Here is a 42,101-nt window from a genome sequence, read left to right on the forward strand (position 1 = left end):
CAGCCGCAACACCGCCACGGCGCAAAAGAACCCGGCCTTCGGTGGGCCAAATCGGCCCATCGAATCGAACCCCTATAACCATGAACCGCTCTAGAGTTTCCGCAGCGCCACTGTCTCGATGGCGTGGTCCGATCCCTTGGAGAGGATCAGGTTGGCGCGCTGGCGCGTGGGAAGGATGTTCTCGCGCAAATTGGTCAGATTGGTCTGCTTCCAAATCCGATGGGCGATCTTCTCGGCTTCCTTGTCTTCGACCTGGCTATAGCGGTGGAAATAGGAGCGCGGATCCTTGAACGCGGTTTTGCGCAGCTGCATGAAACGCTCGACATACCAGCGGTGGATGATCTCGTCGTCAGCGTCGAGATAGATTGAGAAATCGAAGAAGTCCGAAACGAAGGGGATCGCCTCCCCGTCCTTGGGCAGGCGGCCCGGCTGCAGCACGTTGAGCCCCTCGATGATCAGAACGTCCGGCTGATCGACCTCGATAAAATCGGTCGGCAGCACGTCATAGTAGAAATGCGAATAGATCGGAGCCTGGACCTGGCGCCGGCCGGCCTTGACGTCGGAGAGGAAGCGCAGCAGCGTCTGGACATCATAGCTTTCCGGAAAGCCCTTCTTGTCCATCAGCCCCTCCTTCTCCAACACGGCGTTGGGTAAGAGGAAGCCGTCCGTCGGAACGATGTCCACCTTGGGCAGGTTCGGCCAGCGCGCCAACAGCGCCTGGAGGATGCGCGCCGTGGTCGACTTGCCGACCGCGACGCTGCCGGCGAGGCCGATGATATAGGGCATCTTCTTCTGGTTATGGCCGCCGAGGAAGGTCTCCGTGGCAAGGAACAGCTCCTGCGTCGCGGCGACATAAAGCGACAGGAGCCGCGATAGCGGCAGGTAGATCTTGACCACCTCGTCCATGGAGACGCGCTCGTTCATGCCCTGAAGCTCGCGCAGCTCCTCGCGGCTCAAGGTCAGCGGCGTATCGGCGCGCAGCTCGCCCCATTGCTCCTTGGTAAAGACCCGGTAGGGGGAGAGATTGCCGGTGGCCTGTTGGTCCATTTATCCGTTGCTCCTGATCATTGCCCGTCAGGATTGCCGGCGGGAGGCTTTTTCCTCGTGCCCGGAACGCCCGGTGCGAGCGTCAAGCTCCGCCAGGACTTCGTCAAACGACACGTCGCTGGCCTCGAGCAGCACGAGCAGGTGATAGATCAGGTCGGCGGCTTCCGCGCGCAGCGCCCGGCGGTCGCCCTGCATGGCGGCGATGACGGTCTCGGCCGCCTCCTCGCCGAGCTTTTTCGCGCACGCGGCGACGCCCGCCTCGAGCAGGCTCTTGGTGTAGGAGGCGCTCGCCTGCGCGCCGCGGCGGGCATGGATGACCGCGGCCAAATCGTGCAGCGTGAACTCGCTCACGGATCGCGTTCCTGTCCGTTGCATGGCCAAGTTTCGGGCCAGAGACTGCGCCGGCCAATGACTTGTGTCAAACCCACATTTCCCGCTTTCGTTTGCAGTTTTCACGGGTCGAGGCGTATCGGAATTCCGGCTTCGGCCATGTGCTGCTTGGCGGCGCGGATCGAATATTCGCCGAAATGGAAGATCGAGGCGGCGAGCACCGCCGAGGCGTGACCTTTGGTCACGCCGTCGACCAGGTGGTCGAGAGTGCCGACGCCGCCGGACGCGATCACCGGCACGCTCACCGCGTCGGCGATGGCCCGCGTCAAGGCAAGATCGAAGCCGTTCCTGGTGCCGTCGCGGTCCATGGAGGTGAGCAGGATTTCGCCCGCCCCCAGCGCTACCACCTCGCGGGCATATTCGACCGCGTCGAGCCCGGTGGGGTTGCGCCCGCCATGGGTGAATATCTCCCAGCGGTCGGCCTCGCCCTCTTGGCTCACTTGCTTGGCGTCGATCGCCACCACGATGCACTGGCTGCCGAACTTTTCCGCCGCGCGGCGGACCAACTCGCGGTCCTTGACCGCTGCCGTGTTGATGGAAACCTTGTCGGCGCCGGCGAGCAGCAGGTCGCGCACATCCTCGATGGTGCGCACGCCGCCGCCGACGGTGACCGGCATGAAGCAGGCTTCCGCCGTGCGCCGGACCACGTCGAGGATGATGCTGCGATCCTCGTGGCTGGCGGTGATGTCGAGGAAGCACAATTCATCGGCGCCGGCGGCGTCATAGGCGACCGCCGCCTCGACCGGATCGCCGGCATCGCGCAGGTCGACGAATTTGACGCCCTTGACGACGCGGCCGTCTTTCACGTCGAGGCAGGGGATGACACGGGCCTTAAGCATGGCCTACCGCTCCTTGCGCCCGCGCCGCCTTGATCAGCGCCAGAGCCTCGGCCGCGTCGAGCCCGCCGTCATAGAGCGCGCGGCCGCAAATCGCCCCTTCGAGAATGGCGCAATCGGGTTGAAGCAGGCGCATGATGTCATCGATTGAGGCAAGGCCGCCCGCGGCGATCAGCGGAACAGAGGTGGCGCGCGCCAACGCCAGGGTCGCCTCGACATTGAGGCCGGTGAGCGCGCCGTCTCGGGAAATGTCGGTATGGATGATGGCGGCAACGCCGGCATCCTCGAATCGCCGGGCGAGCTCTTCGGCCGACATGTCCGATGTCTCCGCCCAGCCGGCGATCGCGACGCGGCCGTCCCTTGCGTCGATGCCGACGGCGATCTGGCCGGGAAAGGCCCGGCACGCCTCGCGCACCAGCTCCGGGTCGTCCACCGCCACGGTGCCGAGAATGACCCGGGCGATGCCGATATCGAGCCAGGCCTCGATCTGCTCGAAGCTGCGGATGCCGCCGCCGAGCTGGATCGGCAGGCTGACCGCAGCGCGGATCGCCTCGACGGCGGCGCCGTTCTTCGATTCGCCGGCAAAGGCGCCGTCGAGATCGACCACGTGCAGCCATTCGAAACTCTGTGCCTCGAAGCTGCGCGCCTGAGCCGCGGGGTCGGTGTTAAAGACGGTTGCCTTTTCCATGTCGCCGCGCAAAAGCCGCACGCACTCGCCCCCTTTCAGGTCGATGGCGGGGAACAGGATCATGGCCGCCACCTCAAGAAGTTGGCGATCAGCGCAAGCCCCAGCTTCTGGCTCTTTTCCGGATGGAATTGGGTGCCGACGAGATTGTCCTTGCCGACGATGGCCGTGATCGGCCCGCCATAGTCGGTCTCAGCGATGAGATCGCCGCGGTGTTGCGGAAACAGCGCATAGGAGTGCACGAAATAGGCGTGCAAGCCTGCCTCGCCGGTCACGATCCCGTCGAGCAGGGGATGCTCCCTTATCCGGCGCAGGGTGTTCCAGCCCATATGCGGCACCTTGAGGGCGGGGTCGGCAGGCGTAATCCGGCGCACCTCGCCGTCGATCCAGCCGAATCCTTCCGCGACGCCATGCTCGAGGCCCCGCGTACCCATGAGCTGCATGCCGACGCAGATGCCGAGAAACGGCTTCCCACGGCCGATCACCTCCTCCTTGAGCGCCTCGACCATGCCGGTGAGCGCCGCCAGCCCCTGTTTGCAGTCGCGAAAGGCGCCGACGCCGGGCAGCACGATGCGCTCGGCCGCACGCACCGCCTCGGGCTTCCCGGTAACGAGGGTTTCCCCGCCGATCCCGGCCTCACGGGCGGCGCGCTCAAAGGCCTTCTGCGCCGAGCGCAGATTGCCCGAACCGTAGTCGACGATGGCGACGCGCATCACCGGTCTCCCGGCTCCGGGAACATGCCGATGACGCCGCTCGGCGCATGCGCCGGCGCGATGGCGGGCGGCGCGATTTCACGCGCGGCGTCAGGGCTTGGCGCCGGCGCTTCGGCGAGCCAGTCCGCAAAAAATTGGCGCTCGCATTGCTCGCGGTCGCGCCCGGCAACCACCGCGCGCATGCGGTAGCCGCGCCGCCGCAGCTGCCAACGCCGCAGATTGTTGGCCTCGAGCGCGAATAAGAGCAGCAGGGCGAACTCGACGATCGAACTTAACCCCGAATCCCGTCCGAGCCACAGCTCAAGCCCGCCCAGAGCCACGCCGATCGCGAGAAAGCCGAGCAGAACCCACCACATGCGGCGATAGACGAGCCAGACCGGCGGGATCAGAAAGGCCGGCCAGCAGAATCCTTCCTTGACGAAGGCGATCCGCCGCGCCGCCGCGTCGCTGCGGCCCTTCAGGCCGGCGGGCTCGTGCACCGTATAAACGGCCATTCTGGTCTCCGATAACGCCGCTAATCGCCCAGCCGGCCCTTGGTCGAGGGCACGCTGCCGGCCTGGCGCGGGTCCTCTTCGACCGCAACTCTCAAGGCCCGCGCCAGCGCCTTGAAGCAGGATTCGGCGATGTGATGGCTATTGTCGCCGTAAAAGCATTCCATGTGCAGGCCGATGCCGGCGTGCTGCGCCAGGGCCTGGAAGAATTCGCGCACCAGCTCGGTTTCGAAATTGCCGATCTTGTCCCGGGTGAACCGGACCCTCCAGACCAGGAATGGACGGCCGCAAATGTCGACGGCGGCCCGGCTCAGCGTTTCGTCCATCGGCACGGTCGCCTCGCCATAGCGGCGGATGCCGCGCATTTCGCCAAGCGCCTCGCGCAGCCCCTGGCCGAGCGCGATGCCGGTATCCTCCACCGTATGGTGGTCATCGATGTGCAGATCGCCGCTGGCCCGCACCGTGATGTCGATCAGCGAGTGGCGCGAGAGCTGGTCGAGCATGTGGTCGAAGAAGCCGACGCCAGTCGCGTTGTCGTGCGCGCCGGTGCCGTCAAGATCGACCATGACGGTGATCTCGGTCTCCTTCGTTGCGCGGGTCACGGTGGCGCTGCGCATGGGTCGGCTCCCGTTCGTCGCGGCCCCTGGGTCCAGGCCGACGCGCGGGTTTTATCAGGCAAATTCCCGCCACGCCAGCATGCGTTCCTTGGCCCCGCCCCGCCCTTGCGGTCTTTGAAACGGCAGCGCAATCGCCTACATAGGGTTGACCTTGCCCGGCTCTCGCGGGGCAAGGCGCATTTTGCGCTCATTCTCAGGAGGCTCTGCCGGTGAACGGACGGGCACTGCAGCCGTGGCACGGCACGACCATTATCACCGTGCGCAAGGGTCCGAAGGTGGTGATCGCCGGCGACGGCCAGGTTTCGCTCGGCGAGACAGTCATCAAGGCCAACGCGCGCAAGGTGCGCCGGCTCGGTTCGGGCGAGGTGATCGCCGGCTTCGCCGGCGCGACGGCGGATGCCTTCACCCTGCTCGAACGGCTGGAATCGAAGCTCGAACAGTATCGCGGCCAGTTGACACGGGCCTGCGTGGAGCTCGCCAAGGACTGGCGCACCGACCGCTATCTGCGTCGGCTCGAAGCAATGATGCTGGTCGCCGACGCGGAGGCGACGCTGGCGCTCACCGGCACCGGCGACGTGCTCGAGCCGGAGCATGGAGCGATGGCCATCGGCTCGGGCGGCAACTACGCGCTCGCCGCCGCGCGGGCGCTTTACGACAGCGACCTCGACGCCGAAGAGATCGCCCGGCGCGCCATGGCCATTGCGGCTGAGATCTGCGTCTACACCAACGACAAGATCGTTATCGAAAGCCTCGACACCAAGGACTAGTATTTTATCCGCCCATGACCAACTTTTCGCCCCGCGAGATCGTCTCCGAGCTCGACCGGCATATTATTGGCCAGAAGGACGCCAAGCGCGCGGTCGCCATCGCCCTGAGGAACCGCTGGCGCCGCCAGCAGCTCGAAGGTCCGATGAAGGAGGAGGTTCTGCCCAAGAACATCCTGTTGATCGGCCCGACCGGCGTCGGCAAGACGGAGATTTCGCGCCGGCTCGCCAAGCTCGCCGCCGCCCCCTTTCTCAAGGTCGAGGCGACCAAGTTCACCGAGGTCGGCTATGTCGGACGCGACGTGGAGCAGATCGTGCGCGACCTGATGGAAGTCTCCATCGGCCTGGTGCGCGAGGCCAGGCGCAAGGACGTGCAGGCCAAGGCGCACCTCGCCGCCGAGGAGCGGGTCATCGACGCGCTCGCCGGCAGCGGCGCCAAGGAAGGCACGCGCGACCATTTCCGCAAGCAGCTGCGTGCCGGCGCCCTCGACGACAAGGAGGTCGAAATCCAGGTCGCCGACACCGGCGGGATGATGCCGCAGTTCGAAATCCCCGGAATGCCCGGCTCCCAGGTCGGCATGATCAATCTCTCCGACATGCTCGGCAAGGCCTTCGGCGGCCGCACCAAGGCGCGGCGCATGCCCGTGCGCGACAGCTACGAGGTTCTGATCGCCGAGGAGTCCGACCGGCTGCTCGACCACGACCAGCTCGTTCAGGAAGCCGTCCGCACGGTTCAGGACGATGGCATCGTGTTTCTCGACGAGATCGACAAGATCTGCGCCCGCTCGGAGCGGGTCGGCGCCGACGTCAGCCGCGAGGGCGTGCAGCGCGATCTGCTGCCGCTGCTCGAGGGAACCACGGTGGCGACCAAATACGGGCCGGTGAAGACCGACCACATCCTGTTCATCGCGTCGGGCGCCTTCCATATCGCCAAGCCGTCCGACCTGTTGCCGGAGCTGCAGGGCCGGCTGCCGATCCGCGTCGAGCTCAGGCCGCTGACCAAGGAGGATTTCGTCCGTATCCTGACCGAGACCGAGGCAAGCCTGATCAAGCAATATGTCGCCCTCTTGGGCACCGAGGGCGTGACGCTGGAATTCACGGAGAATTCCATCGACGAGATCGCCTCTCTGGCGGTCGAGATCAACTCGGCGCTGGAGAATATCGGCGCAAGGCGTTTGCAGACGGTGATGGAGCGGCTGCTCGACGAGATCAGCTTCACGGCCACCGACCGCAGCGGCGAGACGGTCAAGATCGACGCGGCCTACGTCCGCGAAAAGGTCGGGGAACTGGCCAAGAACGCCGATCTGTCGCGGTTTATCCTATGAGCGGCGAACGGACGGCGCGGCGGATCTGGACATAGAGCGCGCCTTCGCCGCCGTGGCGGCGATGCGCCGGGGTAAAGCCGACGACGAACGGGCGAAAGCGCGGCAGCGCCAGCCATTGCGGCACGGCCTGGCGCAATATGCCGATGTCACGGTCCGGCATGAAGCCCGCCTCCTCGCGGCCTGTCGCGCTCCCCTTGCCGGTGATCACCAGAACCAGGCTTAAGCCCTTCGCCCGGGAGCGGGCAAGGAAGGCGTACAGCACCTCCCTGGCCTCGCCCTGGCGCATGCCGTGAAGATCGATGCGCGCGTCGACCTTGCGCAGGCCGCGGCCGAGCCGCTGGGTCAGCCGGCGGTCGATGGCCCCGAGCGGCGGCGGCGCGGCCGTGGACACCGGCGCGGTCTTGGCCGCCGGCTCGGGCGTGAGCTTCGTGCGCCTTTGCGGCAAGTCCGGCTTGGGCGGCGGCGCGGCCGGGGCGGGCCGGCTGCGGCGCAAGGGTTTCGCCTGCTCGGCAACTTTTTCCCACAAGCTCCGGTCCCTGGGGTCGAGCGGCGGGGGGGTCGGCCGGTGGCGCGGCATGGCGGTCAACCCCCGCCCGCTGCCCAGTTCGGCAGAGGCATGCCCTTCGGCAACAGGACCAGGAAATCGCCTTCATGCCGGATCCGGCCGGCGCGCGCGCTTGCGGCCGCCCCGGTGCCGAAGAAAATGTCGCCGCGTGCCGCGCCGGTGATCGCCGAGCCCGTATCCTGGGCGATCATCAGGCGGCGGAATGGACCGGTCCGGCCGTTCGCATCCGGCAGTTCGGCGTCGATCCAGATCGGGGTGGCGAAGGAATGGAACGCCGGGTCGACGGCGAGGCTGCGCTGCGGGGTGAGCTGCACGCCGGCCGCGCCGATCGGCCCCAGCGTCGGGTCGGGAACGGTGATGGCGCGGAAGAATATGAAGGAGCGATTCGTGGCCATCACCTCGCCGGCCTCGTCGGGGTGCGCGGCAAGCCATTGCCGCAGCCGCTCCGTGTTCATCTCGGCTGCCGAAAGGGCGCCGCGCTCGATCAGCACCTTGCCGATGGACGAATAGGGATGGCCGTTCTTGGCCGCAAAGCCAAGGCGCATCACCTCCCCGTCCTTAAGGCGAACCCGCGCCGAACCCTGGATGTGGATGAAAAAGGCCTCGATGGGATCGCGGAGATAGACGAGCTCCAATCCCCGGCCTGCAAGCGCGCCGGCTTCGATCTCGGCCCGCGTCGGATAGGCCTCGAACCCGCCCTTGACGCGCCGCGCCGCGGCGAGGCCGGGTTCAAGCCCGTGGCCGGCCTGACTGGGCTTGAGCGTCACGAGGTCGTCCGGCCGGCGGTAGAGCGGTACCGGGAACGCCGCGCTTCTCTCAAGCGATCCCTCGACCTCCGGCTCGTAATAGCCGGTCAGGAATCCGCGCGCGTTGCCCGGCAGGGTCACGCGGTAGAGCGAAAAATTGGTCTCGAAGAAGCGCCGCGCGCCGGCGCCGCTCAACAGGGCGTCGGGGCTCAGCGCCTGCGTGCAGATTCTGGTCCAGGCTTGAAGGGAATTGCTTTTCTTGCCCGTGGCGGCGGCGGCATAAACGGGCGCGCGAAGGCGCGCGCAGGACAGCGCGAAGGCGCTCAGCGCCTCCTCTTGCCGCTCGCCGCTCCAGCCGGGCAGGTCCGAAAACGCCACCGGGGTCAGCTGAGCCATCCCGGAACTCCCCCGATCCGCTCCCAGTGCGACGCCGAACATGATGAGATAAAGACAGACCGCCGGGGCCAGCAACGCCCGGCCGGCCCGCACGGTTGGCCCTCCTCCTTCCCCTCGCGCCCCCATGCCCGCCTGGCACCGCTAGCTTGCGGCTTCGGTCGCGACCAGCTTCCAGTTCGGATTGGACGAGGCCAGATCGCGCGCGAAGGTCCAGATGTCCGTCACGTCGCGGATCGCCTTCGGGTCGCCTTCGATGACCTCGCCGGACTTGGATCGGGTAACGGAGATCAGCTCGCTGACGAACCTGACCGTCAGCTGCGCCATCGTTCCCTTCAGAGCGCCATCGACGATTTCCGCCTTCTCGATGCCGATGAAGTCGGAGTCGATCGTCTCCCCGCGGCTCTCGCGCGCGGAGATGGCCTCGAGAAAGCCGTCATAGACCTCGCGGCCGAGCAGCGGCTGCAAGGTCTTGCGGTCACCGGCGGCAAACGCCGTCACGATCATCTCATAGGCGGTCTTGGCGCCGTCGAGGAATCTGCCCGGATCGAAGCGCGGGTCGACCTCGACAAAGGCCGACAGCGTGCGCGCCAGCGATGATCCCGGCCTGGCGAAACCCTTCCAACGGTCCGGCTTCTCCTCGTCGCGGGAAGGCTTCTCGGCGCGCTTGGGCAGCTGCACGACCTTGTCGCGGGCATTGGTCCCGGCGTCGCCGGCTGGGCTCTCGGGTCGCGTATAGGGGTCGAAGGGCGGCCGTTCGTGGCCGGTGCGGCGGCCGAGAACGCTGCGCAGGCGCACGAATACGACCACCGCCACGATGAGGAACAGAATGGTATATATGTCGAGAAATCCGTTCATCACCTCATCCGGACGCGGGCCCCAAAAATTGATTGCCAGGGATGTTATCAGTTTCAATGCCTCTTATGTAAGGGCCTCTGCCGCGAAAAGCCAATGCAACGCTGCGGTTTTTTGTCAAATGAGCCTGAATGGGCGAAACCACCGGGCCGGAACATGATACGCATCCTATTGCCGCTCGCCCTGATCGCCGTGCCTTTGATCGAAATCGCCCTGTTCGTGGTCATTGGCGGGCGCATCGGACTTGTTGCTACCATCGCCGTGGTCATCCTGACGGCGGCGAGCGGCGCGGCTTTGTTGCGCCTGCAGGGGCTCGAGGTTATTGCCCGGGCGCGCCGGGCCGCCGAGGCAGGACAGATGCCGATCCAATCCGTTGTCGACGGCGTCTTTCTGTTCGCCGCCGGGCTCTTGTTGCTGACACCGGGCTTTCTGACCGACGCAATCGGCTTCTTGCTGTTCGTTCCGCCGCTGCGTCGCGCGCTTGCGGCGTGGATCTGGCGGCGGCTTCTCGACTCCGGCTCGTTCGTCGTCTTCACGACGGGCTCCAACCGCACGCGCCCCGCGGACGGCCGGGGGCGGCCGCAAGGGCGTCCGCCCATTATCGACGGCGATGTCGTCGAAGGCGACTATGTCGAGATCGACGAGACCGACGCGCGCGACGATCGCTAGCCGCGGGCTTTGCTTGTTCGCCGGCAGCAACCGTGTTAGCCAGCCTGCGGCGGCACGCCTTCCGGACCGTTATCGCTGAAGCACCCCCATCGGAGCACGGCCATGGCCAAGAAACCATCTTCGACCAACGGCAACGACAAGAGCGATGGGGACGGCGCCGGCGAGGCCGCGAAGGCCGGCGCTGCTGAAGCCCCACAGGCCGGAGCCAAGCCCGGTCCGACCCTCAACGTTCTCGCCCAGTATGTAAAGGACCTGTCCTTCGAGAACCCGAACGCGCCGCAGAGCCTGGCCACCACCGGCACCAATCCCAACATCCAGATCAACATCAACGTCAATGCCCGCGGACTGTCCGAGTCCAACTATGAGGTCGAACTGACCCTCGAGGCCAAGGCGGCGGCCAAGGAAAAGGTGGTGTTCAATATCGAGCTGACCTATGCCGGCATCTTCCGCGTCGAGAACGTCCCCGCCGAAAGCCTGCAGCCGATCATGCTCATCGAATGTCCGCGCATCCTGTTTCCTTTCGCGCGGCAGATCGTGGCATCCGCCTCGCGCGACGGCGGCTTTCCGCCGCTGATGGTCGACCCGATCGACTTCGCCGCGCTGTATCGCCAGCGCGTGGCCCAACAGAAGGGCCAGGCCAAGGCCTGATCTCTCCTCGACGGTTGTCGTTTACGAGTCCCGGTAGCGCAGCCAGATGGCGTTGGCGCCAAGCACCTCGATGGCGGCGCGGTGGGCGGCGCGATCCTCTTCGCTGACCCGCCCCGGCAGCGGCGTCGGGCGCTGAACGCTGCGTCCCGGTTGCGCCCTGTCGCGCCGCTCAATGGTCTCGACGAGCGCCAGAATGGCCTGGCGTCCGCCGATGAGTTCGAGATAGACCTCGGCCAAGAGCTCGCAGTCGAGGAGCGCGCCGTGCCGGGTGCGGGCGGAATTGTCGATCCCGTAGCGCTTGCACAGCGCGTCGAGCGAGTTGGGGCCTGCCGGGTGTTTGCGTTGCGCCAGGCTCAGCGTATCGACGATGCGGCCCGTCGGCAGCGGCGGCAGCTCGGCGCGGGCAAGTTCGGCATTGAGGAACGCAGTATCGAAGGCGGCGTTGTGAATGACGATTTCCGCGTCCTCGATAAAGGCGAGGAAATCCGAGGCCCGTTCGGCGAACAGGGGCTTGTCCCGCAAAAAGCCCTCGGACAGGCCGTGGACGTTGAAGGCAGCCTGCGGCATGTCCCGCTCGGGGTTGAAATATCCGTGCCAGAACTGGCCGGTCGGGATGTGATTGACGAGCTCCACGCAGCCGATCTCGACCACCCGATGGCCGTCGGCCGGCTCGAGCCCGGTGGTCTCGGTATCGAGAATGATTTCGCGCATGTGGAAACCCGAATCGCCCCCCGAATCGCCCGATGAAACGATCCCTCAACTCGGCAGCCCTGGCAAGCCCGCAAGGGCGCGAACGATGTCTTCGACCTGTTTCTCGGCGGCCGCGAAGCCATGCGCCGTTTCAATGACAAAATGGGCACGGCGGCGCTTCTCCGCATCGCTCGTCTGCTGGGCGAGGAGGGACGAAAACTTCTCCTCCGTCATGCCCGGCCGGGTCAGCACGCGCTGGCGCAGCAAATCGGGTGGCGCCGAGACGACGGCGATGACGTCGCAGCGTTTCTCGCCCCCGGTCTCGAACAGAAGCGGGATCTCGAGGACAACGAGCCGGGCGTGCCGCGCCCGCGCGCCGGTAAGGAAGGCCTCCTCCTCATCGCGCACCAGCGGATGGACGATCTCCTCGAGCCGCCTCAGGGCCGCCGCGTCGTCGACGACACGGGCGGAAAGAAGCGCCCGGTCGATGCGGCCCTCGACCACAACGCCCGGAAAGGCGGCCGCGACCTTGTCGACCGCCGTCCCGCCGATATCGTAGAGGCGGTGGACCACGGCATCGGCATCGTGGACCGGCACGCCGCGGGCCAGGAACATGGCCGCCGTCGCCGTCTTGCCGGCGCCGATCGATCCGGTCAGTCCGAGAATGACCATCGCTTGCTTTCGATGTCCCGTTTCAACAATGCGCGCAGCTCGTCCGTGACCTCCGGCCAGCGCCCGAACCAGCGGGCAAAGCCGGGCGCTGCCTGATGGATCAGCATGCCGAGGCCGCCGACGGTGCGGTGACCCCGCTTCCTGGCCGCCGCCAACAGGTCGGTCGTCAGCGGCGCATAGACGATATCGGCGACGATGGCACGCGGATCGAGCGGCGCAAGATCGATTTCCAGCGGCGGCGCGCCGGTCATGCCGAGCGAGGTCGCGTTGACGACGAGGCGCGCGCCGTCAAGCGCCCGCGCACAGTCCGCCCAATCGAAGATTTCGGCTTCGATCCGAAGCTCTCCCAGCAACGTCTCGGCGCGGGCCGGCGTGCGGTTGACGATGCGCAGGCGCTTGCGTCCGAGATCGGCGAGGCCGGCGGCGATTGCCCGCGCCGCGCCGCCGGCGCCGAGGAGAACCACGGGGCCTTCTTCGTCGCGCCAGCCCGGCGCCTCCTCGCCCATACCGGCGAGGAACCCATGCACATCGGTGTTGCTGCCGTGAAGCCTTCCGGCGTCGAGCCACAGCGTGTTGGCGGCCTTCAGCCGCTTGGCCATCGGCTCGGCATGGGCGAGCAGGCGATACGCGGCTTCCTTGAAGGGCACCGTCACGTTGCAGCCGACATAGCCGTTTGCGGCAAGCGAGGTGAGGAATGTTTCGATCTCCTGCGGCGGTACCGCGACACGCTCGTAACTTCCCGCAATCGCGTATTTCTTCAGCCAATACCGGTGGATCAAGGGCGAGCGCGAATGCTCGATGGGCCAGCCGACGACGCAGGCTTTCGGCGGCCGTCTCGTCATGACGACAGCAGCCCCTCGGTGCGCAGCACCGCCAGCAAAGGCAAGAGCGGCAGCCCGAGAATGGTGAAATAGTCGCCCTCGATGCGCTCGAAGAGCTGAGCGCCGAGGCCCTCGAGCTGATAGCCGCCGACGCTGTCGAGGATGCCGGGCCCGGCCGCGTCGACATAGAACTTGAGGAACTCGTCGCTGAAGGCGTGCATGGTAAGCTCCGCGCCATCGACCTCGGTTGCGATGAGCCTATCGCCGCGCATGCAGGCAAAGGCCGAATCGAGGCGGTGGGTCGCGCCGCGCAGACGGCGCAGCTGATCGGCGGCGGCGGCGGCCGAGGCAGGTTTCGCGAACACTTTGCCGTTGAGCGACAAGACCTGGTCGGCGCCGATGACAAACGCTTCGGGATTGGCGACGGCGCTTGCGCGCGCCTTGGCTTCGGCGAGCCGCGACGCGAGCTCGTGCGGGACGGTCGGCTGCGCCATTTCAGCGTGCAGGGCAGCCTCGTCGACCGTCACCGGTTTCACTTTGGCGGTGACGCCGGCGCCGGCCAGGATCTCGGCCCTGATTCGGCTGCCCGAGGCGAGAATGATCGGCGGCAAGGATCGCGTCATTGAGCCTGTTCCGCGCCGAGGCGCTGATACATGGCGATTACGGCCGCCGCGGTCTCCTCGATCGAGCGGCGGGAGATGTCGATGATCGGCCATTCATTGTTGGCGCATATGCGGCGCATATAGGCAAGCTCCTGCAGGATCGCCGAGCGGTCGGTATAGTCGGTCTTCTGATCGGAGTGCATCGACAACACCCTGTTGCGCCTGATCTGCATGATCCGGTCGGCGCTCGCCACCAGGCCGACGATGAGCGGACGCTTCGCGCGCTCCAGCTCCGGCGGCAGCTGCATGTCGAGAATAATCGGCACGTTGGCGGTGCGCACGCCGCGGTTGGCGAGATAGATGCTGGTCGGCGTCTTCGAGCAGCGGCTGATGCCGACCAGGATGACGTCGGCCTCGTCGAGACTCTCCGGATGCTGGCCGTCATCGTGCATCATGGTGAAATTGAGGGCGTCGATGCGACGGAAATAATCGCGGTCGAGAACATGCTGGCCGCCGACGCGCGGCGTCGTTTCGGTGCCGAGATAGGAGCGGAAGACGCCGAGAACCGGATTGAGGATCGACACGCTGGGCAGGCCGAGGTCGCGGCAGCGCTGCTCGAGCCGCTCGCTCAATTCGCGGTTGATGAGGGTATAGAGGATGATCCCCGGCGCGGTTTCGATCTCGCTCAGGGCCTCGTCGAGCTGCTCCTGCTTGCGGACCAGCGGATAGACATGCTCGATGGCGCGGACGTCGGCATATTGCGCAGCCGCCGCGCGCGAGACGGCGATCAGCGTTTCGCCGGTCGCGTCGGAAACCAAGTGGACGTGAAAAAAGCGCTGCGAGCGGGGCACGGGCCGGGGTCGAATCCTATGCGAAAGGCTGTGGATGCTTGTGTATATCGAGGCGATTGGCGGAGCGGAGGGACAATCCATCCCCACGGGCATCTCTTTTATCAACAATCAGGCTCGCGGGGACAGTCTTTCTCCAGTTACCCTTACCATGCCGCCATCCCCCGCCTGTCCCCACACCGTTCCGCTCCACGCCGGCATGAACCGGCTCTGCACGACGGCGGAATCGTTAACCCTTTGTTAACCTTTTCGCATATTGCGACGATCTCACCCCGAGTTATCCCCGCCGACCGCCCATGTCGGACACGCTCTCGGTCTTCCTGGGGAGAGACGGTGAAGCATGGCGACATTCCACCAACCCACTGGCAATAAGCAACAAAAACAGATTCTCTTATCTTTGTTTGCTATAGGTGAGCTAATCGTGAGGAAAGCGCAAATTCGAAGCGAGGCAGGGTGCGACTGGTCGAGGTCTTGAGGAAACGTTCTCCCGGACCGGTGCCGATCTGGCTGATGCGACAGGCCGGCCGCTACCTGCCGGAATATCGCGCCGTTCGCGCCAAGGCCGGCAGCTTTCTCGATCTGTGCTACTCGCCGAAGCTCGCCGCCGAAGTGACCTTGCAGCCGGTTCGCAGATTCAGCTTCGATGCGGCGATCCTGTTCTCGGATATTCTTGTCATTCCTCACGGCCTCGGCCAGGAGCTGACGTTCGTCGACGGCGAGGGACCGCGGCTTGATCCGATTACCGATGAAAAGGGGTTGGCCCGGCTCGATCCCGGTCGCGTGCTTGGCTGCCTTGCTCCGGTGCTTGAAACGGTGTCGGAAGTACGCGCGGTGCTCGACAAACAGACGGCCCTGATCGGCTTTTGCGGTGCGCCGTGGACGGTCGCAACCTATATGGTCGCCGGCCGCGGAACCCTGGACCAGGCGGGCGCACGGCTATGGGCCTACCGCGAGCCCGAATCATTCAATCGATTGATCGATATTCTCGTCGAGAGCTCTGCCCGCTACCTCAATGCGCAGATCGAAGCCGGCGCCAACGCCGTTCAGATCTTCGATACGTGGGCGGGAAGCCTGCCGCCGGCGGAGTTCGACCGCTGGTGCATTATACCGATACGCCGCATCGTCGAGGCGGTGCGGGCGGAGCATTCGGGCATTCCAGTGATCGCCTTCCCGCGCGGGGCCTGCGACGGCTATGGGCGTCTCGTCGAGGCGGTGGCGCCGGAAGGGATCAGCATCGACACCGGCTTCGGCGTCGAGCGGGCGCGGCAGGAATTACAGCCGAATGCGGTTATTCAGGGCAATCTCGACCCCTTGGCGCTGGTCGCCGGCGGCGACGTGTTGAGGGCTGGCGTTGAGCGAATCATGCAAGCCCTGGCCAAGGGTCCGTTCATCTTCAATCTTGGCCATGGCATCGTTCCTGAAACGCCGCTGCAGCATGTCTCCGAGCTGGTCGAGCTGGTGCGCGGAAACCCAGGCAGCCGTAGGACTGGTGGCCCCTCTTAGCACCGGCGATTAGGTCCCGCCTCGTTACGCCTTTCGACGAACCTTCAACTCTGCTATAATAATTTTAAGGCAATACCCTTTTTTTGCCGCTATCGGTCATACATATTTAGTTCAGACCGATTCCCTTCCCGATAAGACCTCCCGCATCGCGCTAGCTAGGCCGTGCTGAAACACCGCATTTTGAAGCGACCAGTCGAAATCGAACCAGCCGACTTGCCCGGGGTCCCTGTCCTTCGGAGTATCTATCCATGCAGGAAATGAAGCTGCAGGAGCTTAAAACCAAATCACCGACCGAACTTCTGACCTTTGCCGAAGACCTCGAGGTGGAAGGCGCCAGCACCATGCGCAAGCAGGAGCTGATGTTCGCGCTCCTCAAGCAGCTGGCGCAGAAAGAGGTCAACATCGTCGGCGAAGGCGTCGTCGAGGTGCTGCAGGACGGGTTTGGCTTCCTGCGTTCGCCCGACGCCAACTATCTCCCCGGCCCGGACGATATCTATGTCAGCCCGAGCCAGATTCGCCGCTTCAGCCTGCGCACCGGCGACACCGTCGAGGGGCAGATCCGCAGCCCCAAGGACGGCGAACGCTACTTTGCGCTTCTCAAGGTCAACACGATCAATTTCGAAGACCCTGACAAGGCCCGGCACAAGGTTCATTTCGACAACCTGACGCCGCTCTACCCGGACGAGCGGCTGCACATGGAGATCGAGGACCCGACCATCAAGGATCTGTCGAGCCGTGTCATCGACATCGTGGCGCCGCTCGGCAAGGGGCAGCGGGCGCTGATCGTCGCCCAGCCGCGCACCGGCAAGACGGTATTGCTGCAGAACATCGCCAAAGCCGTCACCACCAACCATCCGGAATGCTATTTGATCGTCCTGCTCATCGATGAGCGGCCGGAGGAAGTAACCGACATGCAGCGCACCGTCCAGGGCGAGGTTGTCTCCTCGACCTTCGACGAGCCGGCCGCGCGCCACGTTCAGGTGGCCGAAATGGTAATCGAGAAGGCCAAGCGCCTAGTCGAGCATGGCCGCGACGTGGTGATCCTGCTCGACTCGATCACCCGGCTGGGCCGCGCCTACAATACGGTCGTGCCCTCCTCCGGCAAGGTGCTGACCGGCGGCGTCGACGCCAACGCGCTGCAGCGGCCGAAGCGGTTCTTCGGCGCCGCGCGCAACATCGAGGAAGGCGGCTCGCTGACCATCATCGCCACGGCGCTGATCGATACCGGCAGCCGCATGGACGAGGTGATTTTCGAGGAGTTCAAGGGCACCGGCAACTCGGAGATCGTGCTCGACCGCAAGGTCGCCGACAAGCGCGTGTTCCCGTCGATGGACATTCTGCGCTCCGGCACGCGCAAGGAGGAGCTGTTGGTGGAGAAGCCGCAGCTTCAGAAGATGTACGTGCTACGCCGCATCCTCAACCCGATGGGCACCGTCGATGCCATCGAGTTTCTGATCGACAAACTCAAGCAGACCAAGTCGAACGGCGAATTCTTCGAGTCGATGAACACCTGAGCGGATTGGTTTGGGCCTTGCAAACGGCCGGAGACGCTTGTAGGCGGTTCAAACCGGCGATGAAGGCGGCGGTGCCGACGCCAACGCTGCAGCAAGCGCGTCCGCATCCGTGATCGGCAAGGAGCAGGCGCCGCTTCGGCAGACGAAGGCGGTCGCCTTGCCGTCTTCCGCGAACTTGCCAAAGGCGGGATGGCCGGCCGGCAGGTCTTTCCCGCTTGCATGCCGCGTCATGATCAGATTGACCGAGGCGGCGCGCCTTGTCGCATCGACAAGGGCTTCGGCCGCATCGCCGCCGGCAAGCGCGATCAGCACCAGCTCGGTCGCGCGCAGCGCCAGGTCATAGGCGTTGAGCAGACCGCAAAAGCTGAAAGCATTGCGCTTCATGTCCGCGGCAAAGGCGGAAAGGATCGACTCGGCGCGGTCGCGATGGGCCGCTTCGCCGGTCATGTGCCACAGCCGCAGAAGATTTACCGCCGAGACCGCGTTGCCATTGGGGGTCGCGTCGTCGACGCCGGAAAGCGGCCGCACGATCAAGTCGTCGCTGTCGTCGGGGGCCATGAAATAGGCGCCGTTGGGGTTGAGGAAATGGCGCTCCAGCACCGCCGTCCAGCCGCGCGCGCGGTCAAGATAGTGGCTCTCGCCCGAAACCTCATGGAGCGCGAGGGCGGCGCGGATCATGTTGGCGTAATCGGACAGCAGACCCTTATGGCTTGCCCGGCTCGAGCGGTAGCTGTGGAATAGGCGCTCGCCGTCGGCCATCGCATCGGCGAGGAAGCGGAAGGCGTTGCGGGCAAGACCGACCCATTCCGGGCGGTTGAAGGCAAAGCCCGCCTGGGCGAGGGCGTGCACGGCAAGTCCGTTCCAATCCGCAAGTACCTTGTCGTCGAGCCCCGGACGCACCCGTTTTTCGCGCTCTTTTAGGAGCTTTTCGCGCAACGTCGCCAAGCGGGCTTCTACTTCAGGCGTTGCCAGATCCTCGTGGTGCGAGCGGTTGAGGATCGTCTTGCCCTCCCAGTTGCCGGCCGCCATGACGCCGTAATGATCCGCGAATACGCCGTAATCCTTATTGCCGAGTCCGGCGCGCAGCGCGTCCGCCGTCCAGACATAGAACTTGCCTTCCTCGCCCTCTGAATCGGCATCGAGGCTGGAGGCGAAGGCGCCTTCGCCCGTCAGCATCTCGCGCTTAAGCCAGCCGACCGTCTCGCCGACCCGCCGCTTGAACAGCTCGGACCCGGTGGTGCGCCAGGCCATGGTTAACAAATCGATAAGAAGCGCGTTGTCGTAGAGCATCTTTTCGAAATGCGGCACCAGCCAGCGCGCGTCGACGCTGTAGCGGGAAAAGCCGCCGCCGAGATGGTCGTAGATGCCGCCCATGCTCATGCGGTTCAGCGCCCGCAGCACCGCGGCTGGATACGGGCGCTCGCCGGTGCGTTCTCCGGCCCGCCACAACAGCTCCAGAAACGCGGTCTGGGGGAACTTCGGCGCGCCCTGGATGCCGCCGTTTTCCGCGTCGCTTACGGTTACAAGCCGCTCGGCCGCCGCGTCGACGAGGTCGGGGGTCAGCGCGTCGCTGGCCGCGCCGCCGGCGCCGGCGCGCAGCCGCTCCAGCAGCGCTGCGCGATTGTGCTCGATCTTTTCCGGTTCGGCCTGGAATATCTTACTAACTGCCTGTAAGACATCGATAAACCCCGGCTTTCCGAAGCGCGGTATCTTGGGAAAGTAGGTGCCGCCCCAAAACGGCTCGGCGTCCGGCGTCAGAAACATGGTCAGCGGCCAGCCGCCGTGCTCGCCGAGGAGATGCAGCGCCGACATATAGATGGCGTCGATGTCCGGGCGTTCCTCGCGGTCGACCTTGATGTTGACGAAGTGGGCATTCATGACCTCCGCCACCTCGTCGTCCTCGAAGCTCTCATGCGCCATGACGTGGCACCAATGGCAGGCGGCATAGCCGACCGACAGCAGGATCGGCTTGTTCGCCGCCTTGGCCTCCGACAGGGCCTCCGGCCCCCAGGGCCGCCAACGGACCGGGTTGTCCTTGTGCTGCAGCAGATAGGGGCTGGTCTCGTTGGCGAGAAGATTTTCGGTCATCGGGCAGGGCCGGCCTTTCGGCAGCTGAGAGGGACTCGGGTCGGGTGGTTAAGGTATAGGGCTTGCACGTCAGTGCAATAAGATCGACGCGCAGGAGAGATTCACGTGAAACGCGGATGACCGCCTACGATACGATTTTCGCTCTTTCCAGCGGCCCCGGCCGGGCCGGCGTCGCGGTGTTCCGCCTCTCCGGGCCGCAAGCGCGCACGGCGCTGAAGGCTCTTGCCGGGGCTCTGCCCGCGCCGCGGCGCGCCGCGCTGCGGGTGCTGCGCGATCCCGCCGACGGGACCGAGATCGATCGCGGGCTTATCTTGTGGCTACCGGGGCCTCAGAGCTTCACTGGCGAGGATATGGGCGAATTGCACGTCCATGGCAGCCGGGCCGTGGCCGCCGCGCTCACCGCGGCGCTGGCGGCGTTAGAGGGCCTTCGCCTGGCCGAGCCCGGCGAGTTCGCGCGCCGGGCGTTCGAGAACGGCAGGCTCGATCTGACCGCGGCCGAAGGCCTCGCCGATCTCATCGACGCCGAGACGGAGGCGCAGCGGCGCCAGGCGGTGCGCCAGCTTGAAGGCGCGGCGGGCCGGCTCTATGACGGGTGGCGCGACCGGCTGATGCGGGCGCTCGCGCATTTTGAGGCGGCGCTCGACTTTGCCGACGAGGCCGACGTGCCGGGCTCGCTTGGCGAAGAGGTCGCGGCCGAGGCCGCGGCGGTGGCCGGCGAAATCGCCCGCCATCTCGCCGACGGGCGACGCGGCGAGCGGCTGCGCGAGGGTTTAAGGGTGGTCATCGCCGGGCCGGCCAATGCCGGCAAATCGACGCTGATGAACGCGCTTGCCCGGCGCGACGTCGCCATCGTCTCGGAACGCGCCGGCACGACGCGAGACGTGATCGAGGTGCATCTGGATCTGTCCGGTTATCCGGTGATCCTGACCGATACGGCGGGCCTGCGCGAGGCGGCAGACGAGATCGAGGAAGAAGGCGTGCGCCGCGCGCGCCAGGCGCTCGATCGCGCCGACATCCTCGTCTGGCTCGATCCGGCGGACGGAACGGCGGCGGCGCCGGCGCCTGAGCCGCGCCACGGTCAGCGCCTGCTTCGTGTCCGCAGCAAATGGGACCTTCGCTCCGATTCGCCGCCGCGCCAAGGCTGGGACCTCAGCCAATTGTGCCTCTCCGTTGCCAAGGACTGGGGTGTCGACGCCTTGGTCGAGCAAATCGCGGCGGCGGCACGGGAGCTGTGCGGGGTGGGCGAGGACCCGGCGATCAGCCGCGCCCGCCATCGCGCCGCGCTTGAAGATTGCGCCGCCGCGCTTGCCCGGTTTGCCGCCGCGGCCAAGGCCGGCGTGTCGACCGAGCTTCTGGCCGAGGAGCTGCGGCTTGCGGCCCGGGCGCTCGGGCGGCTCACCGGCCGCGTCGATGTCGAGGATCTGCTCGATGTCATCTTCGCCGATTTCTGCATCGGCAAGTGAGGTTTCACGTGAAACCGTTTTGACGGCGTTGCCGCGCGGCGCTAGACAGGCGCGACCGGAAAGGAGCCGAGACGGCCATGAGCGAGCCCTTGCGGACCGATCCCGCCAATTGCTTCGACGTCGTCGTCATCGGCGGCGGCCATGCCGGCTGCGAGGCGGCCGCCGCCGCGGCCCGGCTCGGCGCGCGCGTAGCACTCGTTACGCACCGCGTCTCGACCATCGGCGAAATGAGCTGCAACCCGGCGATCGGCGGCCTCGGCAAGGGCCATCTGGTGCGCGAGATCGACGCGCTCGACGGGGTCATGGGCCGCATGGCCGACAAGGCCGGCATCCAGTTCCGCATGCTCAACCGCTCCAAGGGGCCGGCGGTGTGGGGGCCGCGGGCGCAGATCGACCGGGCCCGTTACCGCGCCGCCATGCAGGCGGAAATGCGCGCGACCCCGAGGCTCGAGATCATCGAGGCGGAGGCCGAGGACCTCATTTTCAGCCACGGCCGCGTCGCCGGCCTGCGCGTCGGCGATGGCCGTGATATCGGCGCCGCCGCCGTGGTGCTGACCACCGGCACCTTCCTCAATGGCCTCATCCATATCGGGGAAAAGAAGATTCCCGCCGGCCGCGCCGGCGAGGCGCCGTCCCTCGGCCTATCGAGGACGCTTTACGGGGCAGGCTTCCGTATCGGCCGGCTGAAGACCGGAACGCCGCCGCGGCTCGATGGGCGGACGATCGCCTGGGACGGGCTTGCGGTGCAGCGCGGCGACGAGCCGCCCGCGCCTTTTTCGTTCCTGAGCGAAACGATCGAAACGCCGCAGGTCGTCTGCCACATCACCAAGACGACCGAGGCGACGCACCGGATGATCGAAGAAAACCTCGCCCGGTCGCCTATGTATTCCGGTCAGATCGAGAGCCGGGGGCCGCGCTACTGCCCGTCGATCGAGGACAAGATCGTTCGCTTCAAGGACCGCGAGAGCCACCAGATCTTTCTCGAGCCGGAGGGAATCGGCGACGATACGGTCTATCCGAACGGCATCTCGACCTCGCTGCCGGAGGAGGTCCAGAGGGCGCTGTTGAAGACCATACCGGGGCTTGAGAATGCGCGGATGATCCGCCCCGGCTATGCCATTGAATATGACTATGTCGACCCGCGCGAGCTTTATCCAACGCTGCAGACCAAGCGGCTCGAGGGGCTGTTCCTCGCCGGCCAGATCAACGGCACCACGGGCTATGAGGAAGCCGCCGCCCAGGGCCTGATCGCCGGCCTCAACGCAGGCCTGTGGGTTGCCGGCCGCGACGCCTTCACCGTCGACCGGTCGCAGGCCTATATCGGCGTTCTCATCGACGATCTCGTCACGCGCGGGGTCAGCGAGCCTTACCGCATGTTCACCTCGCGCGCCGAGTTCCGCCTGGCGCTGAGGGCCGACAATGCCGACCAGCGGCTGACCCCCCTGGCGATCGCGCTGGGCGGCGTCGGCAGGGCGCGGCTGACGGCGTTCGCCGGCAGGATGGCGGTCTTGACGGCGGCCAGGACGCGGCTTGACGGGCTTTCGCTGAGCCCCGACGAGGCCGCCCGCAATGGGCTCCGAATCAACCGCGACGGGGTCCGCCGCAGCGCCTTCGAACTCCTATCCTATCCCGACATTGACATCGCGGCGCTCGCCCGCATCTGGCCGGAACTGGGCGACATTCCCGCCGCCATCGCCGGCCAGATCGCCATCGATGCCCGCTACGCCGCCTATCTCGCCCGCCAGGCGCGCGACATCGAGAGCTTCCGCAAGGACGAAGGCCTGCGGATCCCCGAGCGCATCGATTTCTCGCGCATCGCCGGCCTGTCGACGGAGGTGCGCGAGAAGCTCACCCTGGTGCGGCCGCTGACCATCGGCCAGGCCGGCCGCATCGACGGCATGACACCGGCAGCCCTCGTCCTGCTGATCGCCCATATCCGCCGCGGCGCGCTCGCGGCGAGCGCCTGAGAAATGACGCCCGAGGACTTCGCCGCACGATATTCCGTTTCACGTGAAACGCTGGGCCTGCTCGAGCGCTACGCGGCGCTCCTTGGGCGCTGGCAGAAGGCGCAGAACCTGGTCGCGGCGGCAAGCCTCGATGAGGTCTGGAGCCGCCACTTCGCGGACTCAGCCCAGCTTCTCAAGCTTGCGCCCGAGGCCCGGCGCTGGCTCGACCTCGGCTCGGGCGCCGGCTTTCCCGGCATGGTCATCGCCATCCTGCTCAAGGGCAGGGAAGGTGCCGCAGTCGACCTGGTCGAGGCCAACGCGCGCAAATGCGCGTTTCTGAACGCCGTGCGGCGCGAGACCGCGGCGCCGGCGCGGGTTCATGCCATGCGCATCGAGGAGGCCGCGAATCACCTCAAGGGGCCGTTCGACATCGTCACCGCCCGGGCGCTCGCGCCCCTTGTCGAGCTTGCGCCCCTGATCGCGCCGTTTCTCACCGGTCCCGCGCGGGCCTTGCTTCCCAAGGGCCGCGACGTGGAGCGCGAATTGACCGCCGCCTCGATTGCCTGGAATATCGCCTGCGACATATTTGAAAGCTTGACCGATCCGCAGGGGCGGATATTGATGGTGCACAAGCTTCAGCGGCGGTGAGCGACGAGGCCATGAGCTTATTGTCCCCCCATCGGACCGAGCCCCGGATTCTGGTCATTGCCAACCAGAAGGGCGGCGTCGGCAAGACCACGACGGCGATCAATCTCGGAACCGCGCTTGCGGCGATCGGCGAACGGGTGGTGATCGTCGATCTCGACCCCCAGGGCAACGCCTCGACCGGCCTCGGCATTGACCGGGCGGCGCGGGCGACCTCGTCCTACGACGTGCTGATGGGCAACGCGGATATCGCCGCCGCGGCGCAAAAGACCGCCGTGCCGCAGCTTTCCATCGTGCCCTCGACGCTGGATCTGCTCGGTTTCGAGCTCGAGGTGGCGCAGAGGAGCGACCGGGCCTTCCGGCTGAAAAATGCCATCGCCGATGTCACCCGCGTCGAGCCCGGCGACGAGCTCGCCTACAGCTATGTTCTGCTCGACTGCCCGCCCTCGCTCGGTCTGCTGACCCTTAACGCCATGACCGCGGCGCAGGCGATCCTGGTGCCGCTGCAATGCGAGTTCTTCGCGCTGGAAGGCCTGAGCCAGCTGTTGCGCACCGTCGAGCAGGTTCAGCGCACCCTCAATCCGGGTCTGAGCATCCATGGTATCGTGCTGACCATGTATGATTCGCGCAACAATCTCGCCGGCCAGGTGGTCGCGGATGTGCGCGCCTTCATGGGCGACAAGGTCTACAACACCATCATTCCGCGCAATGTGCGCGTCTCCGAGGCGCCGTCCTACGGCAAGCCGGTGCTGCTCTACGACTATAAATGCGCCGGCAGCCAGGCCTATATCCGGCTCGCGACCGAGATTATCCAGCGCGAGCAGGCGCTTCATGCCGCATGAGGCGGGCTTCCGGCGCGCGGTCCGGTCGCAAGACCAAGGGCGACAGCAATAGAGGGGAATGATGTCGGCACAGGCGAAGGACAGCCGCGGCGATTCCGCACACCCCTCCCGTCTCGGGCGCGGGCTGGCGGCGCTGATCGGCGACATCGGCGAGGAGGCGGCGGGCCCGGGGCGGGCGGCGCAGCGGGTGCCGACCGCCTTCCTCAAGCCCAATCCGCGCAACCCGCGCAAGCGCTTCGGCGACGAGCAGATCGCCGATCTCACCGATTCGATCCGCCAAAAGGGCATCATCCAGCCGATCATCGTGCGCTCCGTCGCCGGCGCGGCCGACGAGTTCGAGATCGTCGCCGGAGAGCGGCGCTGGCGGGCGGCGCAAAAGGCCGGCCTGCACGAGGTCCCGGTGCTGGTCTACGACCTCGGCGACAAGGAGGCGCTGGAGATCGCCATCGTCGAGAACGTGCAGCGCACCGACCTCAACCCGATCGAGGAGGCGCACGGCTACGAGCAATTGGTCGGCGAGTTCCAATACACCCAGGACGAACTCGCCAGGATCATCGGCAAGAGCCGCAGCCATGTCGCCAACACGCTCAGGCTCCTCAAGCTGCCGGAGAAGGTGCAGGCCTATCTGCGCTCGGGCAAGCTCAGCGCCGGCCATGCCCGGGCGCTGGTCACTCACCCGGACCCGGTGGGCCTGGCCGAGCGCATCGTCGCCCTCGACCTGTCGGTGCGCGAGACCGAGACGGCGGTGCGCAAGCCGGGCGCCGCGGCGCGGCGGAACCGGTCGGGAAAGGACGCCGACACGCTGGCGCTCGAAAAGGCGCTCAGCGACGCCCTCGGCCTGACGGTCGCCATCGACCACAAGATCGGCATCGGCGGCGAGGTGCGCATCCGCTACCGCACCCTGGAGCAGCTCGACGTCATCTGCCACCGGCTCAAGGGCGGCGGTTAGGGGCGGGGCCGAGTTCGAATTCCGTTTCAGCAGTCGCACGAGGCTCGGCGTGCTTGATTCCGCCTGCCCTACAAGGGCAATCGCCGGCGTAATCGGCTGACCTATCAACAAACCGGTTGAGGGGTGGTCGCACAGGCAATAGGCAAAAGGCTCGTGCGTTGGTGTGCGACTAAAATCAGGATATACCAATGGGCCTGCCTGCCGATTTTTGGATGACATTTCGAGAATGGCTGGTTGTTGGGCTAACGGCGCTAGCGGCGATTGGGGCAATCGTTACAGCTTTCGCCACGTTTCGCATGTGGCGCGGCCAACGCCGTGGCGTCGCGGCCGCAAAGCCCACTGTCACTGCCTGGCTATCGCGCATCAGCGGACGAACAGAAACCCCTCATGAAATACAGTTTAATGTTGACGATGACCATTTAAGCGTTTGGCGCATAAAATCGGTTATGTCGCGCTATATTTGGCGTCCGCTTATTAGCGAAATCGAATCCCGGCAACGGGACGGAGGGGGCGGGACTTTGGAAGTGTTCCCTAAGGGGTGGAAGAAACAAATTCGATTCGATCCGCCGATCCAGGCTTCGACAATCTTACTGCGCTATGACTGCCCTCGCTTGATTGATTTCGTCTTCGTCTTGGCCATGAGATCGTCGCCCAAAGAAACAAGTCGAATTGCTGCGCGCATCAAGACGAGGGATTGATAGGCGCCGCAAGGAACACACTACATTCTCTGACTTGGCACAATTGGAGCCATTCGGTGGTTACGAGTTGCTGACGTTCTGGATATCATGCTGGACTGATCGAAGGATCCCAGTGGGGAGCTGGCAACGTAATGGTTGACACATCAAGCGCCCAGATGTGGAACGCCATCCGGGCATGGACGATGAACCTCGAAGACTATCCTGGTTGGAAAGTGTGGAGGCGCAATCGGATCGGGCGCACTCTCTATTTTGAGGAAGCTTTTCCGACGACCTTGGAAAAGTACGAGGCCGAGTTCCAGTTCTCCGAAGAGGTCGAAAAGGAGCATACCGTTATTATCCAGTACCTTGGACTGGTGGAAGCTGTGGAGTCGCTGAAGGATTGCGAATACTATTTCCGTCGGTACCCATTTCGCGGACTGCCGGTCTCCCGACACAGACACATAACCAACGTCTGCGAAATGTTTTTCGGGCGTTTCTACGAAATAAAAGAGCGCATCAAGAAGTATTTGAAGGCAGTATCGGCAGTGGAACCAACACACCGTCTCAGTATTGGTGATTTTATAAAGAAATTTGATAAGATATTCGAACACGAGCTGCGGGAACGCAATCTTGCACATCACCACCGCCGCTTCGAGGATCTAGCGACAAACCAAGTCTTATTGACAGGCGTGATCTCTGCAGGCGACCCCGATAAGGGCTGGGAACGCGAGCACCTCACCGCGTATCGGGAGCTCTCGAACGAGTGGGTGCAGCGGGTGCGGTGTCGCGGTGCGCAGATGGACGAGTTTCTTGAAGCGATCGCCGCGGCAACCCTGGCCACCTGTAGCTTCCTATCGGCGCTGCTCCCAGATGAGCCGAAGTCGTCCTCTCTGGATCGCCCCGAGTAGACTGGCATCCAGCCCGGTAGGATGCGCAAAGGCGCGGATGGCGCGCCGTGCCCACGCGTAGAAGCGATGTGCTTCGCGGCTTCGCCGGCTTCCGCGTGGGCATCGCCCGTCCGGCCGATGCCCACTCCACGCTCGTTCATCCCGTGTCATTGGGATTTGGAAATTCCAAACTCGTCATTCCGACGCAGGTCGGAATCCAGAGCGGCTTTGCGACAGGCTCCGCCGCAACCGGATACCGGCTTTCGCCGGTATGACGACAATGGATTGCTCTACCGCCGCGCGCTCACGCAGATGTCGATGAGCGTCTGGGCGACCGCGGGCGCGGCCAGCGCGTCGCCCAGGCGCGACCAGCGTTCGGCCTCGCGCAGGCGGTCGAGCGCGGCCTCGATGTCGCCCCGCGACCAGCGCTCGAGCTGGCGCGTCACCGCCTCGCGCCGCTTGAAGAAGATCGGCGGCTTGGCCTTGTCGACGACGGCGCGGGCGGAGGTGCCCGCGTCCTTTTCGGCGCGCAGGGCGTGCAGCGTCAGGAAATGGCGGATGGCGGCCGAGACGAGCTGGGCGGGCTGGCCGCCGGCGGCGAGCAGGCGCTGCACGGCCCTGTCGAGGCTTGCCGCCTCGCCGAGGCCCGCCGCGTCGAGCGCCTGGTCGAGCTCCAGCGCCGAGACGTCGCCGACGATGGCGGCGACATCCTCGAGCGCCACCCGGCCGCCCGGCCCGGCGTAGAGGCAGAGCTTTTCCAGCTCCATGCGCGAGGCGCGCCGGTCGCCGCCGAGATGGGCGATGAGGAAGGCGCGGGCATCGGCATCGATGCGCATCTTCCGGGCGCCAAGCTCATCGTCGATCAGCGTCTCCAGATCGCGCTCCGTGTCGGCGTAGCAGGGCACCGCGGCGAAGGACGCGGTCGTCTCGAAGAGCTTGCGCAACCGGGAGGTGGGCGCGAGGTTGCCGGCCTCGACGATGATGAGACTGTCGGCGGCAATGCGCTCGACGAGCCCGGAAAGGGTGGCGGCGATGTCCTGGGATTCCGGCCGCACCCGGATCGCCCGCTGACCCCCGAACAACGCCATCGAGGTCGCCTCGTCGGCGATGCGCGCCGGATCCGCTTGGATGTCGGCCGCCTCGATGCGGGCAATCGCGAACGGGTCGTCGGACCCTTCGGTAAAGGCGGAAGCCGCCGTCTTGGCCCGCTCGCCGACAAGGCCGGCGTCGGGACCGTAGAGGAGGATGGCGCGGGTCTCCGCCGGCGGTTCGCGGACGAAGCGGTCGGCGCGGGCGGGCTGGACGATGGTCATCGAGGCTCTCCCGCCGGCCGGGAACCGCTCTAGCCGCGCGACGCGAAATAGGCGGCGATGCGGGTCTTCACATTCTCGGCGACGACCCTGGCGGCGCGGTCTTCCGCGTCGCGGGCGGCGCGCTGATTGGCGAACAGCTGCGTGGTGCGGTCGTAGGACGCGCGCGATGCGGACGAGCCGCCATGCAGCACCTTTCCGCTTTGCACGTCGATCAGGGTGAAGTTGGCGCGCAATTCGTAAATCTTGGTCACCGCCTCGCCGGTTCTCTGCAGCATGGTTTCTTCCGTGCCTTCCTTCAGCGTCACGACGAGCTTGTAAGGCGCGTCGGTCGCCTCGCCGGCCGAGAAGGCGTAGATGAGCTCGTTGCGCACCATCTGTCCGACGCGGCCCGCGATCGGCGCCACATTGACGCGCGACAGCTCCTCGATCACCGGCGAGGAACCGTCCTCGATGCTCCCATACATGGGCCGGAAGCAACCGGCCAGCAACAGGCATGCGGCCAGCGCCGCATAGCGAGCGAAAACCGCGTCAGGAAACCACATTGACGATCCTCTGCGGCACGACGATGACTTTTCTGACCGGCTTGCCGCCCAGCGCGCGCGCGACATTGGCAAGCGCCAGGGCCGCTTTCTCGATCTCTTCTTTCGCCGCATCGCGCGGGATTGTCAATTCGTCGCGGCGCTTGCCGTTGACCTGGACGGCGATGGTGATGGTGTCCTGGACCAGCATCGCCTGGTCGGCCGCCGGCCAGGGCTGCTCGGCGATGAGCGTCTCGTGGCCGAGCCTACGCCAGCATTCCTCGGCCAGATGCGGCATCATCGGCGCCGTCATCTGGACCAGGATCTCGACCGCCTCGCGCAACACGGCGGCCATGTCCGGCGCCGCGGCGCCTTTGCCGCGCGCGTCGGCAAGTGCCGCGGTGAGGCTGTTGGCGAGCTCATAGACGGCGGCGACCGCCCGGTTGAAGCGCAGCCGCGCAAGGTCGGTGTCGACGGCGTTGAGCGCCTTGTGGGCGGCCCGGCGCAGGGCGAGCGCCCGATCCGAGAGCGATTGGGGAAGCGGGGTCCCGGCGGGCGCGATCGCCGTCTCGCAATCGCCGATGAGCCGCCACAGCCGCTGCATGAAGCGCCAGGCGCCGTTGACGCCTTCCTCGGTCCAGTTGACGTCGCGCTCGGGCGGCGAATCCGACAGCATGAACCAGCGCGCCGTATCCGCCCCGTAGGCCTCGATGATGTCGGACGGGTCGACGGTGTTGCGCCGCGACTTCGACATCTTCTCGATTCCGCCGATTTCGACCGCTTCGCCGGTGTCGATCAGCGCCGCCGTGCGCAGGCCGCCCTCCTCGCGCACCCGCACCTCGGCCGGGCTCGCCCAGGTACCGTCCTTTCTGCGGTAGGTCTCGTGCACCACCATGCCCTGCGTGAACAGGCCGGCGAAGGGCTCGTCCATCCCGACATGGCCGGTGGCCCGCATGGCGCGGGTGAAGAAGCGCGAATAGAGCAGGTGCAGGATGGCGTGCTCGATGCCGCCGATATACTGGTCGACCGGCAGCCAGGCGTCGGCCGCCGCGCGGTCGGTGGGCGTTTCGGCCATGGGCGCGGTGAAGCGGACGAAATACCAGGACGAATCGACGAAGGTGTCCATGGTGTCGGTCTCGCGCCGTGCGGCTTTGCCGCAGGCCGGGCAAGGGGCGTTCTTCCAGGTCGGGTGGCGGTCGAGGGGATTGCCGGGCTTGTCGAAGGTCACATCCTCGGGCAGCGTCACCGGCAGCTCGGCCTCCTTGACCGGCACCGCGCCGCAGTCGGCGCAATGGACGATCGGGATCGGGCAGCCCCAATAGCGCTGGCGCGAGATGCCCCAGTCGCGCAGCCGGTAATTGGTCTGGCGCCTGCCCTGCGGACGGCCGCGCAGGGTCCGGCGTTCGAGCCGCTTTGCCGCCGCTTCGATCGCCGCGGGCACGCTCAGCCCGTTCAGGAAGCCGGAGTTGAACAGCGTTCCGTCCTCGACATAGGCCTCATCGCCGATGGTGAAGCTTGCGGGATCCGCGCCGTCCGGCAGCACCACGGGAATGACCTCCAGCCCGTAGGCGCGAACGAAATCGAGGTCACGCTGATCGTGAGCCGGGCAGCCGAATATCGCGCCGGTGCCGTAATCCATGAGGATGAAGTTAGCGACATAGACGGGCAGAAGTTTGTCCGCGATGAAGGGATGCCTGACCCGGATGCCGGTGTCGTAGCCCTTCTTCGCGGTGCTCTCGAGGGCCGCGACGCTGGTGCCGATCTTGCGGCATTCGGCGATGAAGGCGGCAAGCTTGGGGTCGGCCTCGGCCGCCGCGGCGGACAGCGGATGGTCCGGCGACAGCGCCATGAAGCTCGCGCCGTAGAGCGTGTCGGGCCGCGTCGTATAGATTTCGAGCTCGTCGTGGCCGGCGGGCGCCGTCTCCGCCACCGTCTCGAAGCGGACCAGCAGGCCTTCCGACTTGCCGATCCAGTTGCGCTGCATGAGGCGCACCTTCTCCGGCCAGCGGTCGAGCCCGTCGAGCGCCTGCAACAGGTCGTCTGAATAGGCCGAGATCTTGAAGAACCACTGGGTCAGCTCGCGCTGCTCGACGACGGCGCCGGAGCGCCAGCCGCGGCCGTCGATCACCTGCTCGTTGGCGAGCACCGTCCGGTCGACCGGGTCCCAATTCACCTTCGAGCGCTTGCGATATGCGAGGCCGGCCTTGAGGAAGTCGAGGAACAGCTTCTGCTGCTGCCTGTAATAGGCGGGATCGCAGGTGGCGAACTCGCGGCTCCAGTCGAGCGACAGGCCCATGGACTTGAGCTGGCCGCGCATCGCCTCGATGTTGGAATAGGTCCATTTCGCCGGGTGCACCTTTTGCGCCATGGCGGCGTTCTCGGCCGGCATGCCGAAGGCGTCCCAGCCCATCGGGTGCAGCACGTTGTAGCCCTTGGCGCGCATGGTGCGGGCGACGACATCGCCCATGGCGTAGTTGCGCACATGGCCCATGTGGATGCGGCCCGACGGATAGGGGAACATCTCCAGCACGTAATATTTCGGCCGCGGGTCGTCGTTGCGGGTGCGGAAGATGTCGCGCTCCGCCCACAGCTTCTGCCAGCGGGCTTCCGCTTCGCCGGCATTGTAGCGTTCAGACGCCATTGCGGTGATCCGTCGAGTAAGCCTGCGGCTATGGAGCAAAAAGGCTTAAGCGCGTCAACCGTTAGCACGTGCGGGGCGAGCGTGGCTGCGACAGTTTGGAAAGTGGCCGCTATGCGTTGGGAGCGGGATGATTTCAAACGTGGTCGTCCTTTCCGTCATTCCCGCGTAAAGCGGGAATCCATTGGCCGAAGCGAATTGGAACGCGGGTCGTGACGGGCCAAAGGCCTGCCAAGACGCACCGCCAATAGGCTCCCGCTTTCGCGGAAGCGACGAGATCGATTCGATCTGATTTCATCGCGTCTAGCAGCCGAGCGCGCAATGTCCGCTGCCGGGTCGAGGAACGGACTTCGCAAGGGGGCAACTCGCACGACGGGGGGGCGACCCCTTCCTGACAGAGATGTCCGGCGGCGGCATTTCCAACGGTCGGGCCTCGCTGCAACCTTTAGTTCTTGCGGCGGATGCGCGCGAAGCGCACGGTGGGGAAAGCGTATCCGGGGGGCTTTGACCGCCGGGCCGGATAAATGCGAAGGAGAAAGACCGATGCCATTCTACCTGACCCGGTTCAGCTACACGCCGGCCACATGGGCGAAGCTCATGAAGAACCCTGAGGATCGCCGAGCCGCAGCCAAGCAGTACATCGAAGCGGTCGGCGGAAAGTTGCACGGTTTCTGGTATGCCTTCGGCGATCACGACGGATACAACTTGTGGGAGGCTCCGGACAACACCTCGATGACAGCCACCGCGATTGCGATTGGCGCTGGCGGAGCGCTGGGTTCTTTCCAGACGACTGTCTTGTTGACCGTTGAGGAGACACTGGCAGCCTTGCAAAAGGCCTCGTCGATCAAGTATCGGCCACCGGGGGACAAAGGATAAGAGCACTCCGCGCTCAAATCGATACCACGACCCGGCCTTCCAGCTCCTTGTTACTCCACAGAATCGCCAGATTTTCGTCGGCGAAAAGCTCGGGGAGCCGCAGGTCGCGATAGAACAGGGCGACTGGATTCGCGACACCCCTGAGCGCGACGGTCGCCAGCAGCTCGATGCGAACCGAGGCGTCGGTCACGCTCTCCATGACCGCGTCACTCACGGGGACCTGGTTTTCGTCGGCGGTGACGGTCAGCCGACGAACGGCGCGTTTATGAGGTCACGGCCTGGACAGTGGTGAGCCGCCATTGAATGGTCGGTTATGGCACATCCCAGTCGTAAGCCCTGATTTCACGCAACGTCCGCAATCCGATCCAGGAAGGGCCTTGCCGCCCCACCCGCTGTTTCATCCGGTCTGGGGCAAACTTAAGACACGGACCGCTACCCCGGGCGTGCGACATCCTGTATGGGAGGGCGCATGGACGAGAGACGGGCGCGGGAAAGCGCGGCGGCGCGGCTGGAGGCGGTGCGCGGGCGCATCGCGCACGCCGCGCGCGAGGCCGGCCGCGATCCGGCCGAGATCACGCTGATTGCCGTGTCGAAAACCTTCCCGGCGGAGGCGATCGAGCCGGTGATCGCCGCGGGGCAGCTCGTGTTCGGCGAGAACCGGGTGCAGGAGGCGAAGGCCAAATGGCCGGACTTGCGGGCGCAGCACCCGTCGCTGAAGCTGCATCTGGTCGGCCCCTTGCAATCGAACAAGGTCAAGGACGCGGTCGGCCTCGCCGACGCCATCCACACGATCGACCGGGAAAAGATCGCCAAGGCGATCGCCGACGAGCAGGCCCGCACGGGGCGGCGACTCGAGCTTTTCGTCGAGGTCAATACCGGGGGCGAGGCGCAGAAGGCGGGCGTCGATCCGCGCGAGGCCGCCGCGTTCGTCGCCCGCTGCCGCGACGAGTTCGGGCTGACGATCAGCGGCCTGATGTGCATTCCGCCCTTCGACGAGGCGCCGGCGCCGCACTTCGCGCTGTTGCGCAAGATCGCCGGCGAGGCTGGCGTCACCGGCCTCAGCATGGGGATGAGCGCCGATTTCGAGATCGCCATCGCCTATGGCGCCACCCATGTGCGGGTCGGCACCGCCATCTTCGGCGAACGGGGCTAGAGTGAGCGCCGATACCATAAACCCTTCTCCCCGTTGGCGGGGGAGAAAGCAAAATCAAGGTGTTAGCCGAGCCCAAGCGAGGCTAACCCTTGAATTTTGCAAGAGGGGGGGCCAGTACCCCCCACCTGAAAAATCTAACGCTTGGCTTCGCGTGGGCTCCGCCAAGACGTTGATTTTTCTTCCTCCCCCGAAAGGGGGGAGGAGGAATATTTTGCGCCGACCCGAGTCGTCGTCGTCTAGCCGATGCGCAGCATCGCGCCGGGCGAAACTTGGCTGAGCAGGCGGCGCATGTCGCGCCCGTTGACGGCGATGCAGCCTTCGGTCGGCGCATAGCCGGGCCGTGCGAGATGCAGAAAGATGGCGCTGCCGCGCCCCTTGAGGACGGGCGCGTCATTATAGGCGATCTCGACGCAGATATCGTAGAGAGGATCGTCGCGCCACATGCGCTCATGGCGGCTTGAGGACGGCAGGCGGACAAGGCGGTTATACTCGGGGCTCGAAGGGTCCTCGCACCAGCCGAGCGCGGGCGACAGGGGGACGGTCGTAAGCGCCGTTTGCGGCCTTGCGCCCCGGTCGGGGCGGAAGAAGACGCGGCCGAGCGCAAAACGCCCCATCGGGGTTGCGCCGTCGCCCTCGCGTTTCCTGACCGCGATGCCGGCGCGGCCGAAGGAGCAACGGTAGATCGCGCCGCCAAGCGACAGAACGCCGCGCTGTGCCGCCGCGGAGAGAAAGAAGGCGCGGATTTCGCCGGAAGGGTCGGACCCGAGCGTCATTGCCGGTCACGCGCGTTCATGATGCAGCCATCCGTTTAGCGCATTCTATTGAAAGTCGTAACGTGGGTGTCCTACATGTTGACATGCGGCGCGTTACGGCAAAGACGGTCGGAGGCCGAGCAATGAGTGCCATTCGAAAGATCCTCATCGTCGACGACGACGACGATTTGCGCGAGTCCCTGGTCGAGCAGCTTGACCTGCACGAGGAATTCGAGACCGCCGACGTCGCCACTGCCTCGGAGGGGCTGCAATTCGTCAAGAAGGATCATGCCGACCTGGTGCTGCTCGATGTCGGCCTGCCGGACATCGACGGGCGCGAGGCGTGCAAGCTGATGCGCCGCTCGGGCTTCAACAGCCCGGTGATCATGCTGACCGCCCAGGACAGCGATTCCGACACCATCCTGGGGCTGGAGTCCGGCGCCAACGACTATGTCACCAAGCCGTTCCGCTTCGCCGTGCTCTTGGCCCGCATCCGCGCCCAGCTGCGCCAGCACGAGCAGAGCGAGGATGCGGTCTTTTCCATCGGCTCCTACACTTTCCGCCCCAGCGCCAAGCTGCTCATCGACGCGGCCGGCCGCAAGGTGCGGCTGACCGAGAAGGAGACGGCGATCCTCAAATATCTTTACCGCACCGGCGAGAAGGTGGTGACCCGCGACGTGCTGCTGCACGAGGTCTGGGGCTACAATGCCGGCGTGACCACGCATACGCTCGAAACCCATATCTACCGGCTGCGCCAGAAGATCGAGCGCGACCCGTCCAGCGCCGAGCTCCTGGTCACCGAGGGCGGCGGCTACAAGCTGGTGCCCTAGAGCGGTTCATGGTTCCCTATAACCATGAACCGCTCTAGAGCATGTTCCGCAAGAGTGGGACCCGGTTTTGCCATAAGAATATGCTCAACCGAATGGATAGGACCGAAATCCGATTCAGATCGGGTCGATTTCGGTTGAGGCGATGATCGCGTATGGCCGGTGAATCCGATAGGGGAAGAGCGGCGTGAACCTCCACCGGGATGTCGGTTTCCTGCGCGGCTTGCCGCTGTTTCAGTTTTTCGGCGAGGACCAGCTGCAGCTCGTGGCGTTCAATTGCAGCCACCGCGGCTATGAGGACGGCCAGCTCCTGTTCAAAAAGGGCGAGCAGGCGGCTAGCGCCTTCATCATTGTTTCCGGCGCCGTCGAGTTCGTCGGCGAAACCGGCAGGCAACTCTACGGCGAGGGCCGGTTCGGCCCGGGAACGGTCATCGGCGAGACGACGATGATCGTCCGCTCGCAGCGCCCGGCCGCCGCGCGCGCGGTGGGCGAGGTTGAAGCGATGGAGATTCCCCGCTCGGTCTTCCTCCGCGTGCTCAGGGAATATCCGGAGATCGCCGAAAAGATTCGCCGCGTCATGGCCTCGCGCGTCGGCGCCTTCGTCGCCGAGCTGAAGGACTACCAGACGGACTTTACCGAAGAGACCGCTTAAGCCGCACCACGACGGGCGCGTGGTCGGAAGGCTGCGGCCAGCCGCGCGCCTGCTTGATCACCTCGGCGGTGACGACGCGCTCGGCAAGGCCCGGGCTTGCCCAGATATGGTCGAGGCGCCGGCCGCGGTCGGACGCCTCCCAGTCCTGCGCGCGGTAGCTCCACCAGGTGTAGAGCCGCTCTTCGGGCGGGATCTGCGCCCGGACCACGTCGACCCAGTCGCCGGCCGCCTGGACCGCGTTCAAATGCTCGACCTCGACCGGTGTGTGGCTGACGACCCGCAACAGCTGCTTGTGCGACCAGACGTCGGTCTCCAGCGGCGCGATGTTGAGATCGCCGACGAGAAGGGCAGCGCCATTGCCGCGCAAGCCCCGCGACCAGGCCCGCATCTCGGAGAGAAATTCAAGCTTGTGGGCGAATTTGTCGTTGACCTCCGGGTCGGGGATGTCGCCGCCCGCCGGAACGTAGAAATTGTGCACCGTGATGCCGGCAAGATCGGCGCCCGCGTCGGTCCCGAAGCTGACGGCGAGGTGTCGGGCATCCTCCTTGCCGCAGAAGGACAAGCTCTCGACTTGAGCGAACGGCCGGCGGGACAGGGTGGCAACGCCGTGATAGGCCTTCTGGCCATTGACGGCGATGTGACGATAGCCGAGCTCGTGCAAGGCCGCGGCCGGAAAATGGCCGTTGGCGCACTTGATTTCCTGCAAGCAGAGAATGTCCGGCCGCTGCGCCTCCAGAAACCGGCCGACCTGGGCCACGCGCAGGCGGATGGAGTTGATGTTCCAGGTGGCGACGGTAACGGTCATGGGCGGGCGGCGGGGCGTCAATGGGAGAGCTTTCTTTGCCCTTGAAAATGGGCAATTTCAAGCCTCGTGCCGCAAAAAGTGCGCCCGGCTTCGGGCGAAGCCGGGCGCTTGAGCCGCTTACGCGGTGCGCCGGGAGGGAAAGCCGGCGCAGCAGGACCGTCAGCCGGCTAGACGGGGGGCACTACCGATGAAACGCTGACGGCCCGCTCTAACGATTTAAATAGTCCCGCTTTGGCCCCATTTCAATAGGTCAGCCGCCCGCCTCACGGACATTTGTAGTGCGCCGCGCGCCGGGCTAGCGTTCATTCGTGTTGAGAATAAGATTGTCGTTTATCCAGAAGAGCTTAGGGTCAAAGTTGAGGCCCGCGACCAGGTCGAACACGGCGACCTGCGTGGTCAGGCCCTGGGCGTCGACGACGGTCCATTGCTTGAGGGCGAAGATCGGGCCGCCGAAGATCAGGGTGAGCTGGCCCGGAGCGCTCCCCGACGCCGCCTCCACGGTCACTTCGATGTCGCCCAAGCGGCGCTCGAAGCCGACGATCCGCGCATCCTTGAACAGATCGACGCGCTTGCCGAGCAACAGGCTGAGCGGCGTGGTGACGAGCGGATATTTCTGCGTCGACTGCAGCTTGCGGTCCTCGATGCCGACCCAGAAACCGTCGGCGACGACCAGAATCGGGTTGGGCGGGGAATATTCGAAGCGCATGCGCCCGGGCCGCTGCAGGTAGAAATTGCCTTCCGCGAACTCGCCATCGGGCCCGATCTGGGTGAAGCGGCCCTTCACGCTTCCCAGGCTGTTGATATAGGCGTTGATCTGGCGGACGATGGCGATCTGGTCTTCGTTCAGTTCGATGCCCGTGCGGGCCTGCGCCGGAAGCACGGCGAGCGCGATGATGGCCAGGATCGCCACTGCAATTGCCGCCATGCCGATGCGCTTCATCAATCGCTCCTTGCGCTCTTCGCTCATGCTTCAACCCTTGACAACAGACCTTTGTGGCAAGATCGCGACGCTGGCACGGCCGCAATCTGCCGCTACCCCGATCGATCACCCCCTCGCTCGGTCGTCCCTCAGGTCGATCGTCTGCCCCGTCAATCCGCCCCCTCGAGCAGGATCTCGCGCTTGCCGGCATGGTTGGCGGGGCCGACGATCCCCTCCTCCTCCATGCGCTCGATGATGGTCGCGGCGCGGTTATAGCCGATCGACAGGCGGCGCTGGATATAGCTGGTCGAGGCCTTGCGGTCGCGCAGCACGACTTCCACCGCCTGCTGATAGAGATCGTCGCCCTCGCCGCCGAAGCCGGCCATGATGTCGTAGCCCCCCTCTTCCGGCTCCTCGGTGACCGCGTCGAGATATTCCGGCGTGCCCTGGTTCTTGAGGTAGCAGACGACGCGCTCGAGGTCGGCGTCGGAGACGAACGGCCCGTGAACACGGGTGATGCGCCCGCCGCCGGCCATGTGCAGCATGTCGCCCAAGCCCAGGAGCTGCTCCGCGCCCTGCTCGCCGAGAATGGTGCGGCTGTCGATCTTCGAGGTGACCTGAAACGAGATGCGGGTCGGGAAATTGGCCTTGATGGTGCCGGTGATGACGTCGACGGAAGGCCGCTGCGTGGCGGTGATGAGGTGGATGCCGGCGGCCCGCGCCATCTGCGCCAGGCGCTGCACGGCGCCCTCGATCTCCTTGCCGGCGACCATCATCAGGTCGGCCATCTCGTCGACGACGACGATGAGATAGGGCATCGGCTCGGGCGCCATCTCCTCGGTCTCGTAGAGCGCCTCGCCGGTCTCCGGGTCGAACCCGGTCTGCACGGTGCGGGAGATGGTCTCGCCGGCCTCGAGCGCCTGGCCGACGCGCTGGTTGAAGCCGTCGATGTTGCGCACGCCGAGCTTCGACATCTTCATGTAGCGCTCTTCCATCTCCCGCACCGTCCATTTCAGCGCCACGACGGCCTTTTTCGGGTCGGTGACCACCGGGGCGAGGAGATGGGGAATGCCGTCATAGACCGACAGTTCCAGCATCTTCGGGTCGACCATGATCATCCGGCATTGCTCGGGTGGCAGGCGGTAGATCAGCGACAGGATCATGGTGTTGATGCCGACCGACTTGCCCGACCCGGTGGTCCCGGCGATCAGCAGATGCGGCATGCGGGCAAGATCGGCGATGACCGGCTCGCCGCCGATGGTCTTGCCGAGCGCCAGCGGCAGCCGGGCCTTGGAGCGTTCATAGTCCTGCGAGGCCAGGATCTCGCGCAGGAAGACGATCTCGCGTTCGGAATTCGGCAGTTCGATGCCGATGACGTTGCGGCCGGGCACGACGGCGACGCGGCAGGCGATGGCGCTCATCGAGCGGGCGATGTCGTCGGCAAGCCCGATCACGCGCGCCGACTTGATGCCCGGCGCGGGCTCCAGCTCGTAAAGGGTGACGACCGGGCCCGGGCGCACATTGATGATTTCGCCCTTGACGCCGAAATCGTCGAGCACGCCTTCGAGCAGCCGCGCATTCTGTTCCAGTGCCTGGGTGCTGACGGTGGTCTTGCGCGCCGCGCTCTTGGCGGCCGTGAGAAGTTGCAGATGCGGCAGCCGGTAGGTGCTGCCGGCAAACAGCGACGGCTGCGCCTCGCGGGCGGCCCGCTGACCCGGCCTCGGCGCCGGCGCCCGGGCCTCGACATTGTAGCACTTAGCCGCTGTCGCCTGCGCGTCGTCGGAGGGCGCCGCGCCGGGCGCCCGCAGGCCGGCAAAGTGCGGTTCGATGCGCCCGTCCGGCAGCACGTGAAAATCGCCGGCGTCAGGGTCTGTCCGTCCGAGCAGGCGGTCGCGCAGCCGGCGCCAGTCGCGGGCGTAACGGATGAGCCGCTTGGTCCGGGCGCGCGCGGCAAGCACGAGATGTTCGAGCGCGCCGATGAGGCTCATGGGCGCGGCCGCGTCCTCGTCCTCGGTGTCGAAATCCTCCCCGCCGCGGTCGACGAGAAGGCGGGCGAGGCTCATTTGCGCGGCATAGGCGAGGCCTGCCAGTGTCGCGGCGGCGAAGATGAGCCCGCCGAGCGCGTGGGTGAGGAGGTTTGCCGGCAGGGCCAGCGCCGACAGGGCCAGCGCCAGCACCCTGTCGCCGAGAAAACCGCCGAGGCCGCTGGGCAGCGGCCAGGTGACCGGCACCGGCCAGGTGGCGGCGCAGGCGCTCGCCGCGATGAGCGCGCCGATGGCGGCAAGCACCCGCCGGCGCCGGCGCGGAAACGGGCTCTGGGTCAGGGCGAGCCAGCCCCAGCGCCACAATAGAAAAATGAGAATGACCGCGCCGAGCCCGAAGATCTGCATCGCCAGATCGGCGGCGACCGCGCCCGGATAGCCGAGCAGGTTCTGCTGCGCGCGGGCCGCGGCATGGTTGAGGCTCGGGTCCTGGATCGACCAGGTGGCCATGGCCAGTGCCAGCGCCAGGCCGGCGATGATCATCGCGCCGCCGGAAAGCTCGGCCGCCCATCGGCGCGTCAGGCGGCGAAGCGGTTCCGGAAAGATCAGGTCAACCGCGAGCGACCGGCTGAACAGTCCCATCGAGGCACTCCCAACGCACAAAACAAACAAACGCGACACCCACTGCCGAACCCTAAGGGGAGGTGGTTAAGCGGCGCTTAACCCTATGGCATTTAGTGCCGGCGCGCGGCCAAAAAAGACCCCCCGGCTTCAGCCCGGGTCGAGACGCATGACAAGGCCGCCCGATCGCCGCCGTTTCCTCAGCGCGTCGGCAGGTCTGTCTCCGGATTGGCGCTGATCTGGTGGATCGCGAGATCCGCGCCCTGCAGCTCCTCATCCCGCGTCAGCCGCAATCCGACCGTCGACTTCAGGGCGCCGTAGATGACGAGGCCGGCGCCGAAGGCGTAAGCCGCGCCCGCCACCGAGCCGATGAGCTGGGAAAAGAAGGCGACGCCGCCAAGGCCGCCCAACGCCTCGAGGCCGAAAACGCCGGCGGCGATGCCGCCCCACAGGCCGCACATGCCGTGCAGCGGCCAGACGCCGAGCACGTCGTCGATCTTCCAGCGGTTCTGGCACAGATTGAAGCCGGTGACGAAGAGGGCGCCGGCGGCGGCGCCGATGACGAGCGCGCCGATGGGGTGAACCAGGTCGGAGCCGGCGCAGATGGCCACCAGCCCGGCGAGCGCCCCATTGTGCACGAAGCCGGGGTCGTTGCGGCCGACGAACAGCGCCGCAAGGATGCCGCCGGCCATGGCCATCAGCGAGTTCATGGCGACGAGGCCGGAGATCGCCGCCAGCGATCCGGCGCTCATCACGTTGAAGCCGAACCAGCCGATGCACAACAGCCAGGAGCCGAGCGCCAGCCACGGGATGCTCGACGGCGGAATGCCGACCGCCCGGCCCTGGGCGTCATAGCGTCCGGTGCGCGGCCCGAGCAGAATGACCGCGCCGAGCGCCATCCAGCCGCCGACCGCGTGGACCACGATGGAACCTGCGAAATCGTGGAACTCGGCGCCGAAGCGCGCCGCGAGCCGGTCCTGGACGCCGAAATTGCCGTTCCACACCGCGCCCTCGAACAGCGGATAGGCGACGGCGACGATGATGGCGGTGGCCAGGCACTGCGGCAGAAAACGCATGCGCTCGGCGATGCCGCCGGAGATGATGGCGGCGATGGCGGCCGCGAAGGTCAACAGGAAGAAGAACTTGACCAGCGTCAGCCCCTGGCCGGCGAAGCCTTCCGCGCCGCCCGAAATCGCCGCCGCGCTCTGGAAGAAGCCGACGCCATAGGCGATGAGGTAGCCGATGAAGAAATAGGCGACGGTGGAGATGGCGAAATCGACGATGATCTTGACCAGGGCGTTGACCTGGCTGCGGCGGCGCACGGTGCCGACCTCGAGAAAGGCGAAGCCGCCATGCATGGCGAAGACGAGGATGGCGCCCATCAGTACGAAGAAGACGTCGGCGCCGATCGGTTGCGGTTCCATTCGGCCGTTCCCCCTGTTTCGGGCTTGTTTTTCGGCCGAGCGGCGGCCGAAGATCGATCATCTGCCTAAACAATGATCATGCCAATTGCGCGAATGGATGAAAAGATTTTGATTATCAATATGTTATAAGGTCGCAGTCAGCGCGGGAAAAAAAGGCAACGCCCAATAAGCAGGCAGAAACTTTAGGCGATCTGCCTATTCCTTGGGCAAAAAAACGGGCACGGCAGCGCGCCGCGCCCGCATCTGGTCGGGTATCGAGCGGTCGGCGGGGAGGAGCGCGCCGGCCGCTGGCCGCCTACTGGACCACTTCGCCGTGCAGGCCGATGTCGAGCCCCTCGACCTCGGTCTCGCGCTCGACCCTGAGCCCGATCAGGGCGTCAATGATCTTCAGGATCACGAAGCTCGCCACAGCGCTCCAGACGATGGTGGCGGCGATGCCGTATATCTGGGTGATCACCTGGCCGCCATTGCCTTCCAGGAGGCCGGCGGTGCCGCCATAGGCTTCGGCGGCGAAAACGCCGGTCAGCACGGCGCCGGTGATGCCGCCGACGCCGTGGATGCCGAACACGTCGAGCGAATCGTCGTAGCCGAGCCTGGCTTTCAGCCAGACCACGGCCCAGAAGCACAAGATGCCGGCGGCAAGCCCGATGAACAGAGCCCCCACCGGGGTGACGAAGGCGCAGGCCGGCGTAATCGCGACCAGGCCGGAGATGGCGCCGGAGATGATGCC

General features: G+C 65.9%; 43 protein-coding genes. 17 read left to right on the forward strand and 26 right to left on the reverse strand.

Translation table 11 applies throughout. The features are described from left to right. Positions 1-90 precede the first annotated feature (90 nt). The 7 genes from coaA to hisB form a co-directional block, all read right to left on the reverse strand. Positions 91-1,047, reverse strand: coding sequence for a type I pantothenate kinase (gene coaA / locus Q8P46_16570; GenBank protein ID MDP2621761.1), 957 nt, complete (start codon positions 1,045-1,047; stop codon positions 91-93). A gap of 27 nt (positions 1,048-1,074) precedes the next feature. Continuing rightward, on the reverse strand, positions 1,075-1,398 hold the full coding sequence (locus Q8P46_16575) for a phosphoribosyl-ATP diphosphatase (GenBank protein ID MDP2621762.1): 324 nt from the start codon (positions 1,396-1,398) through the stop codon (positions 1,075-1,077). Positions 1,399-1,499: 101 nt separating this feature from the next. Next, the gene (gene hisF / locus Q8P46_16580) at positions 1,500-2,276 is read right to left on the reverse strand and encodes an imidazole glycerol phosphate synthase subunit HisF (GenBank protein ID MDP2621763.1); all 777 of its coding nucleotides are present in this window, start codon (positions 2,274-2,276) and stop codon (positions 1,500-1,502) included. Further along, on the reverse strand, positions 2,269-3,024 hold the full coding sequence (gene hisA / locus Q8P46_16585; protein MDP2621764.1) for a 1-(5-phosphoribosyl)-5-[(5-phosphoribosylamino)methylideneamino]imidazole-4-carboxamide isomerase: 756 nt from the start codon (positions 3,022-3,024) through the stop codon (positions 2,269-2,271). Before hisA ends, hisF begins: the two co-directional genes overlap by 8 nt. After that, a complete protein-coding gene (gene hisH, locus Q8P46_16590; protein ID MDP2621765.1) occupies positions 3,021-3,671 on the reverse strand; it encodes an imidazole glycerol phosphate synthase subunit HisH in 651 nt (216 codons plus the stop codon). The genes hisA and hisH overlap by 4 nt, the downstream gene beginning before the upstream one ends. Then, positions 3,671-4,165: a DUF2628 domain-containing protein gene (locus tag Q8P46_16595; protein ID MDP2621766.1), complete on the reverse strand. Its 495-nt coding sequence runs from the start codon at positions 4,163-4,165 to the stop codon at positions 3,671-3,673. The genes hisH and Q8P46_16595 overlap by 1 nt, the downstream gene beginning before the upstream one ends. Before the next feature lie 20 nt (positions 4,166-4,185). Further along, entirely contained in the window at positions 4,186-4,779 is a 594-nt protein-coding gene (gene hisB / locus Q8P46_16600) for an imidazoleglycerol-phosphate dehydratase HisB (GenBank protein ID MDP2621767.1), read from the reverse strand. A gap of 209 nt (positions 4,780-4,988) precedes the next feature. On the opposite strand from hisB, the gene hslV reads away from it, so the two are divergent. Beyond that, positions 4,989-5,546 carry an ATP-dependent protease subunit HslV gene (gene hslV / locus Q8P46_16605; protein MDP2621768.1) on the forward strand — a complete coding sequence of 186 codons (558 nt, stop codon included), beginning with the start codon at positions 4,989-4,991 and terminating at the stop codon, positions 5,544-5,546. 14 nt (positions 5,547-5,560) lie between these two features. Then, complete coding sequence (hslU, locus tag Q8P46_16610; GenBank protein ID MDP2621769.1) at positions 5,561-6,868, forward strand: ATP-dependent protease ATPase subunit HslU; 1,308 nt, start codon at positions 5,561-5,563, stop codon at positions 6,866-6,868. Here the strand turns inward: hslU and Q8P46_16615 are convergent. From Q8P46_16615 to Q8P46_16625, 3 genes are all read right to left on the reverse strand, one after another. Continuing rightward, positions 6,858-7,394 (reverse strand): Smr/MutS family protein, encoded by a 537-nt coding sequence (locus tag Q8P46_16615; GenBank protein ID MDP2621770.1) that lies wholly within the window; start codon positions 7,392-7,394, stop codon positions 6,858-6,860. The two genes, hslU and Q8P46_16615, sit on opposite strands and share 11 nt — an antisense overlap. A gap of 56 nt (positions 7,395-7,450) precedes the next feature. Continuing rightward, positions 7,451-8,575: an MltA domain-containing protein gene (locus Q8P46_16620; GenBank protein ID MDP2621771.1), complete on the reverse strand. Its 1,125-nt coding sequence runs from the start codon at positions 8,573-8,575 to the stop codon at positions 7,451-7,453. A 141-nt stretch (positions 8,576-8,716) separates the two neighbouring features. Beyond that, positions 8,717-9,430 (reverse strand): Tim44/TimA family putative adaptor protein, encoded by a 714-nt coding sequence (locus tag Q8P46_16625; protein ID MDP2621772.1) that lies wholly within the window; start codon positions 9,428-9,430, stop codon positions 8,717-8,719. Positions 9,431-9,583: 153 nt separating this feature from the next. Here Q8P46_16625 and Q8P46_16630 point away from each other — a divergent pair, with 153 nt between their 5' ends. After that, entirely contained in the window at positions 9,584-10,096 is a 513-nt protein-coding gene (locus tag Q8P46_16630; GenBank protein MDP2621773.1) for an FxsA family protein, read from the forward strand. Positions 10,097-10,198: 102 nt separating this feature from the next. Next, complete coding sequence (gene secB, locus Q8P46_16635; GenBank protein ID MDP2621774.1) at positions 10,199-10,744, forward strand: protein-export chaperone SecB; 546 nt, start codon at positions 10,199-10,201, stop codon at positions 10,742-10,744. A 21-nt stretch (positions 10,745-10,765) separates the two neighbouring features. On the opposite strand, the gene dnaQ is transcribed toward secB, so the two are convergent. From dnaQ to Q8P46_16660, 5 genes are read right to left on the reverse strand one after another with little or no spacing between them, the layout of a single operon-like run. Continuing rightward, on the reverse strand, positions 10,766-11,455 hold the full coding sequence (gene dnaQ / locus Q8P46_16640) for a DNA polymerase III subunit epsilon (GenBank protein ID MDP2621775.1): 690 nt from the start codon (positions 11,453-11,455) through the stop codon (positions 10,766-10,768). 45 nt (positions 11,456-11,500) lie between these two features. Beyond that, positions 11,501-12,106, reverse strand: a complete 606-nt coding sequence (gene coaE / locus Q8P46_16645; protein MDP2621776.1) for a dephospho-CoA kinase — start codon at positions 12,104-12,106, stop codon at positions 11,501-11,503. Beyond that, positions 12,088-12,948, reverse strand: coding sequence for a shikimate dehydrogenase (locus Q8P46_16650; GenBank protein MDP2621777.1), 861 nt, complete (start codon positions 12,946-12,948; stop codon positions 12,088-12,090). Before Q8P46_16650 ends, coaE begins: the two co-directional genes overlap by 19 nt. Then, positions 12,945-13,550, reverse strand: a complete 606-nt coding sequence (locus Q8P46_16655) for a Maf family nucleotide pyrophosphatase (GenBank protein MDP2621778.1) — start codon at positions 13,548-13,550, stop codon at positions 12,945-12,947. The genes Q8P46_16650 and Q8P46_16655 overlap by 4 nt, the downstream gene beginning before the upstream one ends. Then, positions 13,547-14,380 (reverse strand): pyruvate, water dikinase regulatory protein, encoded by an 834-nt coding sequence (locus Q8P46_16660; GenBank protein ID MDP2621779.1) that lies wholly within the window; start codon positions 14,378-14,380, stop codon positions 13,547-13,549. Before Q8P46_16660 ends, Q8P46_16655 begins: the two co-directional genes overlap by 4 nt. A gap of 450 nt (positions 14,381-14,830) precedes the next feature. On the opposite strand from Q8P46_16660, the gene hemE reads away from it, so the two are divergent. Further along, positions 14,831-15,880, forward strand: a complete 1,050-nt coding sequence (gene hemE, locus Q8P46_16665) for a uroporphyrinogen decarboxylase (GenBank protein MDP2621780.1) — start codon at positions 14,831-14,833, stop codon at positions 15,878-15,880. Positions 15,881-16,128: 248 nt separating this feature from the next. Further along, a complete protein-coding gene (gene rho / locus Q8P46_16670; GenBank protein MDP2621781.1) occupies positions 16,129-17,394 on the forward strand; it encodes a transcription termination factor Rho in 1,266 nt (421 codons plus the stop codon). Between the two features lie 48 nt (positions 17,395-17,442). Here rho and Q8P46_16675 read toward each other — a convergent pair whose 3' ends face one another. Beyond that, positions 17,443-19,482 carry a thioredoxin domain-containing protein gene (locus Q8P46_16675; protein ID MDP2621782.1) on the reverse strand — a complete coding sequence of 680 codons (2,040 nt, stop codon included), beginning with the start codon at positions 19,480-19,482 and terminating at the stop codon, positions 17,443-17,445. A gap of 116 nt (positions 19,483-19,598) precedes the next feature. Here Q8P46_16675 and mnmE point away from each other — a divergent pair, with 116 nt between their 5' ends. The 7 genes from mnmE (at position 19,599) to Q8P46_16710 (ending at position 26,912) form a co-directional block, all read left to right on the forward strand. Beyond that, positions 19,599-20,945: a tRNA uridine-5-carboxymethylaminomethyl(34) synthesis GTPase MnmE gene (mnmE, locus tag Q8P46_16680; protein MDP2621783.1), complete on the forward strand. Its 1,347-nt coding sequence runs from the start codon at positions 19,599-19,601 to the stop codon at positions 20,943-20,945. A gap of 77 nt (positions 20,946-21,022) precedes the next feature. Next, the gene (gene mnmG / locus Q8P46_16685; GenBank protein MDP2621784.1) at positions 21,023-22,912 is read left to right on the forward strand and encodes a tRNA uridine-5-carboxymethylaminomethyl(34) synthesis enzyme MnmG; all 1,890 of its coding nucleotides are present in this window, start codon (positions 21,023-21,025) and stop codon (positions 22,910-22,912) included. A 3-nt stretch (positions 22,913-22,915) separates the two neighbouring features. Further along, positions 22,916-23,539: a 16S rRNA (guanine(527)-N(7))-methyltransferase RsmG gene (rsmG, locus tag Q8P46_16690; protein MDP2621785.1), complete on the forward strand. Its 624-nt coding sequence runs from the start codon at positions 22,916-22,918 to the stop codon at positions 23,537-23,539. An 11-nt stretch (positions 23,540-23,550) separates the two neighbouring features. Further along, positions 23,551-24,378 (forward strand): ParA family protein, encoded by an 828-nt coding sequence (locus Q8P46_16695; GenBank protein ID MDP2621786.1) that lies wholly within the window; start codon positions 23,551-23,553, stop codon positions 24,376-24,378. A 61-nt stretch (positions 24,379-24,439) separates the two neighbouring features. Beyond that, positions 24,440-25,327, forward strand: a complete 888-nt coding sequence (locus Q8P46_16700) for a ParB/RepB/Spo0J family partition protein (GenBank protein ID MDP2621787.1) — start codon at positions 24,440-24,442, stop codon at positions 25,325-25,327. Between the two features lie 188 nt (positions 25,328-25,515). Continuing rightward, positions 25,516-26,025: a hypothetical protein gene (locus tag Q8P46_16705; protein ID MDP2621788.1), complete on the forward strand. Its 510-nt coding sequence runs from the start codon at positions 25,516-25,518 to the stop codon at positions 26,023-26,025. Between the two features lie 131 nt (positions 26,026-26,156). Further along, positions 26,157-26,912, forward strand: a complete 756-nt coding sequence (locus tag Q8P46_16710; GenBank protein ID MDP2621789.1) for a hypothetical protein — start codon at positions 26,157-26,159, stop codon at positions 26,910-26,912. Between the two features lie 269 nt (positions 26,913-27,181). Here the strand turns inward: Q8P46_16710 and holA are convergent, their stop codons facing one another. The 3 genes from holA to leuS are packed head-to-tail and all read right to left on the reverse strand — an operon-like array spanning position 27,182 to position 31,363. Further along, a complete protein-coding gene (gene holA / locus Q8P46_16715) occupies positions 27,182-28,204 on the reverse strand; it encodes a DNA polymerase III subunit delta (protein MDP2621790.1) in 1,023 nt (340 codons plus the stop codon). Between the two features lie 29 nt (positions 28,205-28,233). Beyond that, entirely contained in the window at positions 28,234-28,746 is a 513-nt protein-coding gene (gene lptE, locus Q8P46_16720) for an LPS assembly lipoprotein LptE (GenBank protein MDP2621791.1), read from the reverse strand. After that, the gene (leuS, locus tag Q8P46_16725) at positions 28,733-31,363 is read right to left on the reverse strand and encodes a leucine--tRNA ligase (protein MDP2621792.1); all 2,631 of its coding nucleotides are present in this window, start codon (positions 31,361-31,363) and stop codon (positions 28,733-28,735) included. Before leuS ends, lptE begins: the two co-directional genes overlap by 14 nt. Positions 31,364-31,903: 540 nt before the next feature. Here leuS and Q8P46_16730 point away from each other — a divergent pair. Further along, positions 31,904-32,236, forward strand: a complete 333-nt coding sequence (locus tag Q8P46_16730) for a GYD domain-containing protein (GenBank protein MDP2621793.1) — start codon at positions 31,904-31,906, stop codon at positions 32,234-32,236. Positions 32,237-32,249: 13 nt separating this feature from the next. Here the strand turns inward: Q8P46_16730 and Q8P46_16735 are convergent, their stop codons facing one another. Further along, positions 32,250-32,450 (reverse strand): hypothetical protein, encoded by a 201-nt coding sequence (locus tag Q8P46_16735; protein ID MDP2621794.1) that lies wholly within the window; start codon positions 32,448-32,450, stop codon positions 32,250-32,252. A gap of 255 nt (positions 32,451-32,705) precedes the next feature. Between Q8P46_16735 and Q8P46_16740 the strand changes: the two genes are divergently transcribed. Further along, the gene (locus Q8P46_16740; protein MDP2621795.1) at positions 32,706-33,389 is read left to right on the forward strand and encodes a YggS family pyridoxal phosphate-dependent enzyme; all 684 of its coding nucleotides are present in this window, start codon (positions 32,706-32,708) and stop codon (positions 33,387-33,389) included. Between the two features lie 236 nt (positions 33,390-33,625). Here Q8P46_16740 and Q8P46_16745 read toward each other — a convergent pair whose 3' ends face one another. Continuing rightward, a complete protein-coding gene (locus Q8P46_16745; GenBank protein MDP2621796.1) occupies positions 33,626-34,162 on the reverse strand; it encodes a L,D-transpeptidase family protein in 537 nt (178 codons plus the stop codon). 122 nt (positions 34,163-34,284) lie between these two features. On the opposite strand from Q8P46_16745, the gene Q8P46_16750 reads away from it, so the two are divergent. Together Q8P46_16750 and Q8P46_16755 are read left to right on the forward strand one after the other, a co-directional pair. Next, entirely contained in the window at positions 34,285-34,971 is a 687-nt protein-coding gene (locus tag Q8P46_16750; protein MDP2621797.1) for a response regulator transcription factor, read from the forward strand. A gap of 184 nt (positions 34,972-35,155) precedes the next feature. Then, positions 35,156-35,620: a Crp/Fnr family transcriptional regulator gene (locus Q8P46_16755; GenBank protein ID MDP2621798.1), complete on the forward strand. Its 465-nt coding sequence runs from the start codon at positions 35,156-35,158 to the stop codon at positions 35,618-35,620. On the opposite strand, the gene Q8P46_16760 is transcribed toward Q8P46_16755, so the two are convergent. The 5 genes from Q8P46_16760 to Q8P46_16780 all read right to left on the reverse strand — a co-directional run. Next, complete coding sequence (locus Q8P46_16760; GenBank protein MDP2621799.1) at positions 35,601-36,425, reverse strand: exodeoxyribonuclease III; 825 nt, start codon at positions 36,423-36,425, stop codon at positions 35,601-35,603. The two genes, Q8P46_16755 and Q8P46_16760, sit on opposite strands and share 20 nt — an antisense overlap. A 295-nt stretch (positions 36,426-36,720) precedes the next feature. Further along, positions 36,721-37,392, reverse strand: a complete 672-nt coding sequence (locus Q8P46_16765) for an outer-membrane lipoprotein carrier protein LolA (GenBank protein MDP2621800.1) — start codon at positions 37,390-37,392, stop codon at positions 36,721-36,723. Positions 37,393-37,514: 122 nt separating this feature from the next. Continuing rightward, on the reverse strand, positions 37,515-39,869 hold the full coding sequence (locus Q8P46_16770) for a DNA translocase FtsK 4TM domain-containing protein (protein MDP2621801.1): 2,355 nt from the start codon (positions 39,867-39,869) through the stop codon (positions 37,515-37,517). Positions 39,870-40,147: 278 nt separating this feature from the next. Continuing rightward, positions 40,148-41,371, reverse strand: coding sequence for an ammonium transporter (locus Q8P46_16775; GenBank protein ID MDP2621802.1), 1,224 nt, complete (start codon positions 41,369-41,371; stop codon positions 40,148-40,150). 295 nt (positions 41,372-41,666) lie between these two features. Continuing rightward, a partial coding sequence (locus Q8P46_16780) for an ammonia channel protein (protein ID MDP2621803.1) occupies positions 41,667-42,101 on the reverse strand: 435 nt, incomplete at its 5' end.

The sequence above is a fragment of the Hyphomicrobiales bacterium genome, assembly GCA_030688605.1.
Lineage (GTDB): Bacteria > Pseudomonadota > Alphaproteobacteria > Rhizobiales > NORP267 > JAUYJB01.

What these genes read in the sequence shown, in the direction of transcription:
- secB (MDP2621774.1), top strand. Translation starts at nt 10,199, where the DNA reads ATGGCCAAGAAACCATCTTCGACCAACGGCAACGACAAGAGCGATGGG.
- rho (MDP2621781.1), top strand. Translation starts at nt 16,129, where the DNA reads ATGCAGGAAATGAAGCTGCAGGAGCTTAAAACCAAATCACCGACCGAA.
- hisA (MDP2621764.1), bottom strand. Translation starts at nt 3,024, where the DNA reads ATGATCCTGTTCCCCGCCATCGACCTGAAAGGGGGCGAGTGCGTGCGG.
- hisF (MDP2621763.1), bottom strand. Translation starts at nt 2,276, where the DNA reads ATGCTTAAGGCCCGTGTCATCCCCTGCCTCGACGTGAAAGACGGCCGC.
- leuS (MDP2621792.1), bottom strand. Translation starts at nt 31,363, where the DNA reads ATGGCGTCTGAACGCTACAATGCCGGCGAAGCGGAAGCCCGCTGGCAG.
- Q8P46_16700 (MDP2621787.1), top strand. Translation starts at nt 24,440, where the DNA reads ATGTCGGCACAGGCGAAGGACAGCCGCGGCGATTCCGCACACCCCTCC.
- Q8P46_16750 (MDP2621797.1), top strand. Translation starts at nt 34,285, where the DNA reads ATGAGTGCCATTCGAAAGATCCTCATCGTCGACGACGACGACGATTTG.
- Q8P46_16655 (MDP2621778.1), bottom strand. Translation starts at nt 13,550, where the DNA reads ATGACGCGATCCTTGCCGCCGATCATTCTCGCCTCGGGCAGCCGAATC.
- Q8P46_16625 (MDP2621772.1), bottom strand. Translation starts at nt 9,430, where the DNA reads ATGAACGGATTTCTCGACATATATACCATTCTGTTCCTCATCGTGGCG.
- Q8P46_16730 (MDP2621793.1), top strand. Translation starts at nt 31,904, where the DNA reads ATGCCATTCTACCTGACCCGGTTCAGCTACACGCCGGCCACATGGGCG.
- Q8P46_16710 (MDP2621789.1), top strand. Translation starts at nt 26,157, where the DNA reads ATGGTTGACACATCAAGCGCCCAGATGTGGAACGCCATCCGGGCATGG.
- hslU (MDP2621769.1), top strand. Translation starts at nt 5,561, where the DNA reads ATGACCAACTTTTCGCCCCGCGAGATCGTCTCCGAGCTCGACCGGCAT.
- mnmG (MDP2621784.1), top strand. Translation starts at nt 21,023, where the DNA reads ATGAGCGAGCCCTTGCGGACCGATCCCGCCAATTGCTTCGACGTCGTC.
- Q8P46_16775 (MDP2621802.1), bottom strand. Translation starts at nt 41,371, where the DNA reads ATGGAACCGCAACCGATCGGCGCCGACGTCTTCTTCGTACTGATGGGC.
- Q8P46_16765 (MDP2621800.1), bottom strand. Translation starts at nt 37,392, where the DNA reads ATGAGCGAAGAGCGCAAGGAGCGATTGATGAAGCGCATCGGCATGGCG.
- rsmG (MDP2621785.1), top strand. Translation starts at nt 22,916, where the DNA reads ATGACGCCCGAGGACTTCGCCGCACGATATTCCGTTTCACGTGAAACG.
- hisB (MDP2621767.1), bottom strand. Translation starts at nt 4,779, where the DNA reads ATGCGCAGCGCCACCGTGACCCGCGCAACGAAGGAGACCGAGATCACC.
- mnmE (MDP2621783.1), top strand. Translation starts at nt 19,599, where the DNA reads ATGACCGCCTACGATACGATTTTCGCTCTTTCCAGCGGCCCCGGCCGG.
- holA (MDP2621790.1), bottom strand. Translation starts at nt 28,204, where the DNA reads ATGACCATCGTCCAGCCCGCCCGCGCCGACCGCTTCGTCCGCGAACCG.
- dnaQ (MDP2621775.1), bottom strand. Translation starts at nt 11,455, where the DNA reads ATGCGCGAAATCATTCTCGATACCGAGACCACCGGGCTCGAGCCGGCC.
- Q8P46_16770 (MDP2621801.1), bottom strand. Translation starts at nt 39,869, where the DNA reads ATGATCATCGCCGGCCTGGCGCTGGCACTGGCCATGGCCACCTGGTCG.
- Q8P46_16595 (MDP2621766.1), bottom strand. Translation starts at nt 4,165, where the DNA reads ATGGCCGTTTATACGGTGCACGAGCCCGCCGGCCTGAAGGGCCGCAGC.
- hisH (MDP2621765.1), bottom strand. Translation starts at nt 3,671, where the DNA reads ATGCGCGTCGCCATCGTCGACTACGGTTCGGGCAATCTGCGCTCGGCG.
- Q8P46_16630 (MDP2621773.1), top strand. Translation starts at nt 9,584, where the DNA reads ATGATACGCATCCTATTGCCGCTCGCCCTGATCGCCGTGCCTTTGATC.
- coaE (MDP2621776.1), bottom strand. Translation starts at nt 12,106, where the DNA reads ATGGTCATTCTCGGACTGACCGGATCGATCGGCGCCGGCAAGACGGCG.
- Q8P46_16620 (MDP2621771.1), bottom strand. Translation starts at nt 8,575, where the DNA reads ATGGCTCAGCTGACCCCGGTGGCGTTTTCGGACCTGCCCGGCTGGAGC.
- Q8P46_16745 (MDP2621796.1), bottom strand. Translation starts at nt 34,162, where the DNA reads ATGACGCTCGGGTCCGACCCTTCCGGCGAAATCCGCGCCTTCTTTCTC.
- Q8P46_16705 (MDP2621788.1), top strand. Translation starts at nt 25,516, where the DNA reads ATGGGCCTGCCTGCCGATTTTTGGATGACATTTCGAGAATGGCTGGTT.
- Q8P46_16695 (MDP2621786.1), top strand. Translation starts at nt 23,551, where the DNA reads ATGAGCTTATTGTCCCCCCATCGGACCGAGCCCCGGATTCTGGTCATT.
- Q8P46_16650 (MDP2621777.1), bottom strand. Translation starts at nt 12,948, where the DNA reads ATGACGAGACGGCCGCCGAAAGCCTGCGTCGTCGGCTGGCCCATCGAG.
- Q8P46_16740 (MDP2621795.1), top strand. Translation starts at nt 32,706, where the DNA reads ATGGACGAGAGACGGGCGCGGGAAAGCGCGGCGGCGCGGCTGGAGGCG.
- Q8P46_16760 (MDP2621799.1), bottom strand. Translation starts at nt 36,425, where the DNA reads ATGACCGTTACCGTCGCCACCTGGAACATCAACTCCATCCGCCTGCGC.
- lptE (MDP2621791.1), bottom strand. Translation starts at nt 28,746, where the DNA reads ATGTGGTTTCCTGACGCGGTTTTCGCTCGCTATGCGGCGCTGGCCGCA.
- coaA (MDP2621761.1), bottom strand. Translation starts at nt 1,047, where the DNA reads ATGGACCAACAGGCCACCGGCAATCTCTCCCCCTACCGGGTCTTTACC.
- Q8P46_16675 (MDP2621782.1), bottom strand. Translation starts at nt 19,482, where the DNA reads ATGACCGAAAATCTTCTCGCCAACGAGACCAGCCCCTATCTGCTGCAG.